At 64.3% G+C, this 55,038-nt stretch carries 54 protein-coding genes (2 of these 54 only partly in view); 26 read left to right on the top strand and 28 right to left on the bottom strand.

Annotated features, from left to right (window positions below):
* The 4 genes from B6V72_RS17095 to B6V72_RS17080 form a co-directional block, all read left to right on the top strand.
* Positions 1 to 147 carry the final stretch of an invasion associated locus B family protein gene (locus B6V72_RS17095; protein WP_075776885.1) on the top strand. 369 nt of this gene lie to the left of the window's left edge, so 147 of the gene's 516 nt are visible here — the last part of the coding sequence; its start codon lies beyond the left edge, outside the window; the stop codon is at positions 145 to 147.
* 133 nt (positions 148 to 280) lie between these two features.
* Positions 281 to 1,462: a 23S rRNA (adenine(2503)-C(2))-methyltransferase RlmN gene (gene rlmN, locus B6V72_RS17090; protein ID WP_088723408.1), complete on the top strand. Its 1,182-nt coding sequence runs from the start codon at positions 281 to 283 to the stop codon at positions 1,460 to 1,462.
* A 58-nt stretch (positions 1,463 to 1,520) separates the two neighbouring features.
* On the top strand, positions 1,521 to 2,480 hold the full coding sequence (locus B6V72_RS17085) for an amidoligase family protein (protein WP_088736112.1): 960 nt from the start codon (positions 1,521 to 1,523) through the stop codon (positions 2,478 to 2,480).
* Entirely contained in the window at positions 2,477 to 3,187 is a 711-nt protein-coding gene (locus B6V72_RS17080) for a gamma-glutamyl-gamma-aminobutyrate hydrolase family protein (RefSeq protein ID WP_075776791.1), read from the top strand. The genes B6V72_RS17085 and B6V72_RS17080 overlap by 4 nt, the downstream gene beginning before the upstream one ends.
* A gap of 9 nt (positions 3,188 to 3,196) precedes the next feature.
* On the opposite strand, the gene B6V72_RS17075 is transcribed toward B6V72_RS17080, so the two are convergent.
* The gene (locus B6V72_RS17075) at positions 3,197 to 4,018 is read right to left on the bottom strand and encodes an LOG family protein (protein WP_088736111.1); all 822 of its coding nucleotides are present in this window, start codon (positions 4,016 to 4,018) and stop codon (positions 3,197 to 3,199) included.
* Positions 4,019 to 4,100: 82 nt separating this feature from the next.
* Between B6V72_RS17075 and dapD the strand changes: the two genes are divergently transcribed.
* The 3 genes from dapD (at position 4,101) to B6V72_RS17060 (ending at position 6,645) form a co-directional block, all read left to right on the top strand.
* Positions 4,101 to 4,928 carry a 2,3,4,5-tetrahydropyridine-2,6-dicarboxylate N-succinyltransferase gene (gene dapD, locus B6V72_RS17070; RefSeq protein ID WP_075776793.1) on the top strand — a complete coding sequence of 276 codons (828 nt, stop codon included), beginning with the start codon at positions 4,101 to 4,103 and terminating at the stop codon, positions 4,926 to 4,928.
* A complete protein-coding gene (locus tag B6V72_RS17065; protein ID WP_075776794.1) occupies positions 4,921 to 5,286 on the top strand; it encodes a hypothetical protein in 366 nt (121 codons plus the stop codon). Before dapD ends, B6V72_RS17065 begins: the two co-directional genes overlap by 8 nt.
* An 84-nt stretch (positions 5,287 to 5,370) precedes the next feature.
* Positions 5,371 to 6,645 (top strand): lytic murein transglycosylase, encoded by a 1,275-nt coding sequence (locus B6V72_RS17060; protein WP_088736110.1) that lies wholly within the window; start codon positions 5,371 to 5,373, stop codon positions 6,643 to 6,645.
* 33 nt (positions 6,646 to 6,678) lie between these two features.
* Here the strand turns inward: B6V72_RS17060 and B6V72_RS17055 are convergent, their stop codons facing one another.
* The 4 genes from B6V72_RS17055 to ade all read right to left on the bottom strand — a co-directional run bounded on the left by B6V72_RS17055 (position 6,679) and on the right by ade (position 11,335).
* Positions 6,679 to 7,554: a DMT family transporter gene (locus B6V72_RS17055; protein ID WP_075776796.1), complete on the bottom strand. Its 876-nt coding sequence runs from the start codon at positions 7,552 to 7,554 to the stop codon at positions 6,679 to 6,681.
* An 87-nt stretch (positions 7,555 to 7,641) separates the two neighbouring features.
* A complete protein-coding gene (locus B6V72_RS17050) occupies positions 7,642 to 7,929 on the bottom strand; it encodes an HU family DNA-binding protein (protein ID WP_075776797.1) in 288 nt (95 codons plus the stop codon).
* Between the two features lie 131 nt (positions 7,930 to 8,060).
* A complete protein-coding gene (locus B6V72_RS17045; RefSeq protein WP_088736109.1) occupies positions 8,061 to 9,536 on the bottom strand; it encodes an AMP nucleosidase in 1,476 nt (491 codons plus the stop codon).
* On the bottom strand, positions 9,533 to 11,335 hold the full coding sequence (gene ade / locus B6V72_RS17040; protein ID WP_088736108.1) for an adenine deaminase: 1,803 nt from the start codon (positions 11,333 to 11,335) through the stop codon (positions 9,533 to 9,535). The genes B6V72_RS17045 and ade overlap by 4 nt, the downstream gene beginning before the upstream one ends.
* A 101-nt stretch (positions 11,336 to 11,436) precedes the next feature.
* Between ade and B6V72_RS17035 the strand changes: the two genes are divergently transcribed.
* Positions 11,437 to 12,288 (top strand): SDR family oxidoreductase, encoded by an 852-nt coding sequence (locus B6V72_RS17035; protein ID WP_088736107.1) that lies wholly within the window; start codon positions 11,437 to 11,439, stop codon positions 12,286 to 12,288.
* On the opposite strand, the gene B6V72_RS17030 is transcribed toward B6V72_RS17035, so the two are convergent.
* Positions 12,276 to 13,511, bottom strand: coding sequence for an MFS transporter (locus tag B6V72_RS17030; protein ID WP_088736106.1), 1,236 nt, complete (start codon positions 13,509 to 13,511; stop codon positions 12,276 to 12,278). The genes B6V72_RS17035 and B6V72_RS17030 overlap by 13 nt on opposite strands.
* A 172-nt stretch (positions 13,512 to 13,683) precedes the next feature.
* Between B6V72_RS17030 and B6V72_RS17025 the strand changes: the two genes are divergently transcribed.
* Entirely contained in the window at positions 13,684 to 14,280 is a 597-nt protein-coding gene (locus B6V72_RS17025; RefSeq protein ID WP_088720540.1) for a glutathione S-transferase family protein, read from the top strand.
* Between the two features lie 45 nt (positions 14,281 to 14,325).
* Here B6V72_RS17025 and B6V72_RS17020 read toward each other — a convergent pair whose 3' ends face one another.
* From B6V72_RS17020 to B6V72_RS17000, 5 genes are all read right to left on the bottom strand, one after another.
* Positions 14,326 to 15,513, bottom strand: coding sequence for a TIGR03862 family flavoprotein (locus tag B6V72_RS17020; protein ID WP_168173070.1), 1,188 nt, complete (start codon positions 15,511 to 15,513; stop codon positions 14,326 to 14,328).
* The gene (gene holA, locus B6V72_RS17015; protein WP_075776804.1) at positions 15,510 to 16,532 is read right to left on the bottom strand and encodes a DNA polymerase III subunit delta; all 1,023 of its coding nucleotides are present in this window, start codon (positions 16,530 to 16,532) and stop codon (positions 15,510 to 15,512) included. The genes B6V72_RS17020 and holA overlap by 4 nt, the downstream gene beginning before the upstream one ends.
* A complete protein-coding gene (gene lptE, locus B6V72_RS17010; protein ID WP_088736105.1) occupies positions 16,529 to 17,026 on the bottom strand; it encodes an LPS assembly lipoprotein LptE in 498 nt (165 codons plus the stop codon). Before lptE ends, holA begins: the two co-directional genes overlap by 4 nt.
* Positions 17,013 to 19,571, bottom strand: a complete 2,559-nt coding sequence (gene leuS / locus B6V72_RS17005) for a leucine--tRNA ligase (RefSeq protein WP_088736104.1) — start codon at positions 19,569 to 19,571, stop codon at positions 17,013 to 17,015. The genes lptE and leuS overlap by 14 nt, the downstream gene beginning before the upstream one ends.
* A gap of 152 nt (positions 19,572 to 19,723) precedes the next feature.
* Positions 19,724 to 20,269: a DUF3576 domain-containing protein gene (locus B6V72_RS17000; RefSeq protein WP_088720537.1), complete on the bottom strand. Its 546-nt coding sequence runs from the start codon at positions 20,267 to 20,269 to the stop codon at positions 19,724 to 19,726.
* A gap of 350 nt (positions 20,270 to 20,619) precedes the next feature.
* On the opposite strand from B6V72_RS17000, the gene B6V72_RS16995 reads away from it, so the two are divergent.
* Complete coding sequence (locus tag B6V72_RS16995; RefSeq protein WP_088736103.1) at positions 20,620 to 21,576, top strand: porin; 957 nt, start codon at positions 20,620 to 20,622, stop codon at positions 21,574 to 21,576.
* Positions 21,577 to 21,675: 99 nt separating this feature from the next.
* Entirely contained in the window at positions 21,676 to 22,329 is a 654-nt protein-coding gene (locus B6V72_RS16990) for a YggS family pyridoxal phosphate-dependent enzyme (protein ID WP_088736102.1), read from the top strand.
* Here B6V72_RS16990 and B6V72_RS16985 read toward each other — a convergent pair.
* Together B6V72_RS16985 and ribA are read right to left on the bottom strand one after the other, a co-directional pair.
* A complete protein-coding gene (locus B6V72_RS16985; RefSeq protein ID WP_088736101.1) occupies positions 22,326 to 22,880 on the bottom strand; it encodes a L,D-transpeptidase family protein in 555 nt (184 codons plus the stop codon). The two genes, B6V72_RS16990 and B6V72_RS16985, sit on opposite strands and share 4 nt — an antisense overlap.
* Positions 22,880 to 23,956, bottom strand: coding sequence for a GTP cyclohydrolase II (ribA, locus tag B6V72_RS16980; protein ID WP_088736100.1), 1,077 nt, complete (start codon positions 23,954 to 23,956; stop codon positions 22,880 to 22,882). The genes B6V72_RS16985 and ribA overlap by 1 nt, the downstream gene beginning before the upstream one ends.
* Before the next feature lie 142 nt (positions 23,957 to 24,098).
* Between ribA and B6V72_RS16975 the strand changes: the two genes are divergently transcribed.
* Positions 24,099 to 24,785 (top strand): response regulator transcription factor, encoded by a 687-nt coding sequence (locus B6V72_RS16975; RefSeq protein ID WP_075776812.1) that lies wholly within the window; start codon positions 24,099 to 24,101, stop codon positions 24,783 to 24,785.
* 112 nt (positions 24,786 to 24,897) lie between these two features.
* Here B6V72_RS16975 and B6V72_RS16970 read toward each other — a convergent pair whose 3' ends face one another.
* From B6V72_RS16970 to B6V72_RS16925, 10 genes are all read right to left on the bottom strand, one after another.
* Positions 24,898 to 25,242: a DUF3775 domain-containing protein gene (locus B6V72_RS16970; RefSeq protein WP_075776813.1), complete on the bottom strand. Its 345-nt coding sequence runs from the start codon at positions 25,240 to 25,242 to the stop codon at positions 24,898 to 24,900.
* A 61-nt stretch (positions 25,243 to 25,303) separates the two neighbouring features.
* Positions 25,304 to 26,755 (bottom strand): DNA recombination protein RmuC, encoded by a 1,452-nt coding sequence (gene rmuC / locus B6V72_RS16965; RefSeq protein WP_088736099.1) that lies wholly within the window; start codon positions 26,753 to 26,755, stop codon positions 25,304 to 25,306.
* Positions 26,752 to 28,650 carry a DNA mismatch repair endonuclease MutL gene (mutL, locus tag B6V72_RS16960; RefSeq protein ID WP_088723419.1) on the bottom strand — a complete coding sequence of 633 codons (1,899 nt, stop codon included), beginning with the start codon at positions 28,648 to 28,650 and terminating at the stop codon, positions 26,752 to 26,754. The genes rmuC and mutL overlap by 4 nt, the downstream gene beginning before the upstream one ends.
* A gap of 65 nt (positions 28,651 to 28,715) precedes the next feature.
* The gene (locus tag B6V72_RS16955) at positions 28,716 to 30,041 is read right to left on the bottom strand and encodes a pitrilysin family protein (RefSeq protein ID WP_075776815.1); all 1,326 of its coding nucleotides are present in this window, start codon (positions 30,039 to 30,041) and stop codon (positions 28,716 to 28,718) included.
* Positions 30,038 to 31,420, bottom strand: coding sequence for a pitrilysin family protein (locus tag B6V72_RS16950; protein WP_077701340.1), 1,383 nt, complete (start codon positions 31,418 to 31,420; stop codon positions 30,038 to 30,040). The genes B6V72_RS16955 and B6V72_RS16950 overlap by 4 nt, the downstream gene beginning before the upstream one ends.
* Before the next feature lie 93 nt (positions 31,421 to 31,513).
* Positions 31,514 to 32,065, bottom strand: coding sequence for a DUF3035 domain-containing protein (locus B6V72_RS16945; RefSeq protein WP_075776816.1), 552 nt, complete (start codon positions 32,063 to 32,065; stop codon positions 31,514 to 31,516).
* 71 nt (positions 32,066 to 32,136) lie between these two features.
* Positions 32,137 to 32,616, bottom strand: a complete 480-nt coding sequence (lspA, locus tag B6V72_RS16940; RefSeq protein WP_088736098.1) for a signal peptidase II — start codon at positions 32,614 to 32,616, stop codon at positions 32,137 to 32,139.
* 84 nt (positions 32,617 to 32,700) lie between these two features.
* On the bottom strand, positions 32,701 to 34,287 hold the full coding sequence (gene purH / locus B6V72_RS16935; RefSeq protein WP_088736097.1) for a bifunctional phosphoribosylaminoimidazolecarboxamide formyltransferase/IMP cyclohydrolase: 1,587 nt from the start codon (positions 34,285 to 34,287) through the stop codon (positions 32,701 to 32,703).
* Between the two features lie 64 nt (positions 34,288 to 34,351).
* The gene (locus B6V72_RS16930; RefSeq protein ID WP_075776819.1) at positions 34,352 to 36,073 is read right to left on the bottom strand and encodes a heparinase II/III family protein; all 1,722 of its coding nucleotides are present in this window, start codon (positions 36,071 to 36,073) and stop codon (positions 34,352 to 34,354) included.
* Between the two features lie 86 nt (positions 36,074 to 36,159).
* On the bottom strand, positions 36,160 to 37,431 hold the full coding sequence (locus tag B6V72_RS16925) for a transcription antitermination factor NusB (RefSeq protein WP_088736095.1): 1,272 nt from the start codon (positions 37,429 to 37,431) through the stop codon (positions 36,160 to 36,162).
* 80 nt (positions 37,432 to 37,511) lie between these two features.
* Here B6V72_RS16925 and B6V72_RS16920 point away from each other — a divergent pair, with 80 nt between their 5' ends.
* The gene (locus B6V72_RS16920) at positions 37,512 to 37,697 is read left to right on the top strand and encodes a DUF1674 domain-containing protein (RefSeq protein ID WP_075776821.1); all 186 of its coding nucleotides are present in this window, start codon (positions 37,512 to 37,514) and stop codon (positions 37,695 to 37,697) included.
* A gap of 97 nt (positions 37,698 to 37,794) precedes the next feature.
* On the opposite strand, the gene dapB is transcribed toward B6V72_RS16920, so the two are convergent.
* A complete protein-coding gene (gene dapB / locus B6V72_RS16915) occupies positions 37,795 to 38,604 on the bottom strand; it encodes a 4-hydroxy-tetrahydrodipicolinate reductase (protein WP_088736094.1) in 810 nt (269 codons plus the stop codon).
* A 97-nt stretch (positions 38,605 to 38,701) separates the two neighbouring features.
* Between dapB and rbfA the strand changes: the two genes are divergently transcribed.
* From rbfA to putP, 7 genes are all read left to right on the top strand, one after another.
* A complete protein-coding gene (gene rbfA / locus B6V72_RS16910; RefSeq protein ID WP_075776888.1) occupies positions 38,702 to 39,133 on the top strand; it encodes a 30S ribosome-binding factor RbfA in 432 nt (143 codons plus the stop codon).
* A complete protein-coding gene (locus tag B6V72_RS16905; RefSeq protein WP_088736120.1) occupies positions 39,114 to 39,863 on the top strand; it encodes a phosphodiester glycosidase family protein in 750 nt (249 codons plus the stop codon). Before rbfA ends, B6V72_RS16905 begins: the two co-directional genes overlap by 20 nt.
* Positions 39,864 to 39,915: 52 nt before the next feature.
* Positions 39,916 to 40,818, top strand: a complete 903-nt coding sequence (truB, locus tag B6V72_RS16900) for a tRNA pseudouridine(55) synthase TruB (RefSeq protein ID WP_075776823.1) — start codon at positions 39,916 to 39,918, stop codon at positions 40,816 to 40,818.
* A gap of 78 nt (positions 40,819 to 40,896) precedes the next feature.
* Positions 40,897 to 41,427 carry a DUF1643 domain-containing protein gene (locus B6V72_RS16895; protein ID WP_088720525.1) on the top strand — a complete coding sequence of 177 codons (531 nt, stop codon included), beginning with the start codon at positions 40,897 to 40,899 and terminating at the stop codon, positions 41,425 to 41,427.
* Positions 41,428 to 41,514: 87 nt separating this feature from the next.
* Complete coding sequence (locus tag B6V72_RS16890) at positions 41,515 to 42,546, top strand: calcium-binding protein (RefSeq protein WP_088736093.1); 1,032 nt, start codon at positions 41,515 to 41,517, stop codon at positions 42,544 to 42,546.
* Between the two features lie 120 nt (positions 42,547 to 42,666).
* Complete coding sequence (gene rpsO, locus B6V72_RS16885; protein ID WP_075776826.1) at positions 42,667 to 42,936, top strand: 30S ribosomal protein S15; 270 nt, start codon at positions 42,667 to 42,669, stop codon at positions 42,934 to 42,936.
* 253 nt (positions 42,937 to 43,189) lie between these two features.
* On the top strand, positions 43,190 to 44,635 hold the full coding sequence (gene putP / locus B6V72_RS16880; protein WP_075776827.1) for a sodium/proline symporter PutP: 1,446 nt from the start codon (positions 43,190 to 43,192) through the stop codon (positions 44,633 to 44,635).
* 52 nt (positions 44,636 to 44,687) lie between these two features.
* On the opposite strand, the gene B6V72_RS16875 is transcribed toward putP, so the two are convergent.
* Together B6V72_RS16875 and B6V72_RS16870 are read right to left on the bottom strand one after the other, a co-directional pair.
* Positions 44,688 to 45,920, bottom strand: a complete 1,233-nt coding sequence (locus B6V72_RS16875) for a sodium:proton antiporter (protein ID WP_088720523.1) — start codon at positions 45,918 to 45,920, stop codon at positions 44,688 to 44,690.
* 114 nt (positions 45,921 to 46,034) lie between these two features.
* Positions 46,035 to 46,856, bottom strand: coding sequence for an NYN domain-containing protein (locus B6V72_RS16870; protein WP_240497751.1), 822 nt, complete (start codon positions 46,854 to 46,856; stop codon positions 46,035 to 46,037).
* A 125-nt stretch (positions 46,857 to 46,981) separates the two neighbouring features.
* Between B6V72_RS16870 and pnp the strand changes: the two genes are divergently transcribed.
* Positions 46,982 to 49,126, top strand: coding sequence for a polyribonucleotide nucleotidyltransferase (gene pnp, locus B6V72_RS16865; RefSeq protein ID WP_075776830.1), 2,145 nt, complete (start codon positions 46,982 to 46,984; stop codon positions 49,124 to 49,126).
* A 137-nt stretch (positions 49,127 to 49,263) separates the two neighbouring features.
* Here the strand turns inward: pnp and B6V72_RS16860 are convergent, their stop codons facing one another.
* Positions 49,264 to 49,917 carry a peroxiredoxin gene (locus B6V72_RS16860; RefSeq protein WP_088723429.1) on the bottom strand — a complete coding sequence of 218 codons (654 nt, stop codon included), beginning with the start codon at positions 49,915 to 49,917 and terminating at the stop codon, positions 49,264 to 49,266.
* Between the two features lie 179 nt (positions 49,918 to 50,096).
* Here B6V72_RS16860 and B6V72_RS16855 point away from each other — a divergent pair, with 179 nt between their 5' ends.
* The 5 genes from B6V72_RS16855 (at position 50,097) to B6V72_RS16835 (ending at position 54,338) form a co-directional block, all read left to right on the top strand.
* A complete protein-coding gene (locus B6V72_RS16855) occupies positions 50,097 to 51,533 on the top strand; it encodes an aldehyde dehydrogenase family protein (RefSeq protein WP_088736091.1) in 1,437 nt (478 codons plus the stop codon).
* Between the two features lie 127 nt (positions 51,534 to 51,660).
* Positions 51,661 to 52,449, top strand: a complete 789-nt coding sequence (locus tag B6V72_RS16850) for an exodeoxyribonuclease III (protein ID WP_088736119.1) — start codon at positions 51,661 to 51,663, stop codon at positions 52,447 to 52,449.
* 96 nt (positions 52,450 to 52,545) lie between these two features.
* A complete protein-coding gene (locus B6V72_RS16845) occupies positions 52,546 to 53,463 on the top strand; it encodes a co-chaperone YbbN (RefSeq protein ID WP_088736090.1) in 918 nt (305 codons plus the stop codon).
* Positions 53,464 to 53,490: 27 nt separating this feature from the next.
* Complete coding sequence (locus B6V72_RS16840; protein WP_075776834.1) at positions 53,491 to 54,129, top strand: LON peptidase substrate-binding domain-containing protein; 639 nt, start codon at positions 53,491 to 53,493, stop codon at positions 54,127 to 54,129.
* Positions 54,126 to 54,338: a Trm112 family protein gene (locus tag B6V72_RS16835; protein WP_075776835.1), complete on the top strand. Its 213-nt coding sequence runs from the start codon at positions 54,126 to 54,128 to the stop codon at positions 54,336 to 54,338. The genes B6V72_RS16840 and B6V72_RS16835 overlap by 4 nt, the downstream gene beginning before the upstream one ends.
* A gap of 10 nt (positions 54,339 to 54,348) precedes the next feature.
* On the opposite strand, the gene B6V72_RS16830 is transcribed toward B6V72_RS16835, so the two are convergent.
* Positions 54,349 to 55,038 carry the 3' portion of an FAD-dependent monooxygenase gene (locus B6V72_RS16830; protein ID WP_240497750.1) on the bottom strand. 537 nt of this gene lie beyond the right edge of the window, so only the last 690 of its 1,227 coding nucleotides appear in the window; its start codon lies beyond the right edge, outside the window; the stop codon is at positions 54,349 to 54,351.

Genomic DNA, 55,038 nt, shown 5'->3' with positions numbered 1-55,038 from the left:
GAGGACGCGAAGATCATCGCCGCCCTAAAGGCTGGCGCAGACGTGAAACTGACCGGTCGTTCGAGCCGTGGCACCCAGACCGAGGACACGTTCTCGCTGATGGGCTTCACCGCCGCGACCGACGAAGCCGAGCAGCGCTGCAAGTAAGCGACCCTCGCGCCTGACATTCGAGCCCCGGCCGCGCGCCGGGGTTTTCGCGTTCGAGCCAAAAGCGCGACGCCCCCTGTTAATGCAGGGGCGAATCCACTATATGAGGCGCCTCATTTCAAGGAAACATGCGATGACCCAGTCTCAGGCTCCGATCACGCAAGACGTGCACACGATCCCGCGCAAGCTGCCCGAAGGCGGCAAGGTGAATCTCATCGGCCTCACCCGTGACCAGCTGCGCGCGGCGCTGATCGAGGCGGGCACGCCCGAGAAGCAGGCGAAGATGCGCGTCGGCCAGATCTGGCAGTGGCTCTATTACTGGGGTGTGCGCGATTTCGCGGCGATGACCAACCTCGCCAAGGATTACCGGGCGATGCTGGCCGAGACGTTCGAGATTACCCTGCCCGAGATCGTCTCGAAGCAGGTCTCCGAGGACGGCACGCGGAAATACCTTCTGAAGATCGCGGGCGGCCACGAAGTCGAGGCGGTCTACATCCCGGAGGAAAGCCGCGGCACGCTGTGCATCTCGAGCCAGGTGGGCTGCACGCTGACCTGTTCGTTCTGCCACACCGGCACGCAGAAACTCGTGCGCAACCTGACGCCCGGCGAGATCGTCGGCCAGGTCATGCTCGCACGCGACGATCTGGGCGAATGGCCCGAGAAGAACAGCCCGAAGAACGAGACCCGTTTGGTGTCGAACGTCGTTCTGATGGGCATGGGCGAGCCGCTTTACAACTTCGAGAATGTCCGCGACGCGATGAAGGTCGTGATGGATGGCGAGGGGCTGAGCCTCAGCCGCCGCCGGATCACGCTCTCGACTTCGGGCGTGGTGCCGGAGATCGCGAAGACCGCCGAGGAGATCGGCTGTCTGTTGGCGGTGTCCTTCCACGCCACGACCGACGAAGTGCGCGACAAGCTGGTGCCGATCAACAAGCGCTGGAATATCGAGACGCTGCTGAACGCGCTGCGGGAATATCCGCGCCTGTCGAACTCCGAGCGGATCACGTTCGAATACGTGATGCTCAAGGGGGTGAACGATAGCGACGAGGACGCGCGGCGCCTGGTGAAGCTGATCCGCGGCATCCCCGCGAAGATCAACCTGATCCCGTTCAACGAATGGCCGGGCGCGCCCTACGAGCGCAGCGACTGGGAGCGGATCGAGAGCTTCGCCGACATCATCTACAAGGCGGGCTATGCCTCGCCGATCCGTACGCCGCGCGGCGAGGACATCATGGCCGCCTGCGGTCAGCTGAAATCGGCGACCGAGCGGGCGCGCAAGTCGCGGGCGCAAATTCAGGCGGAGGCGGGTCTTTAAGGAACCCGCTTCGCCGGGTCCGCATTGACGCTGGGTGTGGCTAGTTTCCGGAGACGTCATGACGCGAGAGGCCATCGCCCCGCTGCCAAAGCCCTGCAATGCCGAGGGAAAACCGCGCCGCACCGGCGTGGAGATCGAGTTCGCGGGGCTGACCGAGGCGCGCATCGCGCAGATCGCTGCGCGGGCCTTGGGGGGCGAGGCGCAGCGCAGCGACGGTCAGGACTGGGAAGTCACCGGTACGAAGCTCGGCGATCTGCAGGTCTATCTCGATATCTCGCTGCGCAAACAAGCCGGTGGGACGCTCAAAGAGCTTGGTCTACGCATCGGGCGCGAGGTCATTCCGGTCGAGATCGTGACCGATCCGCTGGACCGCGAAGGGCTCCTGCAGCTATCTGATTTCCTTGACTTGCTGCGCAGCGAGGGCGCGCAAGGAACTGGTCGGTCGCTGCTCTATGGTTTCGGGCTTCACCTAAACCCGGAGATCGCGTCCAGCAACGCAGAGGACATCGTCCGCCCTCTACTGGCCTTCGCGCTGATCGAGGAGTGGATGCGGGAGACATGGCCGATCGAGGCGACCCGCGAAGTGCTGCCCTTCACCGCCCCTTACCCCAAGAAGCTGATCGAAGATTTGGCGCGGCTCGGCCCGGATGCCGCGCTCGACGCGGTGATCCTGGCTTATCGCAAGCACACGCTGTCGCGGAACCACGGGCTCGACATGCTTCCGATCTTCTGCGAACTGCGACCCGACCTGATCGCGCCGGAAGAAGGGAAGGGTGGCACCGTTTCGCCGCGTCCCGCCTTCCATTTCCGGCTGCCCGATTGCCGCATCGACGATGAGACATGGTCGCTCGATAACGAATGGAAGCGTTGGTGGTTCGTGGAGACGCTCGCGGCAGACCCTGAACTGCTGGGTCTGATGTGTCGCGAATGGTTGAGGGCGAAAACCGAATTTCATCTGCTGGGTGGGAAATGGCTCGAAACCTGCGAGAAAATTCTGAGGCTTGCCGGGCATAAATGAAGCCTCTGATCGGCATATCGACCTCGCGTCGCACCGGGTGGCGGGTCTATCCTTTCATCGCCTTCGGTGTCTGGCTTGCGGGCGGGCGTTCGGTGCGCTGGGTAGCAGGCAAACGCGCCGAGGTGCGCCATGTCGATGGCGTCATCGTGGGCGGGGGCGACGACATCTCTCCAGAGCTGTATGGCGGCGATCTGATCGCGAGCGCGGTCCTCGATCCGGCGCGCGACGAGTTGGAGAAATGTCTGGTCGAGGAGGCGATGGCGCAGGGAAAGCCGGTGCTGGGGATCTGCCGCGGCGCACAGATGATCAACGTGGCGCTCGGCGGTGATCTGCACCAGGACGCCTACGACCATTACAACGCGCGCAAACACACGACGCTCTTGCCGAAAAAGGATGTGCGGATCGAACCCGGCACCCGCCTCGGTGCGCTGGCCGGCCTGGAGCCGATGCGGGTCAACGCGCTCCACAGTCAGGCGGTGGATCGGTTGGGCGATGGCCTACGGGTCGCGGCGCGCGACGGCTCGGGCATGGTGCAGGCGGTGGAGCGGATCGAGGAACCTTTCGCCCTCGGCGTTCAGTGGCACCCGGAATACCTCACCTATGCACACCGGCAACGGGCGCTGTTTCGGGCGCTGGTGGCGGCCGCGCGCGCCGGTGTCGAACATCGCGCGCAGCTTCCCGAGGTCAGCGCCGAGGCGAAGGCCTGAGCCCACGCCTCAGCAGTTGTCGTAATCCCAGCCGTCGATGATCGCGACTGCGTCTTTTGCGGTCTCTACGAAGCTGACGAGCTCGAGATCTTCGGGCGAGATCGTCCCGGCCTCGGCCAGACGATCCCAGTTGATGATCTCTTCCCAGAATTTTCGCCCGAACAGGATGAAGGGGATCTTCGACATCCGCCCCGTCTGGATCAGCGTCAGCGCCTCGAACATCTCGTCGAGCGTGCCGAAGCCGCCGGGGAAGACGCAGACCGCGCGGGCGCGCATCAGGAAATGCATCTTCCGGATCGCGAAATAGTGGAAGTTGAACGTCAGATCGGGCGTCACGAATTCGTTGGGCGCCTGCTCGTGCGGCAGCACGATATTGAGGCCGATGGACTGTCCGCCCGCTTCATGCGCGCCGCGGTTGCCAGCCTCCATCACGCCGGGGCCGCCGCCGGTGCAGATCACGTTCTCCCGGCCATATTCCTGCATCGAACGCTCCGTCATCGCGCGGGCGAAGATGCGGGCCTCCTCGTAGTAACCCGACAGTTCCGCGAGATATTCGGTCTTGGCGCTCGCCTTGTTTTCGGGGGCAGGGATGCGTGCGCCGCCGAACATGACGATGGTCGACTCGATCCCGCGCTCGTCCATGATCAGCTGCGGCTTGAGCAATTCGAGCTGCAGCCGAACCGGGCGCAGCTCGTCGCGCAGCATGAAATCCACGTCCGTATAGGCCAGCCGATAGGCGGGCGCGCGGGTCTGTGGCGTGTCGGGAATGTTCTTTGCGGTCTGCGCGTCTTCCCGCGAGTGGCGGAACGAATGCGTCGTGTCGTCCTTCATAGGGGCACCTGCTCATTGCGCGATTGGCTCTGACCAACTATAGGCTGAACGCTGTAAAGGCCACCTGAAAGAGGATTTGCCCATGTCGAACGCCGCGCTCGAAACTGCAATCGAAGCCGCTTGGGAAGCCCGCGACACGATCACCCCGTCAACCGGCGGTGAGACCCGCGAGGCGATCGAGGACACGCTCAACGCGCTGGATCGCGGCGAGCTGCGTGTGGCCGAAAAGCGCGAGAACGGCGACTGGCATGTGAACCAATGGGCCAAGAAGGCGGTTCTGTTGGGCTTCCGCCTGAAGGACATGGAGCAGCAGGATGGCGGCCCGCAGGGCGGTCACTGGTGGGACAAGGTCGACAGCAAGTTCAAGGGCTGGGGCGACAACGAGTGGAAAGCCGGCGGTTTCCGCGCCGTGCCGAACTGCATCGTGCGTAAATCGGCCTACATCGCACCGGGCGTGGTGCTGATGCCCTCTTTCGTGAACCTCGGCGCCTATGTCGACGAGGGCACGATGGTCGATACCTGGGCCACCGTCGGCAGCTGCGCGCAGATCGGCAAGGGCGTTCACCTCTCGGGCGGCGTCGGCATCGGCGGGGTGCTGGAGCCGATGCAGGCCGGCCCGACCATCATCGAAGACAACTGCTTCATCGGCGCGCGCTCGGAAGTCGTCGAAGGCTGCATCGTCCGCGAAGGCTCGGTTCTGGGCATGGGCGTCTATATCGGCAAGTCGACCAAGATCGTTGATCGGGAGACCGGCGACGTGATGTATGGCGAAGTGCCGCCCTATTCGGTCGTCGTGTCGGGCTCGATGCCGTCCAAGAACGGCATCAACCTCTACTGCGCGGTGATCGTGAAGCGCGTCGACGCACAAACCCGGTCGAAGACCGGCATCAACGAGCTGCTGCGTGACTGACAAGCCGGAAAAGCCGAAGAAGAAACCCTCGCGCCAGCAGGTCTTCACCCTGCTGGTCGAGGTCGGTCGCTCGCCCAATGACGGTCTGCCGAAAGGCGCGTCCGGGGCGGGGCTGCTCTGCTACGCATCGGGGGTGGACGAGGCAGAGGCCGTGCGCGAGACCGTGGCGATCCTCAAGCAGGCCGAGATGGCGCCGCTTGACGTCACGGGTTACGGCACGCTCGCGGAACGCGAAAAACAGGGGCACGAGATCGACGACGCTGAACGTGAATTGATGCAACGGGCGCTCGACGAGAACTCCGTGATCATCGCCCAGATGGAGCCGTTTTTCGGCAACGACAAGAAGCCGCTGCAGTAAGCCATAGAGTGTCTTTTGACGCCCGTTGAAACCTCACGAACCGTTGATACAGTGGTTCAAAGGGCAAAACAGCGAGCAGGCAACATGGCAATTCCGGGCAAGATTATCCCACTGACATTCATGGCGTTTTCCGCGCTCTCGGCCTGTGCGGGGCCTCCCGAATCCTCGCCCCGGCCGCTGGCGCGGGGCAGCGCGCCCGTGGCGGATCCGATCCCGCCGACGGACGCCGCAACGGAAGCGCGTTTCGAGTCCTGGCTCGCGGGCTTCAAATCACGCGCGCTGGCGAACGGCATCACCGAGTACACCTGGAACCGCGCGATGGCCGACGTGCGCTACAATCCCAAGGTGATCGAACGCGACCGCTACCAATCGGAATTCACCAAGTCGATCTGGGACTACCTCGACAGCGCGGTCTCGGCTGAGCGCGTCGCCACCGGCAAGCAGATGCTGCGCCAATATGGCCCGCAGCTGGATGCGATCGAACGCAAATACGGGGTCGACAAGGAAGTCGTCGTCGCGATCTGGGGCATGGAGAGCCGTTACGGCGCCTATCGTGGGAAGACGGCGATCATCCCGGCGCTCGCGACGCTGGCCTATGACGGGCGACGCGGCGAGTTCTTCGCCAAGCAGCTGATCGCCGCGCTCAAGATCATCCAGTCCGGCGACGTGGATGCGCGGCACATGACCGGCTCCTGGGCCGGGGCAATGGGCCACACGCAGTTCATCCCGACCTCCTATCTGTCCTACGCGGTTGATTTCACCGGCGATGGTCGGCGCGATATCTGGTCGGAAGATCCAACCGATGCCCTGGCCTCGACGGCGGCCTATCTGGCGCGCTCGGGCTGGTCGAAGGGGCAGCCCTGGGGCGTCGAGGTCATCCTGCCCTCTGGCTTCAACTACGGCCTCACCGGCAAGGGCACGAAGAAGAGCCCTGCCGATTGGGCGGCGCTTGGCGTGCGCTCGGCCACGGGCGGTACGGTGCCGAATTATGGCTCGGCGTCGATCCTCGTGCCCGCAGGCGCGAAGGGACCGGCCTTCATGATCTTCGGCAACTTCCGCGCCATCTCGCGCTACAACTCCGCCGACAGCTACGTGATCGGCGTAGGGCATCTGTCCGATCGTCTGAAAGGGAAGGGGCCCTTCGTGCAGGATTGGCCCCGCACGGGCAAGCCGCTCAATTCGAAGCAGAAGGTCGAGCTGCAGGAGAGGTTGACCGCGGCGGGCTTCGATACGGACGGGACCGACGGCAAAATCGGCGCGAATACGTCGAAGGCGATCGTGGCCTTCCAGAAATCGCGCGGTCTGCCGCCCGATGGCTACGCTACGCTGGAGCTGCTGCAGGTGCTGCGCGGCTCGTGAATTGCTAGGCGTAAAGTTCAGGGGCGCGGGGGGTTACCTCCGCGCCTCTTGCTTTGAGATCTGCACCGCTAGAATGCCGCCTGCGATCACCAGCACGCCAAGCGCGTCGTGCCAGTCGACATGCTCGCCCAGCACAGCCCAGGCGATGGCGACGCCGAAGACCGGCGTCAGGAAGTGGAAGGTCGCCGCGCGCACCGCGCCGATGCGGCCCACGAGGCGGAACCACACCCAGGTCGCCATCAGGCCTGGCACGATTACCGTATAGGTGAAGGCCAGCGCCAGTTTCGGCGTGACGGTCACGTCCAGATGCTCGGTGAAGGCGGAGACCACGGCGAGGCTCACGGAACCCACCAGCATCTGCAGCCCGACGATCATCAAGACGCCGCCGCCGCCGCCGCTCGCGCCGCGCACGGTCAGCGTGGCCACTGCCAGCGCCAAGGCGCCCGCGACGCAAAGACCCAGCCCGAACGGATCGATCCCGCCTTGCAGCCGCGCGCCCATGATGATGCCAACGCCGGCGAAACCCGCGATCAGCCCGGCGATACCGAGGAGCGGAATCCGGTCGCGGAAGACGATCCAGCCGAGCGCGCCAACGATCAGCGGCATGGTCGAGGCGATGATCGCGGCGACCGAGGCTTCGACCGTCGTCATCGCGACCCAGTTAAACCCCAGGTAGAGCGCGTTTTGACAAATACCGAAAATGATCGTGGCGCGCCATTGGGCCCGGCTCAGCCGCCAGCTTTGCCCGAAGGCCAGCGCAAGCGCGATGCCGATCCCGCCGGACAGGGCGAACCGCAACGCCAGCGCCGCAAGGGGCGGCGCCTCCGCCACGATGATATGCGTGGACGTGAAAGCCGAAGACCACATCAGGGCAAAGGCGAGCCCCATTCCGATCGCGCGCAGATCCATCTTTCCTCCGGGCCTGAAAAAGGGCGCCCCGATTGCTCGCGGGCGCCCTAAAAACCTGGCTGTCCCTCTCTAGAGAGAGTCCTGCGATCAGGAGTTCACGCTGTCCTTGAGCGCTTTCGCCACGGTCACTTTGACCTGCTTGTCAGCCGGCTTTTGCATCTGCTCGCCGGTGGCCGGGTTGCGGACCATGCGCTCGGGGCGCTCGCGGCAGTAGACTTTGCCAATGCCCGGCAGGGTAACGGCGCCGCCGTTCGACACTTCTTTGGTGACGACGTCGGTGATTGCGTCGAGCGCGGCCGAAGCCGTCTTCTTGTCGGCGTCCATCGCCTCGGCGAGGGCTGCCACCAGCTGGGTCTTGGTCATCGGTTTCGACATGTTCGTTCCTCTCTCCGCCCCGGTAATCCAGGGTCAATTTCGTCCGCGTTGCACGGTTGGTGGGCCATGTTCCACACGTTTTTATTGAGCATGGCAAGCCCTTTTCCCAGAATGCGCGGGTTTTTCCCACGTCACAGAAAAGCTGTTTCCTCGAAGCTACGCAATTTCCGGCTGTGAATACGATCCAGAGGCATCTCGCGAAGTTTCTCCATCGCGAGGATGCCGATCAGCAAATGGCTCGCCACCTGCGTGCGGTAGAATTCGGTCGCCATGCCGGGCAGCTTCAGCTCGCCATGCAGCGGTTTGTCCGAGACGCAGAGAAGCGTGCCGTAGGGCACCCGGAAGCGGAAACCGTTCGCGGCGATCGTCGCGCTTTCCATATCGAGCGCAACCGCGCGCGACTGGCTCAGCCGATGGACCGGGCCTGACTGGTCTCTCAACTCCCAGTTGCGGTTGTCGATCGTCGCTACCGTACCGGTGCGCATGATCCGCTTCAGCTCGTAGCCTTCCAGTTTCGTCACCTCTGCCACCGCTTCCTGCAGCGCGATCTGGATCTCGGCCAGCGCCGGGATTGGCACCCAGACGGGAAGGTCGTCATCGAGCACGTGGTCCTCGCGCAGATAGGCATGGGCGAGGACGAAATCGCCCAGCTGCTGCGAATTGCGCAGACCCGCGCAGTGACCGACCATCAGCCACGCATGCGGGCGCAGCACGGCGATATGGTCCGTCGCGGTCTTCGCGTTGGACGGGCCGACGCCGATATTGACCAGCGTGATCCCGCCGCCGTCGGCGCGCTTGAGGTGATAGGCGGGCATCTGCGGTAGTTTCGCAAGGCCCGGGATCTCGTCCTGCGGGTCGGTAATCTCCTGATTGCCCGGCGCGACGAAGCTTGTGTAGCCCGAGTTCTTGTCGCCCAGCAGGCGCCTCGCGACGGCCTCGAACTCGTCCACATAGAACTGGTAGTTCGTGAACAGCACGTGGTTCTGGAAATGCTCGGCCTTGGTCGCGGTGTAATGCGACAGGCGCGCCAGCGAGTAATCCACCCGCTGCGCGGTGAAGGGGGCGAGATGGCCCGAGCCGTCCGGGTTCGGCCCCGCCATGCCGTTGACGATATCGTCGTTCATCCCCGCAAGGTCCGGCACGTCGAACACGTCGCGCAGCGAGAAGTCGAGCACGCCTTCCTGCGGCACCGTCACTTCCGGATGCGCGGCGACGGCGAAATGCACCGGGATCGGGGTTTCCGACGGGCCGACCGTGACCGGGATATTGTGGTTCTTGATAAGCAGGCCCAGTTGCTGCGTCAGGTAGTTGCGGAACAGGTCGGGGCGCGTGATCGTCGCCGTGTAGGTGCCCGGCAGCGCCACATGGCCAAAGCTCAAGCGGCTATCGGCCTTGATATGCGATGGCACAGAGATGCGCACTTCCGGGTAGAAAGCACGAAAGCGGTTCCGCGCGGTCTTGCTCTCCAACGTCTCGTTGAATTTCTCGAGCAGGAAGGCGGTCGCCTCGTCATAGAGCGCCTCGAGCCGGGCCACGGCCTCGGCGGCATCGGTGAAGCTCTCCGCAGGGGCTGCGTCAGGGGTGATGAGGTCTAGCGTTTCATTCATTCAAAAAGATCCGTCAGTTCAAAACGCGTCACGTCGACGAGGCCAAGATCCGAAATGCGGATCTCGGGAATGACGACGAGCGCGAGCAGCGAATGCTGCATGTAAGCGTTGTTCAAAGTGCAGCCGCAGGCGCCCATCGCCTCGACCATCTTGGCGGCGCGCGCGGCGACCGTTTGTGCCGGATCGTCCGACATCAGCCCTGCGATCGGCAGCGGGACGGCGGCGATTTCTGCGCCGTCCTTCCAGACAGAGACGCCGCCGCCCATTTTTCCGAGGGCATTGGCGCAGGCGGCCATCATCTCGCGATCAGTGCCGACCACGATCATGTGGTGGCTGTCATGAGCGACAGTCGAGCCCATCGCCATGCGGCCCTTGTAGCCGAAGCCCGAGACGAAGCCGTTGGTGACGCCGCCCGTGCCCTGATGGCGCTCCACCAGCGCGATCTGGGCGATGTCCTTGGAGGTGTCGGGCTGGGCGAGCCCGTCGGTCACGTCCAGCTCTGCGGTCAGCGCCTTGGTCGGGGCCTGGTTCTCGACCACGCCGATCACCTTGGCGGTCACTGTGTTAGCGCCCTCCGGTGCCGCGATCTCAAAATCCGCGGCGGTAAGGGTCTTGCCCAGATGCACCGTGTTGCGAGCGCTCTCGGGCCAGTCGTAATGCGGGCAGTCCGCCAGCAGCTTTCCATCCTTCGCCACCGTGCGCCCACGTGCGATGACCTGCTCGACCGGCAGGGTCGCCAGATCCGAGGTCAGGATCACATCGGCCCGGCGGCCCGGCGTGATCGAGCCCAGCTCGCGCTCCAGCCCGAAATGGGTCGCGGTATTGATCGTGCACATCTGCAGCGCGACCAGAGGATCTGCCCCGCACGCCACGGCGTGGCGGAAGACGCGGTTCATATGCCCGTCATTCACCAACGTGCCGGAATGGCAGTCATCTGTGCACAGGATGAAATTGCGCGGGTCGAGACCCTTCTCGGTGACGGCGGTGATCTGCGTCTCCACGTCATACCAAGCCGAGCCCAGCCGCATCATCGAGCGCATCCCGTTGCGCACCCGCGCGATCGCGTCCGCCTCGCAGGTGCCTTCGTGATCGTCGGCGGGCCCGCCCGCGACATAGGCGCGGAACGGCGCGCCCAGATCGGGGGAGGCGTAATGTCCGCCCACGGTCTTTTGCGCGTTCTGCGTCGCTGCGATCTCGGCGAGCATCTTCGGGTCGGCATTGATCACGCCGGGGAAGTTCATCATCTCGCCCAGACCGATGATGCCGGGCCATGTCATCGCCTCGGCCACATCTTCGGGGGTGATCTCGAAGCCCGTCGTTTCCAGCCCGGGCGCAGAGGGCGCGCAGGAAGGCATCTGGGTGAAGATGTTGACCGGCTGCATCAGCGCCTCGTCATGCATCATCCGCACGCCGTCGAGCCCCAGCACATTCGCGATCTCATGCGGATCGGTGAACATGCTCGTCGTGCCGTGGGGGATCACGGCGGCGGCGAATTCGGCGGGCGTGAGCATACCGCTCTCGATATGCATATGCGCGTCGCACAGGCCCGGCACCATATAGCGCCCTCCGGCCTCGATCACTTCGGTATCGGGTCCGATGCTGTCCGAGAGATCGGGGGCCACGGCAGCAAATCTCCCCTCGGCCACGGAAATATCGTAGCCGTCGAGAACCTCTCGTGTGTGGACATTGACCCATTTGCCACCCCGGATCACGAGGTCGGCAGGTTCGCGCCCGGCAGCCACGGCAATCAATCGCGGTGCGGCTTCGGGCCAGGATTTGATCTTGTTCTTCTGTTCCATGTCCAAGCCTGTCATTGCGTGCGGGAAGGTTCAAGAGACGTTGTTATGCCTTCACACAGCCTCTACCTATGACGGATGACAGAAACGCAAAGGAGGCCGTGATGCCGACGCTTCTTTCCATCGGACACGGCTATTCCGCCCGTGCACTCGCACCGCTTCTTCTGGCGCGTGGCTGGCGCGTGATCGGCACCACGCGCAGCGACGAGAAGGCCGAAATGCTGCGCAGCGAAGGCGTGGAGCCGCTGGTCTGGGAAGGTGGGCCTCTGCCGCTCGATCAAGCGACGCATCTGCTGTCTTCGGTGGCCCCGGGACAGGAGGGTGATCCGGCTCTCGCTGCGCAGCATTCCGAAATTGCTGCATCGCGGCATCTGGAGTGGATCGGCTATCTTTCGACCGTCGGCGTCTATGGCGATCACGCGGGCGGCTGGGTAGATGAGGCAACGCCGCTGACCCCCTCGACCAAGCGCGGGCAGGCGCGGGTGGAGGCCGAGGCGGCTTGGGGTGCGCTGGCCGCAGCCCATGACCTGCCGCTGCATATCTTCCGGCTCGCGGGCATCTACGGCCCCGGGCGCGGGCCCTTCGAGAAGGTGCGGCAGGGCAAGGCCCGGCGGATTATCAAGGAGGGGCAGGTCTTCTCGCGCATTCATGTCGAGGACATCGCGCAGGTGCTGCTCGCCTCGATCGACCGTCCCGATCCGGGCGCGGTCTATAATGTCTGCGACGACGATCCCGCGCCGCCGCAGGACGTGATCGCCTATGCTGCGGAACTGCTCGACCTGCCGCTACCGCCCGAGGTGCCGTTTGAGGAGGCCGATCTTAGCCCGATGGCGCGCAGCTTCTATGCGGAGAGCAAGCGAGTGCGAAACGACAAGATCAAACACGACCTCGGCGTCACGCTGCGCTATCCGGATTACCGCGCAGGGCTGCGTGCGCTTCTCGATCAGGCGGGCTGAAGCTCCACCCGCTTCTCGCGCACGGGCAGGTGTACGATGGCGGAGAAGGCACCCACGCCCACGCCAACCCACCAGACCAGCGTATAATCCCCGTAGATGTCGTAGAGCTTGCCGCCCAGCCAGACGCCGAGGAAGGCGCCCACCTGGTGCGAGAAGAAGACTATCCCGTAAAGCGTGCCCATGTAGCGCAGCCCGTAGATATGCGCGACCAGCCCCGAGGTCAGCGGCACGGTCGCGAGCCACAGCGCCCCCATCGCGAGCGAGAACATCAGCACCGTCGCGGGCGTCATCGGCGTCAGGATGAATGCGGCGGCGACGAATGTGCGCAGCAGGTAAACTCCCGCCAGCAGGTATTTCTTCGACCAGCGCTTGCCCGCCCAACCCGCATAGATCGTGCCAGCGATATTGGCGAGGCCGATCACCGAGATCGCGGCGGCGCCGAGCGCCGAGGTCGTCTCGATCCCGATCCCGGCGAGCAGCGATCCGGGCGGCACCGCGCCGCACATCTCGGTCACCATCGCGGGGAAATGCGCCGTGATGAAGCCCAGCTGATAACCACAGGAGAAGAAGCCGAGGAAGATCAGCGTGTAGGACGGATCGCGGAAGGCGCGCATCAGAACGGTGCCCATGCTCTCGGCCATCTCTTCGCGGCTGGCGCGCTCAGGCGCGCGGATCAGCGGCAGGAAGGCCAGCGAGGCGAGGATCACGGCGGCGAAGATCACGAAGACGGTCTGCCACGGGAAATGGCCTAGCAGCAGCTCCGCCATCGGCGCGCCGAAGACCTGACCGGCCGAGCCTGCCGCCGTCGCGATGCCAAGCGCGAGCGAGCGGTTCTCGTCCGAGGTCGCTCGGCCTACCACGGCGAGGATCACGCCGAAGCCGGTACCCGCGATGCCGAAACCCACGAGGATTTCCAGGAGCTGATGCTGTCCAGGCTCCACCGCGAAGGCCGAGAGCACGAGGCCGAGCGCATAGACCAGCGCACCGAGGATGATCGCCAGCCGGTCGCCCCAGCGCTCGGCAATCGCGCCGAAGATCGGCTGACCAATGCCCCAGGCGAGGTTCTGCACCGCGATGGCGAGCGAGAATTCGGCGCGTGGCCAGTTGAACTCGCTGGCGATCGGAATCTGGAAAACGCCGAAGCTCGCCCGGATGGCGAAGCTCAGCATCAGGATCACGGCCCCTCCGATCAGAACCGGCGTGAACAGTCTGGCTTGCGTCATTCTACGTCTCCCGGCGGATCTTCCTTCCGCGCGGGCGGCATATCGCCATGGATGCTGCAGCGCGTCAATCGCGAGCTTGTCTCGGTCACAATCGCGCGGGAATGCCCCAGAGCCGCTCTTGAACCTCCCCCGCAGCCATGGCCCAATGGCGTAACTTTCGAGGGGAGGCAGGATGTATACGGTTATCGGAACGGTCGGCTCGCGGACGCTGCGCGTGTTGTGGATGCTGGAGGAGCTGGGCGCGGAGTATCAGCACGTGCGGGCCGCGCCGCGCTCGGAGGATGTCGTGGCCTTCAACCCGGCAGGCAAGGTGCCGGTGCTCGTTGTCGACGGCACGCCGATCACCGATTCCACCGCGATCCTCACTTATCTTGCTGATGCGCATGGGAAGTTCACCCATGAGGCGGGTACGCTGGAGCGTGCGCGGCAGGACAGCCTGACGCAATTCCTGCTCGACGAGTTCGATGCGAATCTCTGGACCGCCGCGCGCCACAGTTTCGTCCTGCCCGAAGAGCTGCGGCTGTCGGGCATCAAGAATTCCCTGCGCTGGGAGTTCGAGCGCTCGCAGCGCACGCTGATCCACCGAATGGGGGATGGGGAGTTCGTGATGGGCGAGGAAATGACCGTGCCCGATATCATCCTGACGCATTGCCTCGACTGGGCGCTGATGGCGAAATTCCCGATCGTCGAGCATCGGCTGAGCGAATATCACGACCGGATGCGGGCGCGCCCCGCCTATAAGCGCGCGGTGGCGAAGCGGGACGAGTAAGGGGGCTCTGCCCCCGGTGCTACGGACCTCCCCCGGGATTTTCTATCAAGAAGAAGCGAGCTGTCGCGCGGCGGCGCGTCCGGCATGGCGGCCGGAGGCGAGGCAGGCGGTCAGCAGATAGCCGCCCGTCGGGGCCTCCCAGTCGAGCATTTCGCCTGCGGCGTAGAGGCCGGGCAGGGCGGTCAGTTCCAGATCGTCGGTGAGGCTGTCCCACGCGATGCCGCCCGCGCTGGAAATCGCCTCGGCGATCGGGCGCGGCGCGCCGAGAGGCACGGGCAAGGATTTTAGCGTTGTCGCAAGTTGCGTCGGGTCCTTGGGTAGCGGGCGTCCCCATTCCAGAGCGAGCGCGAGTTTCACCGGGTCCAGCTTCGCGCCTTTGCGCAGGCGGTTCGTAAGGCTCTGTTTGGGCGGGATCTTCGCAAGCCGTGCGGCAAGGTCTTCGGCGCTTTGATCCGGGGCGAGATCGAGGCTCAGCGGCGCGCCTTCGCGCAATTCGGCGGAAAGTTCATAGATGCCGCCGCCCTCAAGGCCACGCTCCGAGATCACGAATTCCCCGCGCGTGCGCCGGGTCGGCGTGATCAGCGCGGCCCCTTTCACGGGCTGGCCGAGCTGGTTTGCCATATGCGCTGACCAGTCGATCTCGAACCCCATGTTGGCGGGGGCAAAGGGGGCGATCTTTACGCCTTTCGCGCTCAGCCAAGGCGCCCATGCCGCATCCGAGCCAAGCCGCGGCCAGCTTGCGCCGCCAAGCGCGAGAATCGTGGCATCGGGGCTCAGGCTCTGGCGCCCCTCGGGCGTGTCGAAGATCAGCGCGTCGCCGTCGAAGCCCTGCCAGCGCCAGCGGGTGTGGATCGTGACGCCGAGAGATTCGAGCCGCGCGATCCAGGCGCGCAGCATCGGCGAGGCTTTCATCACCGTCGGGAAGACCCGACTGGTGGAGCCGGTGAACAGCTCGATACCAAGATCGCGGGCGAAACTCTGCGTCGCCTCGGGGCCGAACGCGCGCGTGATCGCGGCGATCTGCGGGTGGGAATAATGGGACAGGAAGACGTCGAGCGGCTCATCCTTGGTCAGGTTCAGCCCGGACTTTCCCGCCATCAGGAATTTGCGCGCGAGCGTCGGCTTGGCCTCTGCCAATGTCACGGCGACACCGGCCCGCGCCAGTTCCTCGGCTGCCATCAGTCCCGCCGGGCCGCCACCGATGACGAGCGCGGATTTCGCCGCCGCGCTCACCGCCGGGCCAGCATCGCGAGCCGCATCAGCGCGCGCTCCATCACCGCCATCTGCGGCGCGCGGCTGGCGGAGCGCAGGGTCAGGTCGGTCTCGACCAGTTCCTTCAGCGCGGTCTCCAGCTTGAACATGCCCCAGCTTTGCGCCTGCCGCTGCATCCGGTCGCGGCGCGGGCCGAAGATCGGCGGACGCATCCGGGCGATGCCTGCACCGGGGCCTTGCGGGTCGGAGGCCGCGGCATGCAGCGCGCGGAAATGGCGCATCGCGGCGATGGCGAGCTGCACGGGTTGCACCCCTTGGCTTTCCAGCCGCCGCATAACCGGACCAAGCTCGGGCGCGCGGCCCTCGGCCACGATGGAGAGCACGTCATCGACGCCTGCCTCGACCGAAGACGGCGCGCAGGCAGCCACATCGGCAGGGGCAAGCGGCGTAGTGTCACCGAATTTGTAGAGCGCGATCTTCTCGACGGTCTGGCGGAAATCGCCCGGATCGAGCGCCCGCGACAGCGCCACGAGATCGGTCATCGCGTCGTTCGAGATGTCGCGCAGACCGGCGCGGCGCAGGATATCCTCGATTTCCTCGCGGCTCGGCGGGTCGTCGTAAATCCCTACAGAATAGGCGTTGTTGTGACCCTCGAAAGCTTTGCGCAGCTTCGATTTCGCGGCGAGCGAGCCTGCGGTGATCACGATCTGCGCATCGCCTTCGCGCCATGCGTCGAGCGCGTTTTTCACTGCATCGGCCACCGCGTCGGTCGCGTCTTCGACGAAGGCCACGCGCGGGCCAGGGAAGAAGCCGACCTCCTTGATCGCATCGAGCAGCAGCGAGGGTTGCTTGCGCAGATCGCCGCCCGCGATCCGGCTCAGGCGCATCTCCTCTTCGCCCTTTGCGCCGATCAGTGCGGCGATGACTTCCTGACGGCGCAGGGCCACGCGCATCGCATCGCCCCCGAAGATCAGCAGGCCGGTGCGCTCTGGCTCGGGTTTGGCGAAATAGCGGGTCGCTGCTACGCCGGTCAGTTTCATTCCGGAAGGCTCGGTGCTTGGGACAGCAGGCGCGTCACGATCTGATCGGCAAGGATCACCATCAGACGGCGATGCGCGTCTTCCTGCGCGGCCTGTGAGGCGACCACGGTGCCGGTTGCGGACCACGAGGTGAAGGAGGTGACGCGCCCGGTCAGCAGCACGGCGTTATCGGCCGCATCGCGCAGCGTGTAATCCACAGTGCCGTTCAACTGGTAGCGCGTCGTCGCGTTGTCGGGCGAGATGCCCTGACCGACCGCCTCGGTGTCGATCTTGTAATCGAGCCGGTAGCGGGTGGCCTGCGACGGGCCGAGCCGGGCATTCAGCTGCTGAACGAGGGCGAAGGCGTCGCGCGTCGTGGGCGCAGCCGGTTCGACCCCTTTGAGCAGCTTCGCAGCCCCGCCCTGAGGCCCGTAGGCCGGGGTGAAGCCGCAGCCCGCGAGCAGGCCAGCGGCCCCCGCGAGCCCCAGAAATCCGCGTCTGTCAGATGACCACATTGACGATCCGCCCCGGCACAACGATCAGCTTCTTGGGCTGGCCACCGGCCAGCGCCTTGACCACAGCTTCGTCGGCCAGAACCAGCTTTTCAACCTCTTCCTTCGGCATGTCCTTGGGCACCGAAATCTCGGCGCGGCGCTTGCCGTTGATCTGGATCGGCAGCGTCACCGAATCCTCGACTAGCAGGGCCGGGTCCGCCTCTGGCCAAGGGGCTGCGATCACGAAACCTTCGCCGCCCAGCATCGACCAGACCTCTTCGGCGAGGTGCGGAACCATCGGCGCCATCAGTTGCGCCATCAGCTTCATCGCCTCGCGCTTGGTCTCGGCCCCGGCCTTCGATTTCGACATCGTGTTGGTCAGGCCGTAGAGCGTCGCGACCGCCTTGTTGAAGGTGAAGCCCTCGATCGATTTGGTGACCTCGTCGATTGCCTTGTGGGTGGCCTTAAGCAGCGCCGTATCCTCGGCCTCGTTCGCGGGCGCATCCGAATTGGCGATATCGTCGGCAATGCGGTGCACGCGGGCGAGGAATTTCGACGTGGCTTCGGCGCCAGCGGCGGTCCACTCCACGTCCCGCTCGGGCGGGCTGTCGGACATCACGAAGAAGCGGGCGGTATCGGCCCCAAACTCGGCGATGATGTTCATCGGATCGACGACGTTCTTCTTCGATTTCGACATCTTGGCCGAGGGGATGGTCTCGACCGCTTCGCCGGTCGCCTTCAGCTTACCGTCCTCGACCTCTTCGGGGAGGTGGTAGACGGGGCGATTCTTGGCGTCGCGCGTGAGGTAGATCTCGTGCGTCACCATGCCTTGTGTGAACAGCGCATCGAACGGCTCGATCGCTTTCGCTGGCAGGTGGCCGGTCTTGTGCATCGCGCGGGCATAGAAGCGCGAATAGAGCAGGTGAAGAATCGCATGCTCGATGCCGCCGATATATTGATCGACGTTCATCCAATACTCGGCCTCGGCCGGATCGGTCGGCGTGGCGGCACCGGGCGAGGTGAAGCGCGCGTAATACCAGCTCGAATCGACGAAGGTATCCATCGTATCGGTCTCGCGCTGACCCGGCCCGCCGCAATTCGGGCAGGTGCAGTCGCGCCAGCTGGGATGACGGTCGAGCGGGTTGCCAGGTATCGAGAAGTCGATCTTCTGGCCGTCCTCGTCGTAAGGCAGCTCGACGGGCAGGTTTTCCTTCTTCTCCGGCACCACGCCGCAGGTCTCGCAATGCACGACCGGAATCGGGCAGCCCCAGTAGCGCTGGCGGCTCAGGCCCCAGTCGCGCAGGCGGAACTTGGTCACGCCCTGACCGATGCCGTTTTCCTCGCAGAAGGCGATCGCGGTTGCGACGCCCTCTTCGCCGGTCTGCACTTCGTCGCCCGCGAAGCCGCGGATATAGCGGACTTTTTCCGATTTCAGCGGGACGTATTCGGCGTCGGGATAGTCACCTTCGAGCGGCTCGAAAACGGGCGTGATCGGCAGCTCGTATTTCGTCGCGAATTCGAAGTCGCGCGCGTCATGCGCCGGGCAGCCGAAGATCGCGCCGGTGCCGTAATCCATCAGGATGAAATTCGCGATATAGACCGGCAGTTCCCAGCTCGTGTCGAGCGGGTGGCGGACCTTGATGCCGGTATCCATCCCCAGCTTCTCGGCAGTCTCGATGGCTTCTTCTGTCGTGCCGCCCGCGCGGCATTTCGCGACGAATTCCGCGACCTTGGGATCGTGGCGTTCCAGATGTTTGGCGAGCGGATGATCGGGCGAGATCGCCGCAAAGCTCGCACCGCGCAGCGTGTCGGGGCGGGTCGTGTAGACCTCCAGCCGGTCGAAACCTTCCGGCGCATCGACGGTCGAGAAGGCGAATTGCAGGCCGCGCGATTTCCCGATCCAGTTTGCCTGCATCAGGCGCACCTTCTCGGGCCAGTCTTTCAGGTTGTCGAGCGCGTCGAGCAGTTCTTCGGCATAGTCGGAAATCTTGAAGAACCACTGCGTCAGCTCGCGGCGTTCGACCTCGGCGCCAGAGCGCCAGCCCTTGCCGTCGATCACTTGTTCATTGGCAAGCACGGTCATGTCGACCGGGTCCCAGTTCACCACCGCGTTCTTGCGATAGACGAGACCGGCCTCGAGCATGTCGATGAACATCGCCTGCTGTTGGCCGTAATAGTCCGGGTCGCAGGTCGCGAATTCGCGCGACCAGTCGATCGAGAGGCCCAGCGGCTTCATCTGGTCCTTCATTACGGCGATATTGCCGTAGGTCCAGTCCTTCGGGTGACCGCCATTGTCCATCGCGGCGTTCTCGGCGGGCATCCCGAAAGCATCCCAGCCCATCGGATGCAGCACGGAAAAGCCCTTCGCCATCTTGTAGCGCGCGACGACGTCGCCCATCGTGTAGTTGCGCACATGGCCCATATGGATGCGGCCCGACGGGTAGGGGAACATCTCGAGGACGTAATATTTCGGCTTGGCCGGATCACGGCGCGCGGCGAAGAGATCCGCCCTGTTCCAGGCCTCTTGCCATTTCGTCTCGCTCTGGCTCGGTTCGTAGCGTGCCATGTCGGGCCCCTCATCACGTCGAATTCTGCGCGAGCTTGCTACACTGGCCTTGGGGGCGAGGTCCAGCCGCCGCGCTCATTTGGACAGAAATATCCCCGCCGGAGGCTGGCTCGGGCGGGGATCTGAATGCGTCCTGCGGTCGACTTTCGGGATCAGAGTTGTGAGTCGCGGACCCGCAGCTGACGTGCGCGGGTGAGAATCGCGTTCTCCACGGCGCGCTGCGTATCGGCGGAAACTGCTCCGCCCCGGGTGCGGATCGACACTTTCAGCGAGCGCGCATCGAGCGCCGGATCGGTGACGTAAACAGTGGCTTTGTAGGCGCGACCGCCGCCCGGCGGGGTGCCGTAGCCGGTCACGATGACGCCGGAGAAGGGGTCAACCTCTTGAATCGGCAGGAAGTCGAGCACTTCGAGCGAAGCCTGCCAGAGATACTTGTTCACCTCGACGGTGATGTTCGGATCGCCCTTGCCGCTGAAGAGGTCCCAAACGGTGGATTTCTTCTGAACGCGGCGCGAGGGCCCGTCGGCAACGGCCTCGTTGGTGCCTGCCATATGGCTAAGCTGATTAGCGTCGCGCTGCGCGGGGGTCCCACCGCTACCCGAGAAGATGTTGCCGCTCGAGATACCCTTGCCGCAGCCTGCGAGCGCGAGGCACAGGCCCAGAATTGCCGTGCGTTTCAAAAGGGTTCTGGAAGTCATGCGAAGCTGTCCCCGTCGGCCTGCGTCATTGGTTGCCTTTTCTCTAGCCCATGGCCCCAAGCCCGACAAGGTTTTTCCCTTTTCGCCCCGGAATTCGCCCGATCGGCCCGCTGCCATTCGCGGGTCTTGTGCCGCTATACACGCACATGAGGGCTCTCGCGAGGCGGTGGCAAGGAAAGGCTGCAAAGGCTGGCTGACGTTACTGTGACATGTCTGCACCATCAAACACCCTATTCGACCGGGGCGGGCGCTTTGAGTTGCAATAAAAGGGGTGGGGAGAGAAAACACCGTCATACCCAACTTCGGATTCCCCAGGTTGGGGGTTACCTGTAAGACAATGAGGGAAAACGATGAAAAAGGTTCTCTTCGCGACGACCGCGCTCGTGTTCTCGGCTGGCATCGCTGCCGCTGAGGTCTCGGTTGGCGGCGACGGCCGCATGGGTGTCGTGTATAACGGCTCCGACTGGAACTTCTCGAGCCGTATCCGCGTCTCGTTCACCGCTTCGGGCACCACCGACGGTGGCCTCGAGTTCGGTGGCTCGGTCCGCGCTGACCAAGCTTCGAAAGCGACCAGCGGCACCGCTGCTTCGGTCTACATTTCCGGCGCATTCGGCAAGCTCTCGATGGGCGACGTTGTCGGCGCTCCGGAAGCTCTGTTCGGCGACCTGCCGGAAGTCGGCTACACCGACCTCGACGGTGCTGGCCTCAGCAACATTTCGACCGCGTTCGGTGATCGCAACAACGTGGGTGCGAACGAAATCCCGTACCTGACCGGCGACAACGGCGGCATGGTTGTTGATAGCACCGACAACTCGGGCCCGAACCTGCTGTACACCGGCACCTTCGGTGCGTTCTCGGTCGCGGCGTCGATGTCGGACGGCAAAGCTGGCTCGACCAGTGTGAATCAGGAGTACGCGGTTGCCGGCGCTTACACCTTCGGTAACTACACCGTTGGCCTGGGCTACGAGATCGTCGACCCGACGACCGGTTCGAACGCGAAGCAAGCAATGATCTCGGGTGTTGCTCAGTTCGGCAACACCTCGGTCAAAGCCTACTATGCGGACGGCAGCGGCAGCAACACCCTCGACAAAGGTTACGGCATCGGCGCGACTTCGGTCTTCGGTGCGACCTCGGTCATGGCTTACGTCAACTACGCCAAAGACTCGGACGGCGCTGAAGGCACCGCTTACGGCCTCGGCGCTGCGTACGATCTGGGCGGTGGCGCTTCGATCGTCGGTGGTGTTGCAGACAGCGACATCGACGGCACCGACACCCAAGCCGACCTCGGCGTGAAGTTCTCGTTCTAATCCTTCGGGACAGAACGATGGGAAGAGCGGGCCTTGCGCCCGCTCTTTTCTTTTTAGGTCCTTCGGTGTTTCTTGGGCGCGCTGACGAGGGAGGGCCAGATGGGACTGAGCGAGATTCAGGCGCGGATTGCGAAAGCGGAAGACGAGGCAGGGCGCGACGCGGGATCGGTGAAGCTGATCGCCGTGTCGAAAGTTCAGCCCGCCGAGCGAGTCGAGGCGGTTCTGCGCGAAGGGCATCGGCTCTTCGGCGAAAACTACGTGCAGGAAGCGCAAGGCAAATGGCCCGCCTGGCGCGAGGAATTTCCCGGCTGTGAGGTCCACATGATCGGGCCTCTGCAGTCGAACAAGGCGAAGCTGGCGGTGGAGCTGTTCGAGGCGATTCACACGCTCGACCGGCCCTCGCTGGGCAAGAAGCTGGCCAATCTGGCGCAGACGCGCGGGGCTTCTCCCGATCTTTTCATTCAGGTCAATACTGGCGAGGAGCCACAAAAAGCGGGCGTGCTGCCCGATGATGTCGACGCTTTCGTCGCGGACATGCGGGCGAAGGATCTTCCGGTCGTCGGGCTGATGTGCATCCCGCCCGAATCCGAAGACCCTGCGCCGCATTTCGCGATGCTGGCCGAGATGGCCGGGCGCAACGGGCTCGACGGTCTCTCGATGGGGATGAGCTCGGATTTCGAGAAAGCGATCGCGGCGGGCGCAACCCATGTGCGCGTGGGTTCGGCAATCTTCGGCGCGCGCGACTATTCCTAAGCTTTGTCCCGGGCGTCGAGCGCCGGGGGCTTTCCGCCCCCGGACCCCCGGAGGATATTTCCTCCAAGCCGAATTGGAATGTCGAGCGGTTCGCCCGGTGCAACATGCTGCGCGATCCAGATCAGGTGGTCCCGGCGGAAGGCGAGGCAGCCTGCGGTAGGGTAGCCCGCGCGGCGGCGCTGATGCAGGAAGATGGCCGAGCCTTTGCCTGCCTGCGCCTGCGGATAGTTCCAATCGGTGACCAGTACGATGTCGTAAAGCGGATCGGCGCGCCGCATCGCCTCATGCGAGGCGGGGTAGGGTGGGCGAACCAATTGGTTATAGGCCGAATCCTCGGAGGCGTCGCACCACAGATCGCGCGGCCCGATCGGTTCGGCCCAGTCTTGAGGCGCGACAATTCGATCCGCGCGGTAGAACATCCGCAGGATGTGCAGCCGCCCCGAGGGGGTCGCGCCGTCGCCCTCCTGCTTGCTGCCGGTGATGCCGCCGCGGCCGATCTCGACCGGGAAACGGCGACCGCGAAACAGCAGGCCCGTGGGCGTCAGGCGCATCACAGGATATGCCCCGATTTCGCCGCCTTGGTGGCCAGGTAGTTTTCGTTATGGCGGCTCATGCCGACCTTCAGCGGCACGCGCTCGGTCACGTCGATGCCGTTGGCCTCCAGCATCGCAACCTTGGCGGGGTTGTTGGTCAGCAGCCGCACCTGCGAAAACCCGAGCTTGCGCAGCAGCGCCGCGCCGATCCGGAAATCGCGCTCGTCATCCTCGAAGCCGAGGCGGTGGTTCGCCTCCACCGTGTCGAATCCCTGATCTTGCAGCGAATAGGCGCGCATCTTGTTGGCAAGCCCGATCCCGCGCCCCTCCTGATTGAGGTAGAGCAGGATGCCCGCGCCCTCATGCCCCATCAGCGTCAGCGCCGCGTCCAGCTGCGGGCCGCAATCGCATTTCAGAGAGCCCAGAACGTCGCCGGTGAAACAGGCCGAATGCAGCCGTGCGAGAACCGGTTTCGAGCGATCCGGGCGACCGATCTCGATCGCGTAATGCTCCTCGGCGCCATTGTCGGGGCGGAAGATATGCAGGCGCCCCGCTTCGGCGGCGCGCATCGGCACGCGCGCGGCAGAGACCGGGGCGAAAGCCTGCGGGATGTCGGCAGCGGCGAGCGCCTCTTCGGCGGTGATGCAGGTCAGATCCGTCGGCGTGGGGTCGGGCGCTGCGACCATCAGCGCTGCGGGCAGAAGCTGGGCGGACTTTGCCAGCCGGATAGCGGCACGGGAGAGATCCGCATCGCCGCCGCGAAGGGCCTTGAGCGGGCCTTTCATCGGCACGCGCAGATCGTCTGCCGGATCGGCGAGCGCGCGCAGCCAGAGCAGATCGGCGTCTGCAGGCACTTCGATCCGGGCAATATCGGCGTCATAGACCCGGGCTTTCAGCGTCTCGGCCCGGCGCGCGGTCAGCACCAGCGTCAACGGCCCCAGCGCGCGCAACGCCGCCAGCCGCTCGGGCGAGAGCGTTTCGACCGCCACCGCGAGGTGATCTGACAGCAAGACGGGCAGCCCCATGCGCAGATCGGCGCGGGCGCGATTCAGTCGTTCAGCCGGGCTCGGCCCGAGGAAATAGGTACCGGTCATGCGCTCTGAGATAGCCTCGACTGTAACAAATTGAAATATCTGCCGGTGATTCGACACGTCAGCGTGAGATAGGTTTCACCACCCTTGCCATCGCTGTGAAAGGGCAACAGCTATTCGTCAAACGCAAATGGAGGCTCAGGACATGGCATCATTGAAGAAGGTCCTTTTGGTTGACGATGACAACGATCTGCGCGAGGCGCTCGCCGAGCAGCTCGTCGCGACCGATGATTTCGAGGTGTTCGAGGCCAGCAATGGTCACGAAGCTGTAGATAAGGCGAAATCGACGCTTTACGACCTCGTCGTTCTGGATGTGGGCCTTCCCGACACCGATGGCCGTGAACTGTGCAAGAAGCTGCGCAAAAGCGGTGTGAAATGTCCGATCGTGATGCTCACCGGGCATGACACCGACGCCGATACGATCCTCGGCCTCGACTCCGGCGCCAACGACTACGTCACCAAGCCCTTCAAGTTCCCGGTGCTTCTGGCCCGTCTGCGCGCCCAGCTTCGCACCCATGAACAGTCTGAAGACGCCGTATTCCAGCTCGGCCCGTATACGTTCAAGCCCGCGATGAAGATGCTGGTCGACGACAAGGACCGCAAGGTGCGTCTGACCGAGAAGGAAACCAATATTCTAAAGTTCCTCTATCGCGCGACCGACGGCGTGGTGCCGCGCGACGTGCTGCTGCACGAGGTCTGGGGCTATAATGCGGGTGTCACCACCCACACGCTCGAGACGCATATCTATCGCCTGCGTCAGAAGATCGAGCCCGATCCCTCGAATGCACGCCTGCTGGTGACGGAATCGGGCGGCTATCGTCTGGTGGCCTGAACTGAAGCGTTTCGCGCGGCATGGGCTGCGTGACGCGCGCCAAGGTTGGAAATGAGGAAGGCGGCTCCTGCGGGGGCCGCCTTTTCCTTATGCGGCGCTTGGGATGCGCGGCTCAGACCGTGGGGTAGATGTCTTCCTCGGCCTCTTCGAGCGAGATACCAAGCGCATTCAGCCCGTCTTCGAGATGATCGGCCAGCATCGGATTGCCCAGCAGGTAATCTTCGGTGGGCGCGGTGGCCTCGGCCTTGGCGGTGGCGATCGCCTCATCCAGTTCCGACGCGTCATAAGTGTCGCGCCCGACCCACATCACCGCAGTCAGACCTGCTTGCTCATCCTCGTTCAGCGCGGCGATGAAGGCACGCAGCTCACGGGCTTGGCCGGAGCCGGGCACGCCCGCGTCGAACTTGCGGGCGCGGATGATGACATGGGCGATTTTGGCGGGGCTGATGGTGAGCATGTATCCCTCCTGAGGCTTGAGTTTGCGCCTCCGCCCTCTTTTGCGCAAGCGGCAATAGGTGTCAGTCTTCCTCTTGCACGAGCGCCGGGGCGGAGACCGCGCGCGGATGGCTGTCGACCAGCGCGGGCGTCTCCAGCGTGCCGCCATCGGGCACGACGCCCATCTGTTCGAAGCGGCGGGCGGAAGGCAGCACGCGGCTTTCCAGCGAGCCCACCGCCTTGTTGTAGCTCTCGACCGAGCGGGTCAGCGCCTTGCCGACGGATTCGACATGGCCGCCGAAGGTCTTGATCCGCTCGTAGAGATCCTTGGCGGTCTTCTGCACTTCGATGGCGTTGCGGGCCATCTTCTCCTGCTGCCAGCCATAGGCGATGGCTTTCACCAGCGCCATCAGCGTCGTCGGCGAGGCGATCAGCACCTTGTTCTCGAACGCGTATTCGATAAGGCCCGGATCGGCCTCGGCGGCGGCGGCCACGAAGGTCTCGCCGGGGATGAACATGACGACGAAATCGGGCGTCTCGTGCAGCTGGTCCTGATAGGATTTCGAGGACAGCAGCTTCACATGCTGACGCACCTGCTGCGCGTGGCGGGTGATGGCCGCGTTCTGCAGTTCCGGGGTCTCCGCCTCCAGCGCATCGAGATAAGCCTCGAGCGGGGTCTTGGCGTCGATCACGATGCTCTTGCCGCCGGGGATATGCACGATCGCATCGGGACGGCGCGCGCCTGCATCGGTCTGGAAATGCTGCTCGAGGTGGAAATCCACGTTCTCGGACATCCCCGCCATCTCGAAGACCTGCCGCAGCTGCATTTCGCCCCAGCGCCCCCGCGTCTTCGGCGCCCGTAGCGCCTGCACAAGCTTGCGGGTCTCCTGCCCCAGATGCGCTTGCCCTTGGGCCAGCGTCTTCACCTGCGCATGGATCGCGCCGTAAGCCTCGTTGCGGGCCTTCTCGATCGACTGGATCTGCTCGCCGAACTCGTTGAGCCGGGTGTTGAGCGGCTTCACCAGATGCTCGATCGCGTCGCGGCGGCGGTCGAGTTCCTCCTTCGCGGTCTTCTCATGGGTTTTGAACCGTTCCGAGACGAGCGCCAGGAAAGCCTCGGAGTTCTTCTGCAGCACGCCGGAGGCGACCGAGGAGAACCGATCCTCGATCTCCTTCTTCATGCCGCGCAATTCTTCGAGGCGCGCCGCATGTTCGCGCTGCAGGCTCTCATAAGCCTCGGACTTGGCAACGCGCGCCCGGTATTCGTCGTTGAGCGCGTTTCGCGTACGCTCCAGTGTGGCTTCGACCTCGTGCAGACGTTCTGCCGCAGCTTCAGAGGCAGCGAGCGCCTCGCGCAGGTTCTGAGCCTCTTCGCGGTAAGGTTCGGCCTCGGCAAGATCGGCATCCAGTTCCGCCGCGCGCTTGCGCGCAGACAGCCACAGCCCGGCGAAGATCAGCGCGACGACGACTGCGCCGATCAGAGCCTGAACCACGGGATCGTTAAGGTCGAGCGTGAGGGAACCGAGCTGGATCATGTGCGGCCAAACAGTCTTTCAATATCGCTGAGCTTCAGTTCGACATATGTCGGACGCCCATGGTTGCATTGGCCGGAATGGGGGGTGGCCTCCATCTGGCGCAGCAGCGCGTTCATCTCGTCGGCGCGCATCTGGCGGCCCGAGCGGATCGAGCCGTGGCACGCCATGCGGCTGAGTACCGCTTCGATCTTGGCCTGCACCAACTGGCTGTCGCCCAGATCGGACAGCTCGTCGAGCACGTCGCGCAGCAGCCCCTCGGCATTGATTTCGCCCAAAACGGCAGGGGTCTCGCGCACCGCAATCGCGCTGCCGCCGAAGGGTTCGATGGTCAGCCCAAGGCGGGAAAGCGCGTCGGCATGTTCCAGGAGCAGCGCGGCGTCGCCTTGAGAAAGCTCCACAATCTCGGGGATCAACAGCGCCTGCGCGGGCACGCCGTTCTCGGCCATCTGGCCCTTCAGCTTCTCATAGACCAGCCGCTCATGGGCCGCGTGCTGATCGACGATGACGATGCCGCGCTCGGTCTGGGCGATGATGTAATTCTCATGCACCTGCGCGCGGGCAGCCCCCAAGGGCTTTTCGGTCAGCGCGGGCTCTGCGGGGGCCGGTGCCTCGGCCCGCGCCGAGGGCGCATAGTCGAAGCTGGGCGCAGGGGCCTCTTGGAAGGACGGCTGCGGGTAGGATGGGGGCTGATAGGCCGGATCGGGCAGCGGCGCCTGCGCGGAGTAGGACGACCGCATCGCGCCAAGGCTCGGGCGATCCATCTGGTAAATGCGCGGTGGCTGATCGGCGGTCGGTTCGGGCCGCATCGCGCCGAGCGTCGCATCCGAGACGGTCGAGGACGCCCGATGCCCCGCTTGCGCCAGCGCATGGCGTAGCCCCGTCACGATCAGCCCGCGCACGGTCGCGGCCTCGCGGAAGCGGACCTCGGCCTTTGCGGGGTGGACGTTGACGTCGACGCGCTCGGGCTCGCAGGTCAGGAACAGGCAGGCGGCGGGGTGACGCTCGCGGCTGAGGAAATCCATGTAAGCCGCGCGCAGTGCCCCGGTCAGCTGCTTGTCGCGCACGGGGCGGCCATTGACGAAGAGGAACTGCTCCACCGCCGCGCCGCGCGAATAGGTGGGCAGCGCGGCATAACCGGTCAGACGGATATCTTCGCGCTCAGCGTCGATCTTCACCGCGTTGTCCGAAAAGGCCCGCCCGATCACCCGGGCCAGACGCTCGGACAGCGCGTCGAACAATTCGCCCTGCTCGCCATCGGCGCGGAAAATCTCGCGCGATTTGCCGTTGGACACATCGGTGAGGGTGAAGCTGACATAGGGCTCCGCCATCGCCAGCCGTTTCATCACATCGGCGATCGCCTGCGCCTCGGCACGGTCGGTGCGCATGAATTTCAGACGTGCGGGCGTGGCGAAGAACAGGTCGCGCAGCTCGACCACGGTGCCCCGGTTCAGCGCCGCCGGTTTCACCGGGCCGATCTGGCCGCCCGCCACGCTGATCTGGAAGGCGTCGAGACCATCGACGCGCGAGGTGATCGTCAGCCGTCCGACCGCGCCGAGCGAGGGCAGCGCCTCTCCGCGAAAGCCGAAAGTGTGGATGTTGAGAAGGTCCGAGCCGTCGATCTTCGAGGTGGCATGGCGCGAGAGCGCCAGCGGCAGATCCTCGGCGGTCATCCCGCAGCCGTCGTCGGTCACGCGGATCAGCGTCTTGCCGCCATCGCAATATTCCACCGCGACCCGCGAGGCGCCCGCGTCCAGCGCGTTCTCCACAAGCTCTTTCACCGCCGATGCCGGACGTTCGACCACTTCGCCTGCCGCGATGCGGTTTGCCGCAGCGTCATCGAGCTGCCGGATCACGGGACGCTCAGACGCGCCGATATTGCGGTTGTGCTGGTTCATTCCACTAGGGATAGCATGGCGCGGCGCTCATCTAAAGAGATTCGCGCCAGCTATCCCCAGCGAAATCAGTTCAGGCCCTGCGGGCGTCCGACGACGACGAAGGTCAGGTTGTCGGGGTTCAGGATGCGCTTGGCCACGCGCTGGATATCCTCCTTCGTGACCGCGTTCACCTTGTCGTTGCGGGTGTCGATATAGCTCGGCGCCATGTCGTTGAGCTGCATCCCCGTGAGAATGCCCGCGATCGTGCCATTGCCGTCGAAACGCAGCGGATAGGCACCGGTGAGGTAGGTCTTGGCGTCCTCCAGCTCCTTGTCGGTGACCTTGCCGGTCGCCGCTTTTTTCCACTGTTCTTTCACGACCGAGATCGCCTCTGCGACCTTCTCATTGGCGGAGGCAAAGCTGCCCTGCCAAGTCTTCGCCAGATCCTTGTCGACGATATAGGAGGCGATGCCATAGGTCAGGCCGCGTTTCTCGCGCACCTCGTCCATCAGGCGCGACGAGAACCCGCCCGCGCCGAGGATCTGGTTGAGGACATAGGCCGCGAAGAAATCGGGGTCTTTCAGCCCGATCCCCTTCTGGCCGAACATCACCACCGATTGCGGGCTGTCGAAATCGACCGTAGTCACGCCGCCCTTGAAGCTCGGATCCGCGGGGGGTGGCATGTCGGCGCCCTTGGCGGGCAGATCGCCCAGCAGCTTGTCGAGCATCGGCCCGAGTTCTTCCGGGGTGATGTCGCCCACTGCGGAGACCACCATGTGATCGCGGGTCATCACACGGTCCTTGGCCTCGAACAGGTCCTCGCGCGTCAGGCCCTTCACGCTCTCGGTGGTGCCGTTGAGCGAGCTACCATAGGGATGATCGCCATAGGTGATCTCGCGGAATTTCTCGCCCGCGATGTCGTTCGGGTCCTGTTTGCTCGACGCGATCACGGCGAGCACCTGCTGGCGCACGCGTTCGATTGCGCTTTGATCGAAACGCGGATTGACCAGCGCCTCGCGCAGAAGATCCACGGATTTGTCGCGGTTCTCGGTCAGCATCCGGGCCGAGATGTCGAGCGAGTCGTCGCCCACATCGAAGCCGAACTGTGCGGCCAGTGCTTCCTCGGCCTCGGCGAATTGCTGCGAGTTCTTCTCTCCCGCGCCTTCTTCGAGCGTGGCGGTCATCAGGTTGATCGCGCCGCGCTTGCCTTTGGCATCGAGGCTCGCCCCGCCCCGGAAGGCGATGTCGAGCGCGGTGAAGGGGATGTCGTGATTCTCCACCAGCCACGCCTTGATGCCGCCGGGCGAGGTGACCTGCTGAATGTCGATCGCGCGGGCGGGCAGGGCCAGCACGAAGGCGAAGAGCGACGCCATCACGAGGCGCGCTGTGATCGGGAAACGGGTATGGATCATTGCGTGATCTCCTGCGCGGTCACGGGCGGCGCGGCGGGGGCCGCAGTCTCGGCGGGGGCGTCATCGGGACGCTTGGCATAGCCCGTCACCGAGGACTTGTTCTGGAACAGATCGCGGGCCGCGGCCATCACGTCCTCCTCGGTCACCGACATCAGAACGTCCGGCCAGTCCTCGACATCCTTCACCGTGAAGCCCGAGGCCAGTGCTTCGCCATAGCGCCGTGCGAGGCCCTGGGTGTTGTCGCGCGAATAGATCTCGGAGGCCTTCACCTGCGTCTTGATGCGGGCAAATTGCTCAGGGTCGATGCCTTCCTTCAGAAATTGCGCCAGCGCCTTGTCGAGTGCCTTTTCGGCCTCGGGGAGGCTCACATCCTTGGCAGGCATGACCGAGAGGTTGAACGTCGTCGGGTCGATCGACATGCCGTCATAGTAGCTCGACGCGTAGATCGCGGTGCCGTCGCCGTAGATCAGCTTTCGGCCAAGTACGGAAGTCGCCTGATTGCCGCCGAGAATCTCCGACAGAACGGTCAGGGCGGCCGCGCGCTTCTGATCGCCCGGATTGCGCTCGGGGGCGAGATAGGTGCGGACCAGATAGGGCTGGGCGACGCGGGCGTCCTCGAAGGTCAGGTGGCGCGCGGCGCGTTGCGGCGGCTCTTGCGGGCGGGCGCGGGGCGACAGGTCCTCGGTCGGTTTCAGCTTGCCGTAATACTTCTCGGCCAGCGCCTTCACCTCGTCGGGCTTCACATCGCCCGCGACCACGAGTACCGCGTTATTGGGCGCGTAATATTCGTGATACCACTTGAGCGCGTCCTGCCGGGTCAGGCCTTCCATTTCCTTGCGCCAGCCGATGACCGGCGTGCCATAGGGCGAGTTGAGGAACTGGGCGGCGCGCTCCTGTTCGTTGAACAGCGCCTGCGGGTTGGAATCGGTACGCTGCGCACGCTCTTCCAGGATCACCTGCAGCTCGGTCTTCGCGTCGTCGGGCGAGATACGCAGATTGCGCATCCGGTCCGCTTCCATCTTCATCACCAGCGGCAGTCGGTCCGCGGCGATGCGCTGGAAATAGGCGGTGTAATCGAAGCTGGTGAAGGCGTTGTCCGAACCGCCATTGGCGGCGACCGTCTTCGACAACTCGCCGGGGGCCATGGTGTCGGTGCCCTTGAACATCAGGTGTTCAAGGTAATGCGCGATGCCGGATTTGCCGCGCTTCTCGTCGGCCGATCCGGCTTTGTACCAGACCATATGGACCACGACGGGCGCGCGGTGATCTTCGATCACGACGCCTTTCAGACCGTTTTCCAACTCGAAAGTAGAGACGTCACCGGCCACCGCCGGGCTCAGACCTGCCAATGTCAGCAGGGCGAACAGGAATGCACGCAATGCCCAACTCCTCACAAGACACAGTTTCGGCGAAGATAAGCACTCTCGCTTCGCGTGCAAACGCCGGTGACGTTCTCGTGATGATTTTTCGGATTACTTGACCGCTTGCTGCGCTTCACCCGAGGGCGGGGCGCCCGGGGTGACGACGCCGAGACGGCGCCAGCGCTCGAGCTCTGCCGACTGGTCGAGCTCCATCGGCTTGTAGGCTTTGTAGTAGACCGAAACCTGGAACAGACGTTCGAGCAGGCGACCGTCGTGATCCTTGCGCCACTGGTAATCTTCGGCGGCGAGGGTCTGGCGGATGCCCGCCTGGCTGCCGTAACGCGAAGCCGCGGAGACGAGCGCCCGATCCGACGTCGGCACCTGGCCGTTCCGATCGAGGCGGCGCGGATTGCCGCCAAGAGCGGCGACGGCATCAGCCTCGGGCGTGGGATCGGTGATGTTCGCGCCGCCCGGCGTGGGGGGCGGCAGGGCATCCAGATTCTCCGGCATCTCCAACGGCTTCGTCGGAATTACGCCGAATTCGTCCGGGCCTTGGTGCGAAGACCGCAGATTCATCAGGCTGGGGTCGCGGGAATTGCCGCAGGCAGCCAGCGTCAGTACCGCTGTAAACGCGAGTCCGAGCGTGCCGATCTTCGCCTGCATGAACCACTCCCTTGCCAGTTCCGCCCCCGTCTTAACGCAACATTGGAGCGTCGTCACCTGCGAAAAACAGGCTAGCCTTCGTTGGGGCGATGGTCCTTGCCGGTGAACAGCACCAGACCGACAGCGCCGAGGAAAATCGCCACATCTGCCACGTTGAAAGAATAGGGGTTCTCCCAACCCGGTAGCGACATGTTGAGAAAATCCGCCACCGCGCCGTAAACGAGCCGGTCGACGACGTTTCCGAGCGCGCCACCGACCAGCAGCCCGGCCGAGATATTCACCCGGCGCGAATGCGGCTCACGCGCGATCCAGACCCAGACCCAGAGCGAAATCACCAGCGCGACGACAATCAGCACCCAGCGCATCCAGTCGGTTTCGCCGGAGAACAGGCCGAAATTGACGCCGCGATTCCATGCCATGCGAAAGTTGAGGTAGGGCGGCACCACGTCGATCGCGCCGCGCTGGTCGAGATGCATCCCCTGCACCACGATATATTTCGACACCTGGTCGAGGAGCAGGACGCCCGCTGTCACTTTCGCTGCTAGCCGCATCTGGCCCTCGTTTGTTTCTCGTCACGTCTTCATGCCAGAAGGTGCAGCCCGGCATCCACCGGGCTACGCAAAGATACGGGCGGATCAGTGGCGGAAATGGCGCATTCCGGTGAAGACCATCGCGAGACCACGCTCGTTCGCCGCGTCGATCACTTCCTGATCGCGCATCGAGCCGCCGGGCTGGATGATCGCGGTGGCGCCTGCCTCAGCCGCGGTGATCAGGCCGTCGGCGAAGGGGAAGAAGGCGTCCGAGGCCACGACTGACCCCTTGGTGGGAGTCACGCTCAGACCAGCGGCTTCCATCATGTCTTCCGCTTTGCGCGCCGCGATCCGGGTCGAGTCGACGCGGCTCATCTGGCCTGCGCCCACGCCGACGGTCGCGCCGTCCTTGACGTAGATGATCGCGTTCGACTTGACGTGTTTCGCGACTTTCCACGCGAACAGAAGGTCTTTCAGCTCCTGCTCGGAGGGCTGGCGCTCGGTCACCACTTTCAGATCGTCCAGCGAGATCACGCCGTTGTCCTTGTCCTGTACGAGGAAACCGCCCGCGACCTGACGATAGGTCGTGATCGGTGCGGTGATGTCGGGCAGGCCACCGGTTTCGAGAAGGCGCACATTCTTCTTCTTCGCGATAACCTCTTTCGCCGCCTCGTCCACCGAGGGCGCAATGATGACTTCGGAGAAAATCTTGGTGATCTCTTCGGCGGTCGCCGCGTCGAGCGTCTGGTTCAGCGCGATGATGCCGCCGAAGGCCGAGGTGCGATCGCAGTCGAAGGCGCGCTTATAGGCCTCGATCACGGTCTCGCCGGTCGCCACGCCACAGGGATTGGCGTGCTTGATGATCGCGACGGCGGGCTTCTCGGTGCCGAATTCCGAGACCAGCTCGTAGGCGGCATCGGTGTCGTTGATGTTGTTGTAGCTCAGTTCCTTGCCCTGCAGCTGCTTCGCTGTCGCGACGCCGGGCCGGTTCGTACCGTCGAGGTAGAAGGCCGCCGACTGGTGCGGGTTTTCGCCATAGCGCAGCGTTTGGGCGAGCGTGCCCGCGAAAGCGCGGCGGCGCGGGGTCTGCTCGCCGATGGCGCCGGCCATCCAGGTCGAGACGGCGGCATCATAGGCCGCGGTGCGCGCATAGGCGATCTGGGCGAGGCGCTGGCGGAACGGGTAAGAGGTCGCGCCATCATTCGCGTCGAGCTCTTCCAGCACGGCGGCGTAATCTTCGACATCCACGACGGTCGAGACAAACGCGTGGTTCTTCGCCGCAGCCCGGATCATCGCCGGGCCGCCGATATCGATATTCTCGATGCAGGTGTCGTAATCGGCGCCTTTCGCCACGGTTTCCTCGAACGGGTAGAGGTTCACCACCAGCAGGTCGATCGCCTCGATCTGATGCGCTTCCATCGCGGCGAGGTGTTCTTCGTTGTCGCGCAGCGCCAGCAGGCCGCCATGCACTTTCGGGTGGAGCGTCTTAACGCGACCGTCCATCATCTCCGGGAAGCCCGTCAGATCGGCCACGTCGCGCACGCTGAGGCCAGCTTCGCGCAGGGTTTTGGCGGTGCCGCCGGTGGATAGCAGTTCCACACCGCGCGCAGCAAGCGCTTGGGCGAAGTCGACCAGTCCGGTCTTGTCGGAAACGGAAATCAGCGCACGGGTCAGGGGGATCGGGCGGGTCACGGGCAGCTCCTCGCAAGGCTCAGGTCAGGGGCGCCCGGCCATCCTTGGGGGATCTGCCCCAAGGTCAGGGCGCGTCGATGGCCGAGGGGTTATCGCGTGCTTGCGAAAAGGTCCAGCCAATCTGGCAGGCCCGGTCCAGAACCTTGCTGGAAAGCACGATCTGTTGTGCAGGACGCGGGCGAATGCGCCCTTTTTCCAGGTAAACCGAGGGTTCCAATGCCAGATCGGCGACCCCGTCATGGCGGAAAATCCAGATTTCCCCGGTGCGCAGCGCGACCGAAACGGCGGTGCCACCCAGATCGAGTGCCGCGTCGCAATCGGGATGCAGGTGAAAGCGGATGTCGAAGGGAATGCCGCGCAGGCCTTCACGCTCGAAGATCTGGTCGAAGCGCTCGATATCCTGAGGCGTCATCGCGCCCAGCGTGTCGCGCCCGCGCAATTCGCGCCCGTCGACGGAGAGGTCCAGCTCGCGGATATGCGACATGCCGTGGGTCTCGGCATAGCCGTCATGGCCGAAGATCATCCCGGTCTCGGACAGGTCGTCGGGCTTGAACCAGACGTTTTTCGGCGTCTTGTCGAGAAAGGCGCGCGGCGCCCGTCCGAAGAGGCGCTCGGGGCCGAGGCGCGACGAGGAATAGCCGCGGATCGAGAGGGTCGAATGGCTGGCGGTGGCCCGGCCCGCCCGGTGCCAATCCGCGCCGAACTGCGCGCCCGAGCCGCAATTGACGATCAGCGGGCGACGACCGGAGGTCAGCTCGAAGGCCAGCGTCGACGCATGGGCATTGGCCGAGGCCTCGCCCTGCGGAGGTCGCGCCGCGTCGATGATGAGAGAGCCGCGCCCCCCTTGCATTCGCACATAGCCCATCGCGATCGGTTCGCGCCGCACGCTGCGGATGCCGGTCGCCGAGAGCGCTGCGTCGAGCCGCCCTTCGGGGCCGCGTCCGCCGCCGTGAAACCGCGCCAGCGCCCCATCGGAGTGGCGCAGTGCGCGTAGGGTGGGCGCAATCCGAGCGATCGCATCGAGGAGCGGACCCGGCGGCGTGCGCCCCGCCGTTTCCAATGCCTCGGCTGCCCAGTTGAGAAGCGTCAGGATCTCGAGCAGTTCCTCGGGGTTCCGGCTGGCGATCCCGCCCTCCGCGTCGATTTCCTGCGCGCAATCGCGCGACAGCGCCTCGAGCGCGGGGGCGGCGTGCCGCTCCATCCCGGTCAGCGCAAGTCCCGCATAGACGAGACCGGTCAGCGCCTCGAACCGGGGCAGCCCCTGCACCGCGCCGGACCAGCGCTTCGAAAGGAAGATCGTCTGCTTGCCCAAGGCGTGGAAGAAGCGGTCGGCATCCACGCGCTCGCGCCCGTTCAGAAGCAGGACCGCGTGGTTGATCCAGCGGATCAGGCGGCGCCCGGTCAGATCGGGCGTCCAGCCCGGCCCTTTGCCGTCGCCGAAGCGGTCGATCCAGCCGAAGACCCAATCCTGCGCGCGGATCCGGGCCTCGCGGGTGCCCAGCGCGGCGAGATCGTCCAGCCAACCGCAACCGTGAAGCGCATCCTCGAACGCGGGGTCAGGCATCGGCAGATCCCAGATATTGACCCCCGGACCTTCGATCAGGAAGCCGGCGAACAGGAAATTGCCCTGAACGAGTTGCCGCCCCTTGGCATAAGAGCCGATCGTGCGCGGTTCCGGCTGGCTGACGAAGCCGGTCACGGTTTGCGCACGGCCCGCGCGCGCAGCAGCGAGTCGGTTCAGCGCCATGCCGAATTTTGCCGATGATCGGGTTCTGTCCTTGCCCATTCCGTCGCCGCTTGCATGCCCTTCTGTCGGGGAATGCGGTCACGTTACTGGGAGGCAGGCGCGCTGTCACCGCCTGCGGTGCCAGTTCACGCAGAGCGTTGCAGTCGCGCCATGTAGAATCCGTCCATCCCCCCGAGATCAGGCCAGAAATCGGGCCGCAGGCGCAGCCCGCTTTCCTCGGTGATCCACGCGGGATTGATGCCGGGCAGATCGGGGCGGATCACGGTGAGGTCCGGATGCCGGGTGAGCGCCGCCTTGATCTGCGCCTCACCCTCTTCGGGCAGAAGCGAGCAGGTCGCATAGACCAGCATGCCGCCGGGTTTGAGCCATTGCAGCGCGCGGTCGAGGAGTTGTTCCTGAAGCGCGAAGAGCGGCTTGATCGAGGTGCCGTCCTTGATGAAGGGCAGGTCGGGATGGCGGCGGATCGTGCCGGTGGCCGAGCAGGGCGCATCGAGCAGGATCGCGTCGAAAGGCGCATCCGGCTCCCATTCGAGCGCGTCGGCGGCGACGATCTCGGCCTCCATCTGCGTCCGGTCGAGGTTTTCCGCGAGCCGCTCCAGCCGCGCCTCGGAAATGTCGAGGGCGGTCACATCGGCCCCCATCGCGGCGAGTTGCAGCGTCTTGCCGCCGGGGGCTGCGCAAAGGTCGAGCACCCGTGCGCCCGCCTCAGGGGCCAAAAGTTTCGCGGGCAGCGCGGCGGCGGCATCCTGTACCCACCACGCGCCGTCTTCGAAACCGGCTAGCTCGGACACTTTGCCCGGATCGGTCAGCCGCAGCGACCCAGTGGGCAGAAGCGTCGCCCCCAGTGTTTCGGCCCATCCTGCGGCTTCGTCCTTCACGCTCAGATCGAGCGGTGCGCCCGCCAGATGCGCAACTTCCATCGCCTGCGCGGCCTTCTTGCCGAAGGACGACATGACGCGCCCGCGCAGCCAGCCCGGCATTTCGGGCGCAGGCGTCGTGGCCCATTTATCGCCCTCCTCGGAGACCTTGCGCAGCACGGCATTCACCAGTCCCGAGAAGCTCTGCAACTTCGGCCCGGCCGATTTCACCAGCGTCACGGCGGCATCGACGACGCCATGCGGGGCTTGCTTTTCCTCCAGCAGCTCGACCGTGGCCAGCCGCAGGATCGCCATCACGTCTGTCGGCGTGCGACGGCGCAGATGCGGTTTGAGAATCCGGTCGGCGCGGCCCAGATGGCGCAGCGTCGTCGTCGCGAGGCGCTGGGCGCGAGCGCGTTGCGCAGGCTCCAGCCCGTCGAGCGCTTCCGCGCCGATTTGCTCGGAGAGGCTTTCGCGATCCTCGAGAACGCCCACGATCAGGCCAAGGGCTGCGCGGCGCGCGGGGTCGGGTCTGGACATGGGCTGCGGCTTCCTGGCTTGTTGCGGCTTAAGCGCAGGCCTATATCATGCCCCGATCCACAGACAAGAAAGGACGCGCCATGTCCGATCAGCCCGAAGATAAGCGCGACTTGCCGCCCGCAGCCCTGCGCGCGCTCGCCGAAGCCGAGGAGCGCCGCAAGAACGCGCAGGCGGCGGAACTCCCGACCGAGCTTGGCGGTCGCGACGGTCCCGAGCCCGTGCGCTACGGCGATTGGGAGAAGAAGGGCCTCGCGATCGACTTCTGATCGCGGCGCCCTTTGATGCCGGGGCAGGGGGCGTCGCCCCCTCGGCGCGTTGCGCCTCACCCCCAGGATATTTGAGCCAATCCGAAACTGCTGTGACTCAGAGCCCCAGCACGTCGAGCATGTCGTATTCGCCGGGGCGCTTGTCCTGACCCCAGAGCGCGGCCTTGAGCGCGCCGCGCGCGAAGATGGCACGGTCGGTGGCGACATGGCGCAGGATGATCCGCTCGCCCATGCCGGCAAACAGCACGTCATGCTCGCCCACGATATCGCCGCCTCGAATGGCCGAGAAGCCGATCGCGCCATGCTTGCGTGCGCCGGTGATACCGTCGCGGCCCGACTCGCGATTGCCTTCGAGCGAGATGCCACGGCCTTCCGCCGCCGCCTCGCCCAGCATCAGCGCGGTGCCAGAGGGTGCGTCGACCTTCTTGTTGTGATGGGCTTCGATCACCTCGATATCCCAGTCGGCATCGAGCGCCTGTGCGACTTTCTTCGTCAGCTGGGTGAGCAGGTTCACCCCGAGGCTCATGTTGCCCGCGCGCACGATCACCGCGTGACGGGCACAGGGCTTGAGCGCCGCGATGTCATCGTCATCCATGCCGGTCGTGCCGATCACATGGGTGAGGCGTGCCTGCGCCGCGATCTTCGCGAATTCGCGGGTGGCGGCAGGCGCGGTGAAGTCGATCACGGCCTGCGCCCCGGAAAACGCCTCCAGCGGATCGTCGGTCACGATAACGCCGTTCGGTGCGCCGCCCATCGCCTCGCCCAGATCCTGTCCGACCCAGTCGTGGCCCGTGCGTTCGACGGCGCCCAAAAGGCGCGCCTTGTCGCTCTCGCTCACGGTGCGGATCAGCATCTGGCCCATCCGGCCCGACGCCCCGGTGATCACGATGCCCGGCAGGTCGCTCATGTCTTTCTCCTTCACGGTTTCGCGCTATCTAGCTTGCACAGGCGCGCTTGGCAAAGCCCCCGTTGCGCAAAACCCGCAGACGCCCTATGTGAGCGCCATGGCAAAGAACCGTTTCTCCTCGGGCGATGGCCCCTCGCAACGTCAGCTTCGCATGGGCGAGTTGATCCGACGCACGCTGTCGGACCTCCTGATGCGCGGCGACGTGCATGATCCCGATCTCAGCCGCTTCTCGGTGACGGTGGGCGAAGTGCGCTGCTCTCCAGACCTGAAGGTCGCGACCGCCTATGTCACGCCCTTGGGCGGGGAAGGCGGCAAAGAGCTGATCGCGGCGCTCGCGCGCAACAAGGGCGAGCTGCGGCGTCTGCTGGGCAAAGAAATGACCGCGAAATACAGCCCCGATCTGCGCTTCCGGCTGGACGAGACTTATGACCGGCTGGACGAGACGCGCCGTATGTTTTCGGACGAGACGGTGCAGCGCGATATCGCTGCGCGGGACGATGACGAAGACGATGAAGACGATCGCAACTAATGCTGCCGCGCTGATGCTGCTGGCCACGCCTGCGCTGGCCGACGCTCCTTGCGCGGATCGCAGCTTCGACGGCGTGACCTACACGGTCTGCGAAGCGCAGCTCGGGCAGGACCTGAAGCTGTTCCTCGACGATCCCGATGGCAATCTGATCGGAACGCCCGAGCGGCTTTCCGAAGTCGTCCCCAAAGGCGACCGCGTTATCTTCGCGATGAATGCGGGGATGTACCATCCCGATCGCAAGCCGGTGGGCCTGTTCATCGAGAACGGCAAGGAACTGCATTCGATCGTCACCTCCGAAGGGCCGGGCAATTTCGGCCTGCTGCCAAATGGTGTCTTCTGCATCGGCGAGACATTCTCGGTGACGGAATCGCGCGCCTTCGCCGCTGACCCGAAGGACTGCACCTATGCGACGCAATCGGGGCCGATGCTGGTGATCGACGGCGCGCTGCATCCGAAATTCCTCGCCGACGGAACGTCGAAGAACATCCGCAACGGGGTGGGTGTCTCGGCCGATGGCAAGACCGCCTATTTCGCGATCTCCGATGCGCCGGTGAGCTTTCACGAATTCGGCCGTTTCTTCCGCGATAAGATGCAGGTGCCCAACGCGCTCTATCTCGACGGAAAGATATCTCGGCTGACCATTCCCGGCCAGGGGCGCGAGGATATGGGCCTGCCGATGGGGCCGATCGTGGCGCTGATCGCGCCCGCGGACCCCGCTGCTGGAGATTGACGGCTCGCGCCGCTTGGGCTAGCAGGCGGCCCCTGTTGACTACGGAGGCCTCATGGCACGCAAGAAGGGTCGCGACATTTCCGGCTGGTTGATCGTGGACAAGCCCGCGGACATCACCTCCACCTCGGTGGTGAACAAGGTGCGCTGGGCGCTGGGCGCCAAGAAGGCGGGCCACGCGGGCACGCTCGACCCGGCGGCGACCGGGGTTCTGGCGGTGGCGCTGGGCGAGGCCACGAAGACGGTGCCTTTCATCACCGATGCGCTGAAGTGCTATCGGTTTCAGGTGCGGCTGGGGGCTGCGACCAAGACCGACGATGCCGAGGGCGAGGTGATCGAGACCTCCGATCTGCGCCCCACCGATGAAGAGATCGCCGCCGCGCTGACCGCTTTCGAAGGTGATATCGAACAGGTGCCGCCGCAATTCTCCGCGGTGAAGGTCGATGGCGAGCGCGCCTATGCCCTGGCCCGGGCGGGCGAGGAAATGGAACTCGCCGCGCGGCCTCTCTATGTCGAAAGCCTCGTGATGCTGGGCCGGCCCGATGCCGATACGGTCGAGCTGGAACTGGTTTGCGGCAAGGGCGGCTATGTGCGCTCCATCGCGCGCGATCTGGGGCAGAAGCTGGGCTGTCTCGGCCACGTCCTCTGGCTGCGCCGCGAATGGTCGGGGCCTTTCGAGGCGAGCGACGGGATCACGCTGGCGGAGATCGACGAACTGGCAAAGACGCCCGAACTCGATGCGAAACTGCTGCCTGTGGAGCTTGGTCTTGACGATCTGGTGCAGCTGAAAGCCACGCCCGAGGGCGCGGTGCGGCTGAAGAACGGCAATCCGGGCATGGTTCTGCCGGGTGACGCCGAATGGGGCGAGGAAGTCTGGGTGAGCCATGAGGGCAAACCGCTTGCCGTCGGCATCTACAAATCCGGCGAGGTCCATCCGAGCCGCGTCTTCAATCTTTGACGCGCCCTTCCCCTTGGTCCAAATATCCCCGCCGGAGGCCTCCGCCCTCTGCCACACACGCAACGGTCAGGACGAGAGATGATCACCCGCGAGCATATTAAAGGCGACGCCCCCTCCATCGCGGTCTATTCGGATTGCGAGAACTACCGCTACCTGCTGACGCGGGTCTGGGACGACAGCAAACCCCGGGCGCTTTTCATCATGCTCAACCCCTCGACCGCGACCGAAGTGCAGAACGATCCCACGGTGGAGCGCTGCGAGCGCCGCGCGCGGGCGCTGGGTTTCGGGGCGTTCCGTGTGACCAATATCTTCGCCTATCGCGCAACCGATCCGAAGGTGATGCGGGCGCAGGAAGATCCGGTCGGTCCGGAGAATGATGCGTCGATCCGCGAGAGCCTCGATTGGGCGAGCGGTCCCGAAGACCGGATCATCTGCGCCTGGGGGGCGCATGGGGCGCATCTTCAACGGGGCGCCGCAGTAGAGGACTTGCTGCGCGCCAGTGGCCGGGCGCTGCACCATCTCGGGCTGACCAAGGCAGGCGCGCCGAAGCATCCGCTCTACATCGCGTATGAGCATCAGCCCGAGCTGTGGTTCGCCCCGGAAGGGTGAGCGTATCGTTAAGCATTTAACGCTTAAGTCCTAGGGATTTCTTCTCCGCGACCGTAACGTCCGCGCATCTTCGCAGGGGTGCTCGAAATGTTGTTTCTGTCGGGATTTCTGGGTCTGCTGATGGCGGGTGCCACGGCGGGTCTCATGGTGGTTTCCTCCGACAATGAGGAGGATGAGCCGCCGCAGGGTGATCCGGATGGCACGTCCATGGAGAGTGAGGGCAACCTTCTTACCTTGGTCAGTGCCGGAGAGGCTTCGCCGGTACCGGTCGATCCCCCAGCGCCCGGCCCGGAGGATTACATGACCTGGGGTGATGCGTCCGACGATGCGATCGCGGGGGCGGCGGGCGATGACCAGATCGATGGATATGGTGGCGATGACAGCCTGCTTGGCGGCAGCGGTGATGACGAGCTTCTCGGGGCGGCCGGCAACGATACGCTGCGCGGCGAGGCGGGGGCGGACACGCTGATCGGCGGCGACGGCGCGGATGTGCTCGCAGGTGGCGCGGATCCGGATTTCCTCTCCGGTGGGTCAGGGGCGGATCGGCTCTCTGGTGAGGCGGGGGGCGACACGCTGATCGGTGGCGTGGGAGATGATACACTTGCGGGCGGCACTGGGGGCGATACGTTGGTCGGAGCGGATGGCGCAGACACGCTGACCGGGGACGCCGGGCGCGACGAGTTGAATGGCAATGCGGGAAACGATCTGCTGCGCTGCGTCACGCTGCAGACGCGCGATCTGGGGGCGGCCGATGCCGATACCCTCAATGGCGGGGCAGGGGAGGATGTGCTCCTTGGCGGCTCCGGCGATTGGCTGCATGGTGGCGAAGATCCCGACAGCTTTGCGCTGAGTGACTGGATCGACCCGGCGACGCCCGCAACGATCGCCGATTACACGGCGGGCGAGGATCGGCTGGCCGTGATCTACGATCCGCAGGGCGCGGCCTTGCCGCAGATCAGTGTCGAGCCCTCGGAGGTTCATTCCGGTGCGGCGTGGATCCTTCTCGATGGGATGCGGCTGGCCGAAGTGCTCGACGCGCCGGAGTTGAGCGCGCAGGACATCGCGCTCTTCACGCCCGAGCAATTCGCGGCGCAACAGGCGGTAGGCGCTTTGAGATAAGGCTTTTCAACAGGCCGATTCGCGTCTATACGCGCGCATCTGTTCCGAAAGGGGCAGTCTATGGACCTTGCTGGACGACATCCCGGCTTGCGCCCGAACCCTCAATGTAAGGAGATCCCGATGTCGATCACTGTTGAAGACAAGAACGCGCTTATCAAGGAATACGGCACCAAAGAAGGTGACACCGGTTCCCCCGAAGTTCAGGTCGCAGTCCTGACCAAGCGCATCGCGAACCTGACCGAGCACTTCAAAGAGCACAAGAAAGACAACCACTCGCGTCGTGGTCTTCTGATGCTCGTCGCGCAGCGCCGCAAGCTGCTCGACTACCTGAAGGCGAAAGACGTCGCACGTTACCAGTCGCTGATCGAGCGCCTCGGCCTGCGTCGCTAATCCGCCTAGGATTGGAATTCGAAACGCCCGCGCATACCGCGCGGGCGTTTTCATTTGCGTAATTCCGTGTGAATTGCCTGAAATGACATGATTGGGCTCTGTTCCCATGATTGGCGAGATTTTTGGGCGAATGGCCTTCCAATGAAAAAAATTTGGTCGGTTCGACTTCTTGTCCTCCTGTATCGTCCGCTCCAAACGGGAAAACGCGCGCATCTGCCCTAGTTTGCAGATGCGGTAACAGGGAGGATACAAAATGCAGATCGGAGTCTGGATCAGCTTGGCACTGTATTTCGTGCTGATGCTGGCCATTGGGGTCTACGCGTGGCGCAAGTCCACGTCGAGTTCCGAGGAATACATGCTGGGCGGGCGCAACCTGCCCCCCGCGGTTGCAGCTCTCTCGGCAGGCGCATCGGACATGTCGGGCTGGCTGCTTCTGGGTCTGCCGGGCGCGCTCTTCGTGTCGGGCCTGACGCAAAGCTGGATCGGGATCGGCCTTTTCGTCGGTGCGTTCGTGAACTGGATCGTCGTGGCGCCGCGCCTGCGCGAGCAGACCGAGCGTTATGACAACGCGCTGACCATCCCGGGCTTCCTCGCCAATCGCTTCCCGAGCCACGCGACATTGCTGCGGATGGTTTCGGCGGTGATCATCGTGGTCTTCTTCGCGGTCTACACCGCGTCGGGTCTCGTCGGCGGCGGCAAGCTCTTCGCCAGCGCCTTCGGTGGCAGCTACATGACCGGGGTCATCCTCACGCTGGGTGTCGTTCTGGTCTACACGGTGATCGGCGGCTTCCTCGCCGTGTCGCTCACCGACTTCGTGCAGGGCTGCATCATGATGCTCGCGCTCGTCATCATGCCGATCGTGATCCTCACGACCGGTCAGGGCGACGGCGTGGACGCGGCTGCGAGCCGACTGAGCGATATCGACCCGAACTTCCTGTCGATGACGAACGGGCTGACCTTCGCGGGCTGGCTCTCGGCCGTCGCCTGGGGGCTGGGCTATTTCGGCCAGCCGCACATCATCGTGCGCTTTATGGCCGTGCGCTCGGTCGCCGATGTGCCGAAAGCGCGGAATATCGGCATGGGCTGGATGGCGATCTCGCTGATCGGCGCGATCTCGGTCGGGATCTTCGGCCGCGCCTATGCACAGCGTAATGGGCTCGACGTGCAGGATCCGGAGACGATCTTCATCATCCTGTCGAACCTGCTCTTCCATCCGCTGGTGACGGGCTTCCTCTATGCCGCGCTTCTGGCGGCGATCATGTCGACCGTGTCGAGCCAGCTTCTGGTGTCGTCCTCGTCGCTGACCGAAGACTTCTACAAGATCGTCTTCAACAAGGAGGCCTCGGACCGTGCCTTGGTGAATGTCGGTCGTCTCGCGGTGCTGGCCGTGGGGATCGCGGCGATCATCATCGCCTCGAACCCGGACAGCAAAGTGCTTGGCCTCGTCTCGAATGCCTGGGCCGGGTTCGGTGCCGCCTTCGGTCCGCTGATCATCCTGTCGCTGACGTGGAAACGGATGACGGGTCTCGGCGGCGTGGCTGGCCTCGTCGTCGGCGCACTGACCGTGATCGTCTGGATTTCGCTGGGCTGGGGCTCGTTCCTCTACGAGATCATCCCGGGCTTCATCGCGGCCTTCATCGCCATCATCGTGGTGAGCCTCGCAAGCGAAGATCGGGGCGAGTTCCGCCCGATCGAATGATCCTCGCGACTTGAGATGTGAAAGGCCCGTCCAATGTGGCGGGCCTTTTGCGTTACTCCTTCGCGGCGCGTCTCGCGAGCCAGCCGACGCTCAGCCCCTGCACCACGATCGAGAAGACGACGATCACGTAGGTGGCCGAGAGGATTTCATCCGTCCACTGCGAGTCCGGCAGTGACAGCGCGAGGGCGACCGAGATGCCGCCTTTCAGCCCGCCCCATGTCATCACGCGGGTCACGCCGGGGCCGAAGTTGCGGAACGGGCGCAGCGCGAGGATCGGCACCACCACCGCGACCAGCCGGCCGACCAGCGCTAGGCCGATCGAGGCGACCGACGTCGTCAGGATATCCGCGTCGAACCGGATCGCGAAAATCTCCACCCCAATCAACAGGAAAAGCACGGCGTTGAGTATCTCGTCCACCAGCATCCAGAAAGCGTCGACATACTTGCGGGTCTCCTCGGACATGCCGAACCGCGCCCCGACATCTCCGATCAGAAGCCCGGCGCAGACCGCGGCGATCGGGCCGGAGACATGCAGGAACAGCGCCAGCTCATAGCCACCGAACGCGAGGCCAAGCGTCAACAGTACTTCCAACGAGGGGTCGTCGATGAGGCGCATCACGCGAAACAGCCCCCAGCCCATCGCGAGGCCGAGCGCCGCGCCGCCCACCGCTTCGCGGAAGAACAGGGTGCCCGCCCCGGACAGGCTTGAGGCTTCGGAGTGGCCGCTGGTGAAGGCGAGGCCAGAGAGGATCAGGAAGACCGTGTAGCCGACGCCGTCGTTGAACAGGCTCTCGCCCGAGATCACGGTCTCGAGCGTGCGGCGCAGATTGGCCGAGCGCAGTACGCCGAGCACGGCGACGGGATCAGTCGGCGAAATCAGTGCCCCGAAGGTCAGCGCGACCATGATCGGCGCGCCGGTCAGCCAGTGAAAACCGAAGCCCACCACGAGGGTCGACAGCACGACGCCGATCGTCGCCATCACCAGAACCGTCGGCCAGACCGCCCGCAGGTCCGACAGCTTCACATGCAGCGCCCCCGCGAAGAGCATCAGCCCCAGCATCCCGTCGAGCAGCGCTTTCGAGAAGTCGATGCTCTTGACGTAATCTTGTACCTGCTGCGCGAGGTTCAGCCCGAAAATGCGATCGACGATCATCAGTCCGATCGAGGTCATCAGAGCGACGATCAGAATCCCGATCGTCGGCGGCAGGCGCAAAACGAAGTGATTGATGACGCCGAACAACCCAGCGAGCACGATGAGGGCGGCGGCGAATTGCAGAACGGTCATGGGGCGGCTCTCGGCGTGATTGTCCGTTTAAGGTAGCCCAGAGCACCTCAGGGCAAGCGGCGCAAGCCCTGCAGAGGGGCGCCGCATTGATCCCGAGATCGCGGGGCGGGGACTCTATTGGGCGGCGATGACAAGCTGTGCGAAGCCCTTCGCGCGGTAGCGGACGAACGCCTCCGGGCCCTTGGGGTCGAGGTCGTAAAGATGCGGACGCCCGGCAAGATAGGGGCGCCAGCGCTTTTCCGGCGTTTCGCTTATCAGCACATCGTGAGACTTCTTCATCTCGCACGCGAGGTCCTTGATCTTCATTCCCCGGCCTTCCTTGCTGTTCTGCGCGATGACCTGCCGGATCTTGTGGTCGAGTTGGCCGATTTTGCTTTCGGGCGGGGCCACCTCCTTCGGCTTGCTCTTCGGCAGGCCGATTTCGTGAAACACGGAGCAGCTTTTCCGAAACCCCGCGGGCGCCTTCTTTTCGCCGATGCCGATGACTTCAAAACCCTTCTCGCGAAGACGGGTCGCGAGATGCGTGAAGTCTCCATCAGAACTTGCGATCACGACACGTTCGGCCAAACCTTCGAAAGCGATCTCCAGCGCGTCGAGGGCAAGCAGCAGGTCGGACGCGTTCTTGCCGGTGCCCGAATGTATGAGCCGGATCGACGGCACGTCTCCCCAGTTCTTGATCTGCACGATATCGCCATAGGCGCGCCGGATGAACGCGCCGGGTGCGAAGGATAGGATCTTCGGCGCGTGGCAGGCGGAGATGTTCTCGCCGTCGATGAAAAGGGCTGTGGGTTTGCTCATGGTCTCACAATGTTCAATCTTAATAACTACGGGCTGAGGATGGCGCGCCAATCTGGCCAGAATTGGGCGCGGGCCGTTTCCTTCCCCAAGGACTCTTTGCTTCCCAAACCCCTTCATTTCCTGTATTGGCAGGCCCATCTGAGACGTGACGCCTCGAGCCCCCGGGCGCGTGCAAGAGGATAAGGGGGCGGCGGCAATGGGGCCGCCATGCAAATCGGGAGACACGGGATACGCCTGTGAGAGCTCCCAGAAGGATACGCTGAATGTTCAACACCGTTAAAAAATCGATCCAGTGGGGCGAAGAAGAGCTCACGCTGGAGACCGGCAAGGTCGCACGTCAGGCTGACGGCTCGGTTATCGCCACGCTGGGCGAAACCTCCGTCATGGCCAACGTGACCTTCGCCAAGGAACCGAAGCCGGGTCAGGATTTCTTCCCGCTCACGGTTCACTACCAAGAGAAATACTATGCCGCCGGTAAAGTGCCGGGCGGCTTCTTCAAGCGCGAGGCCCGTCCGTCCGAAAAAGAGACGCTCACCGCGCGCCTGATCGACCGTCCGTGCCGTCCGCTCTTCGCGGAAGGCTTCAAGAACGAAGTGCTCGTGATGTGCACCGTTCTCTCGCACGACCTCGTCAACGAGCCCGACATCGTCGCGATGATCGCCGCGTCGGCCGCGCTGACGATCTCGGGCGTTCCGTTCATGGGCCCGATCGCCGCTGCGCGCGTCGGTTTCGCCGATGGCGAATACATCCTGAACCCCGAAGTCGACGACATGCAGAAGCTGCGGGAGAACCCCGAGCAGCGTCTGGACCTCGTCGTCGCGGGCACCAAGGACGCCGTGATGATGGTGGAATCGGAAGCTTACGAGCTGTCCGAAGCGGAGATGCTGGGCGCGGTCAAGTTCGGCCATGACGCGATGCAGCCGGTGATCGACCTGATCATCGACCTCGCTGAAGCCGCCGCGAAAGAGCCCTTCGACTTCCAGGCGCCCGACTACTCGGCGATGCTCGAGACCGTCAAAGCTCTGGGCGAAGAGAAGATGCGTGCTGCATATGCGATCTCCGACAAGCAGGAGCGCGTGGCCGCCGTCAACGCCGCCAAGGAAGAGATCAAGTCGCAGCTCACCGAAGAGCAGCTCGAAGATCCGACCCTCGGCACCGCGATGAAGAAGCTGGAATCGGCTGTTCTGCGTGGTGACGTCGTGAAGAACGGTCGCCGCATCGACGGTCGTGCGCTGGACGAGGTTCGCCCGATCGTGGCGGAAACCGGTCTGCTGCCGCGGACCCACGGCTCGGCGCTGTTCACCCGCGGCGAGACGCAGGCGCTGGTCGTGACCACGCTGGGCACCGGCGACGACGAGCAGATCATCGACGCGCTGCACGGCAATTCGCGCTCGAACTTCCTGCTGCACTACAACTTCCCGCCCTACTCGGTCGGCGAAGTGGGCCGCGTCGGTTCGCCCGGCCGTCGTGAGATCGGTCACGGCAAGCTCGCATGGCGCGCGCTTCAGGCGGTTCTCCCGGCTGCGACCGACTTCCCCTACACGATCCGCCTCGTCTCCGAGATCACCGAGTCGAACGGCTCGTCCTCGATGGCGTCGGTCTGCGGTGGCTCGCTGGCAATGATGGACGCGGGCGTTCCGCTGAAGTCGGCCGTGGCGGGTGTCGCGATGGGTCTGGTGCTGGAAGAGGATGGCTCCTGGGCCGTTCTGACCGACATCCTTGGCGACGAGGATCACCTCGGCGACATGGACTTCAAGGTCGCAGGTACCGAGGAAGGCATCACCTCGCTGCAGATGGACATCAAGGTCGCCGGCATCACCGCCGAGATCATGGAGAAAGCTCTGGAGCAGGCACGCGCTGGCCGCATGCACATCCTTGGCGAAATGAACAAGGCGCTCTCCGCAGGCCGTTCGGAATTCTCCGCCCATGCTCCGCGCATCGAGACGATGACCGTTCCCACCGACAAGATCCGCGAAGTGATCGGTTCGGGCGGCAAGGTCATCCGCGAGATCGTGGAAGTCTCGGGTGCCAAGGTCGACATCAACGACGACGGCGTGATCAAGATCGCTTCGGCCAATGCCGAGGCCATCAAGAAAGCGCATGACATGATCCACGCTATCGTGGCTGAGCCCGAAGAAGGCCAGATCTACACCGGCAAGGTCGTGAAGCTCGTCGATTTCGGCGCCTTCGTGAACTTCTTCGGCAAGCGTGACGGTCTCGTCCACGTCTCCCAGATCGCCAACAAGCGCCTGAACCACCCGAGCGATCTGCTCAAGGAAGGTCAGGAAGTGAAGGTAAAACTTCTGGGCTTCGACGATCGCGGCAAGGTACGCCTTGGCATGAAGATGGTCGATCAGGAAACCGGCGAAGAGATCGCGCCGGAAAAGCGTGAAGAGAAAGCCGATTGATCGGTTTGATCCGCTAGACGATTTAGAAAGGCCCTGGAGCGATCCGGGGCCTTTTGCTTTTGGTCCTTCTGGGTCGGGCGGAAATGAAAAAGCCCCGGGCGTTGCCGGGGCTTTTCCGCAATCGGACGAGACTGCTCTCAGCCCTGCGCTTTCACAGTGCGCAGATAGGGGAGCTTGACGTCGACTTCGCCGAATTTCTCTTTCGCTTCCTCGGTCGACACTGAGAGGGCGACGATCACGTCCTGGCCCGGGACCCAGTTCGCGGGGGTCGCGAAGGGTTTGCCATCGGTGGCCTGAACGGCATCGAGGGCGCGGATGATCTCGGCGAAGTTGCGGCCGACCGACATCGGGTAGGACATGGTCAGACGGACCTTCTTGTCGGGTCCGATGATGAAGACGGTGCGCACGGTCGCCGAGTCCGCCGGGGTGCGACCGTCGGGCAGGTAGGCGTCGGCGGGCAGCATGTCATAGGCTTTCGACACGGCCAGCGAGGTGTCGTCGATGATCGGGAAATTCGCGGGCGCGCCGGCGACTTGCTCGATATCCGATTTCCACTTCACGTGCTCTTCGACGCTGTCGACCGAGACGCCCATGACCTTGGTGTTGCGCTTTTCGAATTCGGGGGCGAGCTGCGCCACAGCGCCGAATTCGGTGGTGCAAACCGGGGTGAAGTCTTTCGGGTGCGAGAACAGGATGGCGTAACCGTCGCCGATCCAGTCGTGGAATTTGATCTCGCCAGCGGTCGAGTCGGCGGTGAAATCGGGAGCGGTGTCGTTGATACGCAGGCCCATGAAAAACCTCCTGTGTTTGCGTAAAATTACGTCTTTGCGGGATATAAGTCCTCGCCGGGGTCCATTCCAGCCAGTTTAGAATCTTTTCAAACTTGGGGTCTGCGACCTATCGTCAGGCCTTGCGCAGGGCCGAGAGTGGTGAAACGCTCTTGCGCAATATCTGTGTGCGGGAGGCTGAAATGATCGAGAAGCGGAATTTCTACATCGACGGGGAATGGGTCGCACCCAAGGCTGCGCAGGACTACGAGGTGATTGATCCATCGACCGAAGATCCCTGTGCAGTAATCTCGCTGGGCGATCAGGCCGACACGGACGCGGCAGTCGCGGCAGCGAAGGCGGCGCTGCCCGGTTGGAAAGCAACCGACCCGGCAGAGCGGATCGCGGCGGTCGAGCGGATCGCCAAGGTCTATGCCGAGCGCGCCGAGGACATGGCGCAGGCGATTAGCCTCGAGATGGGCGCGCCGATCGATCTCGCGCGCAAGAACCAGTGGGGCGCGGGCGCCTATCACATCAAGAATTTCATCGACGCGGCGAAGGCGTTCGAGTGGGTGCATCCTTTGGGCGACGGCACGCCGGGCGCGATGATCGCCTATGAGCCGGTGGGTGTCGTCGGGCTGATCACGCCGTGGAACTGGCCGATGAATCAGGTGACGCTCAAGGTGATCCCGGCGATCCTCGCGGGCTGCACGATGGTGTTGAAGCCGTCCGAGGAAGCGCCGCTGTCTTCGCTGATCTTCGCGGAAATCCTTGATGCGGCGGGGCTGCCCAAGGGCGTGTTCAACCTCGTGAATGGCGACGGCGCGGGCGTCGGCACGCAGCTCTCGACCCATCCGGATGTCGAGATGATTTCCTTTACCGGCTCGACCCGTGCCGGGCGCGCGATCTCGAAGGCGGCGGCCGATACGCTCAAGCGCGTGACGCTGGAGCTTGGCGGCAAGGGCGCCAACCTGATCTTCGCCGATGCGGACGAAGATGCGGTGGCCCGCGGTGTGAAGCATTGCTTCCAGAACTCGGGGCAAAGCTGTAACGCGCCGACGCGGATGCTGGTCGAGCGTTCGGCCTATGATCGCGCGGTCGAGGTCGCGCGGCAGACCGCCGAAGCCACGCAGGTCGCTAGCCCTCGCGAGGAGGGCAAGCATATCGGCCCGGTCATCAACAAGGCGCAGTTCGACAAGATCCAGGGCCTGATCGAGACAGGCATCGCGGAAGGCGCGAAACTCGTCGCGGGCGGTCCCGGACGGCCCGAACATCTCAATCGCGGCTTCTATGTCCGTCCGACGGTCTTCGCCGACTGCGATCCCTCGATGACGATCATGAACGAGGAAATCTTCGGCCCAGTCCTGTCGATCATGCCCTTCGACAGCGAGGAGCAGGCGATCGAGGTGGCCAACGCCACGCCATACGGTCTGACCAATTACCTGCAATCGGGCGACGGCGCGCGACGCAACCGGCTGGCGCGTCAGTTGCGCTCGGGCATGGTCGAGATGAACGGTCAGGACCGCGGGGCGGGGGCACCGTTCGGCGGCGTCGGCTCCTCGGGCCGGGCGCGCGAGGGCGGCCGTTGGGGCATCGAGGAATTCTGCGACGTGAAGTCGATCTCCGGCTGGGCGGAATAAGGGGCGCTGCCCCTCTTGGCCTATCGGCCAATTCACCTGCCGATATTTTCATTGAGAAGAACAGGGGCGGTTGCGCAAGCGGCCGCCCTTCGACATGATCGCGCGGCTTTTGGAACGGGAGAATGAGATGAGCTTCACGCTGGCGACCTGGAACATCAACTCGGTGCGGCTGCGCGAGGGGCTGGTGCGCAAGCTGATGGAGGAAGAGGCGCCCGACGTGCTCTGCCTTCAGGAATGCAAGAGCCCGGTCGAGAAGATCCCGGTCGAGGGTTTCAAGGAACTGGGCTACACGCACATGATCGCGCGCGGCCAGAAGGGCTATAACGGCGTCGCGATCTTCTCGAAAATTCCGATGGAAGAGAAAAGCGCCCATGATTTTGCCGATCTCGGCCATGCACGCCATGTCGCGGGTACGCTCGAGAATGGCGTCACCATCCACAACTTCTATGTCCCCGCAGGCGGCGACGTGCCGGATCGCGAGGTGAACGAGAAGTTCGGCCAAAAGCTGGATTACCTCACCCAGATGCGCGATCACTTCAAAGCGGAAGGGCCGAAGAAGTCGATCCTCGTCGGCGATCTGAACATCGCCCCGCGCGAGGATGACGTCTGGAGCCACAAGCAACTGCTGAAGATCGTCAGCCACACCCCGATCGAGGTCGAACATCTGCACGACACGATGGAGGCGGGCAAATGGGTGGACATCACCCGACAGGACATTCCCGAGGGGCTTCTCTATTCGTGGTGGTCCTACCGGGCGCGCGACTGGGATGCCGCCGACAAGGGCCGCAGGCTCGATCACATCTGGGCGACGCCGGATATCTCGAACGCGGCGCATGGCAGCCGGGTGCTGCGCGCCGCGCGGGGCTGGGAGAAGCCCTCCGATCATGCGCCGGTTTTCGCGACTTTCGATCTGTAATCGCTTGCGGCAGCGCGCCGCGGTCAAACGGGTTTGCGTTCGGCCCTTCCGAGGCCATATAGGGAAGCAAATCCTCCGCAATTTCGGGAGACGGACATGCTGGAACTGGGTGGCGGCGCCAAGGCCGCAAGCAAGAGCGAATACGTCACGGACGTGACCGAAGCCAACTTCATGGCCGAGGTAGTCGAGAAATCGCAGACCGTGCCGGTCATCGTGGATTTCTGGGCGCCGTGGTGCGGCCCGTGCAAGCAGCTCGGCCCGGCGCTGGAAGCCGAGGTCGAAGCCGCGAAAGGCGCGGTCGTGATGGCCAAGGTCAATGTCGACGAAAACCAGATGATCGCAGGCCAGATGCGCGTGCAGTCGATTCCGACCGTCTACGCCTTCTGGCAGGGCCAGCCGATCGACGGTTTCCAGGGCGCGCTGCCGCCCTCCGAGATCAAGAGCTTCGTGGCCAAGCTGATCGAAGCGTCCGGCGGTGAGGCGGGCAACGGTCTGGGCGATGCGGTCGAGGCGGCGGAAGCCATGCTGGCCGAAGGCGCGGCAGAAGATGCGGCGGAAACCTTCGCGGCGATCCTCGAAGAAGATGGCGAGCTGGCGGAGGCGCATGGCGGCCTGATCCGCGCACGCATCGCGCTCGATCAACTGGATGCGGCAGGTGCAGCCTTGGCTGCGGTGCCGCCGAAGCTCGCCGACAGTGCCCCGGTAGAGGCAGCGCGCGCGCAGCTCGATCTGGCGAAACAGGCGCAATCGGCCGGTCCGCTCGACGATCTGAAATCCAAGGTCGAGGCGGATCCGAACGATCATCAGGCCCGCTTCGACTATGCTCAGGCGCTCTACGCGGCCGGGAATGCCGAAGAGGCCGTGGATCAACTTCTCGAATTGTTCCGCCGGGATCGCGAATGGGACAACGAGGCCGCGAAGACGCAGCTTTTCACCATTTTCGACGCGCTCAAGCCGAACGATCCGATCGTCGCAAAAGGTCGCCGTCGTCTGTCGTCGATGATATTTGCCTGAGGACTTGGGCGCGCTAGTTTCATCCGCATGATGAAGAAAGGCGACTTGCCCGAAATCCTTCCGCTTTTTCCGCTGCCCGGTGCGCTGCTGCTGCCCCGGGCGCGGCTTCCGCTGCACATCTTCGAGCCGCGCTATCTGCAGATGATCGAAGATTGCATGAAGACCAAGTCTCGACTGATCGGGATGATCCAGCCGATCAAGGGGCCGGAGGGGCAGAACCACCTCAACACGATTGGCTGCGCGGGCCGTCTGACCGGGTTTTCCGAGACCGAGGACGGACGCTACATGATCACGCTGTCGGGGATCTCGCGCTATCGCATCCTGCAGGAGGTCGAAGGCTTCACGCCCTATATCCGCGCCGAGGTCAGCTGGGCCGGGTTCGAGCGCGATCTGGGCCCGGCGGAGCATGACAACGGCTTCGATCGAGACGATTTTCTCGACCTGTTGTCCAAGTTTTTCCACGCCCAAGGGCTGGATACTGATTGGCAAACGCTGAAGGATGCCGATGACGAGTTGCTGATCAACTCGCTCGGGATGCTTTTGCCGCTGGAGCCCGAGGACAAGCAGGCACTGCTGGAGGCGCCCTGTCTGGCCACCCGGCGCGAAACCCTGGTGACCCTGATCGAATATGCGCTGCATGGCGGCGGAGAGGAGCGGTTGCAATGAGCGAAGAGACCGAGAGCGCACCGGCTGCGGAGAAACCGCTATTCGACCGGCACATGCTGGAGGCGCTCGTCTGCCCGCTGACCCATGCGGTGCTAAAATACGATGCCGAGAAACAGGAGCTGATTTCTCAGCCCGCGAAGCTGGCCTTCCCGATCCGGGGGGGCATTCCGATCCTCTTGGAAGACGAAGCGCGCCGGATCGACGAATAAGGCGCGGTGCTTACAGTGCGCGGCCCTGCAACAGGCGGGGCAGGGGGCCCGAAAGCCCCGCCGCTTGCTGCATGAACCCGCGCCGCAGCCCCGGGGTTGCCTGCACCAGACCCATTCCCAGATCGCGCCCTGCCTTCAGTAGCGGATTGTCGTTCGAGAACAGCTTGTTCACGGTATCCATGCCGAGTGCGAGCGACGTCGAGTCGAAGCGTCGCCAACCCTGATAACGCTCCAGCACGTCCTCGGCCCCGATATCCTCACCCCGGCGCATTGCTTCCACGACGATTTCCGCCAGTGCCGCCACGTCGCGCAACCCGAGATTCAGGCCCTGTCCCGCGATCGGATGCACCCCATGCGCCGCATCGCCCACCAGCGCCACGCGAGGCGCGACATAGGCTTTCGCAAGCGTCAGATTCAGCGGGTAGGAGAACCGTGGCCCGGCCAGTTTGATCTCGCCGAGGAAATCCCCGAAACGCGGGCGCAGCACAGCGAGGAAATCCTCGTCATCCAGCGCCGAAATGGTCTTTGCGTTTTCTTCGGTCTCGCTCCAGACGATGGAGGACCGATTGCCTTTCAGCGGCAGGATCGCGAGCGGTCCGGTCGGCATGAAGAACTGATGGGCGATGCCGTTATGGGGCTTCTCGTGCTCGACCGCCGCGACCAGCGCGGTCTGACCATAGCCCCAACCCTCACGGGTGAT

The sequence above is a fragment of the Thioclava sp. F34-6 genome (assembly GCF_002213235.1).
GTDB lineage: Bacteria > Pseudomonadota > Alphaproteobacteria > Rhodobacterales > Rhodobacteraceae > Thioclava > Thioclava nitratireducens.
The sequence above is the reverse complement of the archived record's forward strand: the minus strand, read 5'-3'. Positions and strand labels throughout refer to the sequence as shown.

What these genes read in the sequence shown, in the direction of transcription:
- rlmN (WP_088723408.1), top strand. Translation starts at nt 281, where the DNA reads ATGACCCAGTCTCAGGCTCCGATCACGCAAGACGTGCACACGATCCCG.
- B6V72_RS17085 (WP_088736112.1), top strand. Translation starts at nt 1,521, where the DNA reads ATGACGCGAGAGGCCATCGCCCCGCTGCCAAAGCCCTGCAATGCCGAG.
- B6V72_RS17080 (WP_075776791.1), top strand. Translation starts at nt 2,477, where the DNA reads ATGAAGCCTCTGATCGGCATATCGACCTCGCGTCGCACCGGGTGGCGG.
- B6V72_RS17075 (WP_088736111.1), bottom strand. Translation starts at nt 4,018, where the DNA reads ATGAAGGACGACACGACGCATTCGTTCCGCCACTCGCGGGAAGACGCG.
- dapD (WP_075776793.1), top strand. Translation starts at nt 4,101, where the DNA reads ATGTCGAACGCCGCGCTCGAAACTGCAATCGAAGCCGCTTGGGAAGCC.
- B6V72_RS17060 (WP_088736110.1), top strand. Translation starts at nt 5,371, where the DNA reads ATGGCAATTCCGGGCAAGATTATCCCACTGACATTCATGGCGTTTTCC.
- B6V72_RS17055 (WP_075776796.1), bottom strand. Translation starts at nt 7,554, where the DNA reads ATGGATCTGCGCGCGATCGGAATGGGGCTCGCCTTTGCCCTGATGTGG.
- B6V72_RS17050 (WP_075776797.1), bottom strand. Translation starts at nt 7,929, where the DNA reads ATGTCGAAACCGATGACCAAGACCCAGCTGGTGGCAGCCCTCGCCGAG.
- B6V72_RS17045 (WP_088736109.1), bottom strand. Translation starts at nt 9,536, where the DNA reads ATGAATGAAACGCTAGACCTCATCACCCCTGACGCAGCCCCTGCGGAG.
- ade (WP_088736108.1), bottom strand. Translation starts at nt 11,335, where the DNA reads ATGGAACAGAAGAACAAGATCAAATCCTGGCCCGAAGCCGCACCGCGA.
- B6V72_RS17035 (WP_088736107.1), top strand. Translation starts at nt 11,437, where the DNA reads ATGCCGACGCTTCTTTCCATCGGACACGGCTATTCCGCCCGTGCACTC.
- B6V72_RS17030 (WP_088736106.1), bottom strand. Translation starts at nt 13,511, where the DNA reads ATGACGCAAGCCAGACTGTTCACGCCGGTTCTGATCGGAGGGGCCGTG.
- B6V72_RS17025 (WP_088720540.1), top strand. Translation starts at nt 13,684, where the DNA reads ATGTATACGGTTATCGGAACGGTCGGCTCGCGGACGCTGCGCGTGTTG.
- holA (WP_075776804.1), bottom strand. Translation starts at nt 16,532, where the DNA reads ATGAAACTGACCGGCGTAGCAGCGACCCGCTATTTCGCCAAACCCGAG.
- lptE (WP_088736105.1), bottom strand. Translation starts at nt 17,026, where the DNA reads ATGTGGTCATCTGACAGACGCGGATTTCTGGGGCTCGCGGGGGCCGCT.
- leuS (WP_088736104.1), bottom strand. Translation starts at nt 19,571, where the DNA reads ATGGCACGCTACGAACCGAGCCAGAGCGAGACGAAATGGCAAGAGGCC.
- B6V72_RS17000 (WP_088720537.1), bottom strand. Translation starts at nt 20,269, where the DNA reads ATGACTTCCAGAACCCTTTTGAAACGCACGGCAATTCTGGGCCTGTGC.
- B6V72_RS16995 (WP_088736103.1), top strand. Translation starts at nt 20,620, where the DNA reads ATGAAAAAGGTTCTCTTCGCGACGACCGCGCTCGTGTTCTCGGCTGGC.
- B6V72_RS16990 (WP_088736102.1), top strand. Translation starts at nt 21,676, where the DNA reads ATGGGACTGAGCGAGATTCAGGCGCGGATTGCGAAAGCGGAAGACGAG.
- B6V72_RS16985 (WP_088736101.1), bottom strand. Translation starts at nt 22,880, where the DNA reads ATGCGCCTGACGCCCACGGGCCTGCTGTTTCGCGGTCGCCGTTTCCCG.
- ribA (WP_088736100.1), bottom strand. Translation starts at nt 23,956, where the DNA reads ATGACCGGTACCTATTTCCTCGGGCCGAGCCCGGCTGAACGACTGAAT.
- B6V72_RS16975 (WP_075776812.1), top strand. Translation starts at nt 24,099, where the DNA reads ATGGCATCATTGAAGAAGGTCCTTTTGGTTGACGATGACAACGATCTG.
- B6V72_RS16970 (WP_075776813.1), bottom strand. Translation starts at nt 25,242, where the DNA reads ATGCTCACCATCAGCCCCGCCAAAATCGCCCATGTCATCATCCGCGCC.
- rmuC (WP_088736099.1), bottom strand. Translation starts at nt 26,755, where the DNA reads ATGATCCAGCTCGGTTCCCTCACGCTCGACCTTAACGATCCCGTGGTT.
- mutL (WP_088723419.1), bottom strand. Translation starts at nt 28,650, where the DNA reads ATGAACCAGCACAACCGCAATATCGGCGCGTCTGAGCGTCCCGTGATC.
- B6V72_RS16955 (WP_075776815.1), bottom strand. Translation starts at nt 30,041, where the DNA reads ATGATCCATACCCGTTTCCCGATCACAGCGCGCCTCGTGATGGCGTCG.
- B6V72_RS16945 (WP_075776816.1), bottom strand. Translation starts at nt 32,065, where the DNA reads ATGCAGGCGAAGATCGGCACGCTCGGACTCGCGTTTACAGCGGTACTG.
- lspA (WP_088736098.1), bottom strand. Translation starts at nt 32,616, where the DNA reads ATGCGGCTAGCAGCGAAAGTGACAGCGGGCGTCCTGCTCCTCGACCAG.
- B6V72_RS16930 (WP_075776819.1), bottom strand. Translation starts at nt 36,073, where the DNA reads ATGGGCAAGGACAGAACCCGATCATCGGCAAAATTCGGCATGGCGCTG.
- B6V72_RS16925 (WP_088736095.1), bottom strand. Translation starts at nt 37,431, where the DNA reads ATGTCCAGACCCGACCCCGCGCGCCGCGCAGCCCTTGGCCTGATCGTG.
- B6V72_RS16920 (WP_075776821.1), top strand. Translation starts at nt 37,512, where the DNA reads ATGTCCGATCAGCCCGAAGATAAGCGCGACTTGCCGCCCGCAGCCCTG.
- dapB (WP_088736094.1), bottom strand. Translation starts at nt 38,604, where the DNA reads ATGAGCGACCTGCCGGGCATCGTGATCACCGGGGCGTCGGGCCGGATG.
- rbfA (WP_075776888.1), top strand. Translation starts at nt 38,702, where the DNA reads ATGGCAAAGAACCGTTTCTCCTCGGGCGATGGCCCCTCGCAACGTCAG.
- B6V72_RS16905 (WP_088736120.1), top strand. Translation starts at nt 39,114, where the DNA reads ATGAAGACGATCGCAACTAATGCTGCCGCGCTGATGCTGCTGGCCACG.
- truB (WP_075776823.1), top strand. Translation starts at nt 39,916, where the DNA reads ATGGCACGCAAGAAGGGTCGCGACATTTCCGGCTGGTTGATCGTGGAC.
- B6V72_RS16895 (WP_088720525.1), top strand. Translation starts at nt 40,897, where the DNA reads ATGATCACCCGCGAGCATATTAAAGGCGACGCCCCCTCCATCGCGGTC.
- B6V72_RS16890 (WP_088736093.1), top strand. Translation starts at nt 41,515, where the DNA reads ATGTTGTTTCTGTCGGGATTTCTGGGTCTGCTGATGGCGGGTGCCACG.
- rpsO (WP_075776826.1), top strand. Translation starts at nt 42,667, where the DNA reads ATGTCGATCACTGTTGAAGACAAGAACGCGCTTATCAAGGAATACGGC.
- putP (WP_075776827.1), top strand. Translation starts at nt 43,190, where the DNA reads ATGCAGATCGGAGTCTGGATCAGCTTGGCACTGTATTTCGTGCTGATG.
- B6V72_RS16875 (WP_088720523.1), bottom strand. Translation starts at nt 45,920, where the DNA reads ATGACCGTTCTGCAATTCGCCGCCGCCCTCATCGTGCTCGCTGGGTTG.
- B6V72_RS16870 (WP_240497751.1), bottom strand. Translation starts at nt 46,856, where the DNA reads ATGGGCCTGCCAATACAGGAAATGAAGGGGTTTGGGAAGCAAAGAGTC.
- pnp (WP_075776830.1), top strand. Translation starts at nt 46,982, where the DNA reads ATGTTCAACACCGTTAAAAAATCGATCCAGTGGGGCGAAGAAGAGCTC.
- B6V72_RS16860 (WP_088723429.1), bottom strand. Translation starts at nt 49,917, where the DNA reads ATGGGCCTGCGTATCAACGACACCGCTCCCGATTTCACCGCCGACTCG.
- B6V72_RS16855 (WP_088736091.1), top strand. Translation starts at nt 50,097, where the DNA reads ATGATCGAGAAGCGGAATTTCTACATCGACGGGGAATGGGTCGCACCC.
- B6V72_RS16850 (WP_088736119.1), top strand. Translation starts at nt 51,661, where the DNA reads ATGAGCTTCACGCTGGCGACCTGGAACATCAACTCGGTGCGGCTGCGC.
- B6V72_RS16845 (WP_088736090.1), top strand. Translation starts at nt 52,546, where the DNA reads ATGCTGGAACTGGGTGGCGGCGCCAAGGCCGCAAGCAAGAGCGAATAC.
- B6V72_RS16840 (WP_075776834.1), top strand. Translation starts at nt 53,491, where the DNA reads ATGATGAAGAAAGGCGACTTGCCCGAAATCCTTCCGCTTTTTCCGCTG.
- B6V72_RS16835 (WP_075776835.1), top strand. Translation starts at nt 54,126, where the DNA reads ATGAGCGAAGAGACCGAGAGCGCACCGGCTGCGGAGAAACCGCTATTC.